Below are 57671 nucleotides of genomic sequence, written 5' to 3'. Positions count from 1 at the left end.
GGAGACGCCCAGCAGGTACTGGCGGCCGTATTCCTCGTAGCGCTGGGTCAGGCCGTTGCCGGGGAAGTACTGCCGGTACGGTTCGTTGGTGACGTTGTTGGCCTGCAGCAGCACCGAGACGCCGTCGAACGCACCTTCGCCGAACGAGTAGCCGATCTGCAGATCCACCACCGATTCGCCGTCGATGTAGACCTGCGCGCGGTCGGCGCCGAAGCCCTGGATCTCGCCGAGGAAATCCGAGCGCTTGCGCTGGCTCACGCGCGTTGAGAAACCGGCGCGTTCGAAGTACACCGCGATGTTCTGCACCTTCTCCGAGAGCCCCGCGATCGGCTCGTCCGGGCCGTCGGGGCCGAGGCGCTTGATCGAGCTGCTGGTGTCCGAATAGTTGGCGATGAAACCGAAGCCTTCGAGCGCCGGCGTGAACAGGTCGAACGGCACGGAGAGCGAAAACTCATAGCCCTTGATGGTGCCGCCCTCGCCGTTGGCCGGACGGGTGTAGAAACCCACCGGATCGGGCGTGGGGCCTTCGTAACCGTCGGGGATCGGCAGACCGGCGGTGTCGAACGACGTGGTGAGGTCGTACACGTAGGTGCGCAGATCCTTGTAGAAGTAGGCCAGGCTCACGTAACCGCGTTCGGCGAAGTATTTTTCCCAGCTCAGGTCCACCGCGTTGGCGATCCACGGCTCCAGTTCCGGGTTGCCGCCGCTGCGTGTCCAGCGGCCCTGGTTCACGCCGGTGAATTCGAGGCTGGTGTTGTTGTTGGCGCGCATCTGGTCGATGCGCGGGCGTGCCATCTGGCGGCCGAGGCCGAGACGCAACGTGTTGTCCGACGGGAATCCGAACGCGAGGTTGAGGCTCGGCAGGTAGTCGGTGTAGTCGGCGCCGCCGTCGTACGGAATGGCCTCGGCGGCGTTGCCCTGCAGCACGATGAAGCCGTTCGAGCTCTGGTCGGTCTGCACCGCCTGCACGCCGATGTTGCCGCGCATGCCGACCGAACCCAGGTCGGTATCGATGTTGAGCTGGGCGTAGCCGGTGGTCATCTTTTCCTGCACCGTCCACTGCTTGTTGACGATGTCGGCGTTGATGTTGTCGCGCAGGGTGTAGAACTGCGCGAGCACATCGTTGATGTCGTACGCGAGGCTGCCCGGGATGCCGCTGAAGCTCAGGTCCACCGGGTTCAGCAGCAGGCCGCCGGGCACGGTGGTCTCGTCGGCCAGCAGGTCGAGGAAGGCCTCCGGCACGCTGCGGGTTTTCTCGCGATCGGCGTAGTTGAGGCCGAACTCCACGCTGCGGAACGGGCCGTCCGCGAACGAGCGCTCGACGCTGCCGCGGTACGAGGTGAGCTCGTCTTCCACCTGCGGCGTCTTGATGTAGCCGTCCTGGCCCCAGCCGCCCGGATCGGTGAGCACGACGTAGGCCGGATCGGTGTAGTCCGCGCCGAAGCTCAGCGACGGCGGGCCCTCGGGATCGAGGCGGAAGTCGACCGTGTCGAACACGCCCGCACGCGCGCCGGCGTAGGTTTCGAGAATGCTTTCGTTGCGGTCGGCTTTCGAATGGCTGAGGTCGAGTTCGGCGCTCCAGTCCTCGGAGAAGGTGAACTGGTTGTTCCAGCCGATGGCGAAGAGCTTGTCGTCGCCTTCGTTGAGATCGTTGCGGATCACCGGCCGCACGCCGGTAAAGGTGCCGCCGACCACCGCGCCGTTTTCGACGACGGGGTTGATCAGTTGCGCGCCGGACCAGCCCAGGCCCGCTTCGAGGAAGCGCGTGGTTTCGGCCTTCTCGAACTTCGAGTAGTACACGTCCAGCACGGTGGAGTAGGTGTCGCTCGCGTTGAATTCGAGCACGCCCATCAGGCCCTGGCGCACGTTGTCGGTGGACGAGGCCATCGACTTGCTGCCGCCGAGCACGAAGTTGCCGGGCGAGCCGGCGTTGTCGGTCGGGTAGCCGTAGGATTCCCAGCGTTCGGCCTGGCCCGGCGAATCCAGGCGCGCGTAACCGAGCGCGATGCCGAGGCGGTCGTCGGCGAACTGGTCGACGTAGAACGCGCTGACGCGGCTGCCCATGTCGTCCGAATCGCCGTTGAGTTCGCCGAGCGAATTTTTCTCGCCGCGCACGTTGAACGCGACGGTGCGGTCGAGGAACGACAGCGGCCGCACCGTGCGCAGGTCGACCGTGCCCGAGAGGCCCTGGCCGACGAGCGAGGCGTCCGGCGTCTTGTACACCACCACCTGGTTGATCAGCTCGGACGGGAACTGGTCGAACTCCACGCCGCGGTTGTCGCCCACGCTGACCTGCTCGCGGCCGTTGAGCAGGGTGGTGCCGTAGTCGCTCGACAGGCCGCGGATGCTGACGGTGGACGCGCGCCCGGCCACGCGCTGCGCGGCAAGGCCGGGCAGGCGCGCGATGGAGTCGGCGATGGAGATGTCGGGCAGCTTGCCGAGATCTTCGGACGAGACCACGTCGACGATGGAGGTGGATTCGCGCTTGACCTCGATCGCGCTTTCGATGCCGGCGCGAATGCCGGTGACGACGACCTGGTCGAGCTCGGTGGCTTCGCCGTCGTCGCGCGTGCGGGTGTCGGCGTCGACCTGCGCGACGAGGGTTGCGGTGTCCAGCGCCTGCGCGTCGCCGTCGGCGGGCGGCGGTGCGGCCGCCGACTGTGCGTGCGCGGCCTGCGCGGTCACCAGGATTGCCGACGCCAACGCTGCGCTCAGCAGGTTGCGCTTGAGAATCAACATGTGCCCCTCCACTGCGGATTTTCCGGTTGTCGTGGAGCCGGCCCGCCTCCCTCGGGCGGTTGTGTCCGGCACCCGTCTGCAGGCGGCGAATGCCACTTGCGCAACGTGCGGCGATGGTATCCCTCCGCTTTGCAATGCAGCGGGCATTGCATACGTATTCATGCAAGGCGCAGGTTTGCCGGCGCGGTTTGCTCGCAGAATCGCCGGGATGCCGGGCACCGACCGGCGTCCGGCGTCGCGACTGGAGCAGCTCGCCGGACGTGCGGCGCAGGGCGTTGCCGCCGGCCGACCTCGGCGTTCGCCACGCCACGCATGCAGGAGACGGCGCAATGGTGCGAGCGATGCTGGTGCTGTGCGCGACCGTGCTCGCGGGCTGTGCCACGCCCCCGGCGCCGGACGATGCGCCGCTGCTGCACGTGCCCTCGCCCGACTGGCGGGACCAAGTCATCTACTTCGCGATGATCGATCGTTTCGACGACGGCGATCCGTCCAACAACGACCAGGGCGCAGGCGAATTCGATCCGACCGACGGCGCGCGTTACAGCGGCGGCGATCTGGCCGGGCTCGCGCGGCGGCTCGACTACATCCAGGGCCTTGGCGCCACCGCGCTGTGGATCACGCCGCCGGTCGCACACCAGTGGTGGGACGGCAGCGTGGGTTACGGCGGTTACCACGGTTACTGGGCGGAGAACTTCGTCGAGGTGGACGCGCATTTCGGCGATCTGGAGCGCTACCGCGCGCTGTCGGACGGGCTGCATCGGCGCGGCATGTATCTGGTGCAGGACGTGGTGGTGAACCATGTCGGCAATTTCTTCCGCTACGACGCGCCGCCGCCGGCGGACGATCCGTCGCGCGGCGTGACGTTCAATCCTGCGTCACGTCCGCACCCCGCGCCGACGCAGCCGCCGTTCGACCGCAACGATCCGCGCCGCGCGGCCGACCGCGCCGCGGCGATCTACCACTGGACGCCGGACATCGTCGATTTCGCCGATCCGCTGCAGGAACGCGACTGGCAACTCGCGGGCCTGGATGACTTGAACACCGAGAGTCCCACCGTGCAGCGCGCGTTGCGCCGGAGCTACGCCCACTGGATCCGCGCCGTGGGCGTGGACGCGTTCCGCGTCGACACGGCGTACTACGTGGCGCCGGCGTTCTTCGACGACTTCCTGCGCGCCGACGACCCCGCCGCACCGGGCATCGCGCGCGTCGCCGCGGACACCGGCCGCGACGACTTCCACGTGTTCGGCGAAGGTTTCGGCATCGACCTGCCCTTCGACGACGCGCAGGCGCGCAAGATCGACAGCTACATGCGCAGCACCGACGGCACGCCGCTGCTGCCGGGCATGATCAACTTTCCGCTGTACGGCAGCACGCTCGACGTGTTCGCGCGCGGCCGTCCCACGGCCGTGCTCGGGCACCGCATCCGCAACATGCTCTCTGTGCATGCCGATCCGCACCGCATGCCGACCTTCGTCGACAACCACGACGTGGAACGTTTCCTCGCCGGCGGCAGCGAGGCGGCACTGAAGCAGAGCCTGCTGCTGATGCTGACCCTGCCCGGCATTCCGGTGATCTACTACGGCACCGAACAGGGCTTCACCGCGCCGCGCGCGGCGATGTTCGCGGGCGGATTCGGTGCAGAAGGGCGCTCGCATTTCGACCGCGAGGCACCGCTGTACCGCTACCTGCAGCGCGCGATCGCATTGCGGCGCGAGCATCGCGTGCTGTCGCGCGGCACCCCGACGGTGCTGGCCGACAACACCGCCGCGCCGGGTGCGCTGGCGTACACGATGCGCCACGGCGATGCGGCGGCGCTGGTGCTGCTCAACTCCGCCTCGCACCCGACGCTGCTCGCGGACGCAACGACCGGGCTCGCGCCGCACGCCGCGCTGCGGCACGTGTTCTCCATTGATGGTGCTTCGATCGACGATGCTGCGATCGACGGCGCCGCGCCAGCGCTGTCCGTCGATGCCGACGGTCGCATCACTGCGGTACTGCCGCCGCACAGCGGACAGGTGTGGATGCTCGACGGGAGCCGCACCACACCGTCGCCGGCGTCGCCGTCCGCCCGGCTGACGCTCGATCCGCTGCCGGCCGCACAGGACACGCTGCTGGCCAGCGGCCACGCCGACGGAATCGACGAGGTGCTGCTGGTGATCGACGGCGACCTGGAGCGCGCGGTGCGCGCGCGCGTCGATGCGCAGGGAAGGTGGCAGGCGCGCGTCGACACCGCGCGCTTCGTCGATCCGGCGGTCGAGCACCGCGTGCTGGCGTGGTCGCCGGCCGCACACGCCGTCTCGACGTCGCGCGCGCTGCGCGTGGTCCGCACATGGCAAACGCAGGTGGCGATGGCCGATGCCGACGAAGACGATGCAGGCCCGCACGGCGCGTATCGCTATCCGAGCGATCCCGCGTGGCAGACGCACCGTCCGCTCGACCTGCGCCGCGTGGCGGTCGCGACCTCCGGCGGCTCGCTGCGCATCGAGATCGCACTGCGCGACGTGGTGCAGTTGTGGAATGCGCCGAACGGTTTCGATCACCTCGCGCTGACCGTGTTCCTCGAATTGCCCGGCCGCGCCGGCGGCCTGCGTGCAATGCCGCTGCAGAACGCCGAACTGCCGGACGGCATGCGCTGGCATTACCGGCTGCGGACCGGCGGCTGGACGAACGCGCTGTTTGCGTCCGACGGCGCGTCCGCGTCGGACGAAGGCCGGCGCGTGGCCGCCGGTGCCTCGCTGCACGTGGATCGCGACGCGGACACGATCGTGCTGACGCTGCCCTCCGATGCGATCGGCGATCCCGCCTCGCTTGCCGGCGCGCGCCTGCTCGTCACCACCTGGGACTACGACGGCGGTTATCGCCGCTTGCAGCCCGACGGATCGCCGCATGCCTTCGGCGGCGGCGACGGCGCGCGCGAACCGCTGTGGATGGACAGCAGCGGCGTCATCGCCTTGCCGTAGGCCGCGGCCTCAGCGCGCCGCGCGGCGGCAGACGAAGAAACCGTTGAGCGTGAGCCGTCCGTGCGATGGATCGTCGCTCAGGCGTTCGGGCGCGGCGATGTCGCTGCCGTGGAACACCGCGCCGCCGTCGTAGAACACGATGCGGTTGAAGCGCGGCGGGATCGACGCGGTTTTCTCGAACCAGTCGTTGGACTGCGTCATGTAGCCCGGCGCGATGCCGTACTTCGCGGTGAAATCCCGCGGCGCAAGCACGCCCGACTCGTGCACGAGCACGTCGGTGTCGCGCGCGCCGCGCCGAGGCACGAAAAAGGCCGTGCCGCCGAGCGACGCGTCGCGGAACAGGTACAGCACGCAGGCGGCCACCAGCACGTCCGGCGCCGGATCGAGACGGTCGCGATGGCAGATCCACTGGCGCGGTTCCAGTTGCGCCGGCGTGCGCGTGGCCAGCGCGAGGCGGCTGTACATGCGCTGCGTGCGGCGCGCGCCGAGCGCGGCGCGCACATGCTGCGCGAAGAACGCGTCGAGCTGCGCGGACAGCGCGTCCGGCAGGCGCAGCTCGCCGCCGGGGTAGGCATTGTGCGGCTGCGGCACGAATGCCGCGCGATGCTGTGCGGCAAGCGCGACCCAGCGTTGCGGCTGCGTCAGCGCCTCGTCGATGACGAGCGCCACGTGGCCGGGGGCGATCGGCACGCGCTCGATGCGCGGCTGCGGACGGAAGACGAAGAACGGCCCATCGTGCATCAGAACGGACTCGACGCGATCCGTGCCTTCGCAGCGACGGTTTCGCCAGCGAAGCAAGGCCGCAACGAAACCCGCACTGTTCGTTCCTGTTCCATCACCGATCGGCGAGAATCTTCAACAACATCTCGCGCGACAGTCCGCGTGCTGCCGCCACGCTGGCGAGGATCGCCGCAAGCGTGCCGAGCTTGAGCGGCGAATGGTTGGGCACGGTCAGCAAATGCGGACAGGCCGGATCCTCGCTTCGCAGGCGGACATGGCTGCCGGACTGCCGGACGACGACATACCCGATGCGGCCCAGCGCCTTGATGAGTTCCGGAGCGTCCATGTCCCGCGGGAACTTCACGCGGCGAGCACCTCGTCGCGCACGTAGTGCAGCCGGATGACCGATGGCCCCGCGCCGGCGTCGAAATGCACGCGGACCGCATCGCGCACTTCCTCGCGCAAGGCTTCGAGCGTCTCGGCCTGGGTGAAGATCGATTCGCCAAGCGCGCGTGCGCTGTATCCGCCTTCGGGCGCTTCCTCCACCAGAAACACGATCTCGTTCATGTCGACGGCTCCTTGTGGACGCCGATCTTACGCAAAAGCGCCCGGGCATTGCGCGCCGGGCGCTCGCATCGCATCAGCGCGTCGGCGGCGGAAACTGCGTCGGGGCCGGCGGCGCCACCACCGGTGGCGGCGGATTGGCTTCGAGTTCGGCGAGCAGTTCCTGCACCGCGCGTTCGATGCTCGGGTCGCGGCCGGCGTGGATCAGTTCGGGGCGGTCGATCACTTCGATGTCCGGCGCCACGCCCTGGTTCTCCACCGCCCAGCGGCCGTCGGTGTCCATGAAGCTGAAGGTCGCGGCGAGGATGCTGCCGTTGTCGGCCAGCGACGGATTGCCGCTGATGCCGATCAGCCCGCCCCAGGTGCGCGTGCCGATGATCTTGCCCAGGCCCAGCTTGCGGAAGTAGTACGGCAGGGCGTCGCCGCCGGAGCTCGACAGACCGTTGATCAGCATCGCCTTCGGGCCGCGGTGGTGCAGCAGCGGCGTGGCGTTCGGATCGAGGCCGCGCTGCTTCCAGTAGTTCAGCGGCTGGCGCGCGAGCAGTTCGATCAGGCGATCGGGAATGAAGCCGCCGCCGTTGTAGCGGTCGTCGATGATCAGCGCGTCCTTGGCGTTGTAGGCATTCATCCCGCGGAACATCTCGCGGCTGCCTTCCACCGCGGTGTTCGGCACGTGGATGTAGCCGATGCGGCCGTCGCTGAGGCGATCGACCATGCGCCGACGCTCCTGCACCCAGTCGAGATAGCGCAGCTCGCGTTCGTCGGCGATGGTGCGCACCAGTACCTCGCGTGCGCCCGTCTCCTGCGCGGTGGCGTTCACGCGCAGGCTCACGGTGCGGTCGGCCTTGCCTTCGAGCAGGCGGTAGACGTTGTCCACGCCGCGCGTGCTGACGTTGTCGATGGCGAGAATGAGATCGCCCTCCTTCACGTTCACGCCCTGCGCTGTCAGCGGCGAACGCGTGCGTGGTTCCCAGTTCTCGCTCGCGAAGATTTTTGCGATGCGCGCGTAGCCGCTGGCGTCGGTGACGAGTTCGGCACCGAGTTTTCCGCCCGGGCGCCGCTCCACGGCCGGCTGGTCGCCACCCTGCACGTAGACGTGGCCGGAGTTCAGTTCGCCGGCGATTTCCTGGAAGAGGTAGTCGAGGTCGCCGCGCGTGGCCACGTGCGCCACCAGCGGTTCGTACTTGGCGCGGATCGCGGGCCAGTCCTGGCCGTGCATGCCGGGGTCGTAGAACCAGTCGCGCAGGATGCGCCACGCGTCCACGTACATCTGCTGCCACTCGCGTCGGGGTTCGATGCGCAGCTCCATGCGTTCGAGCGCGAGCTTGTGCTTGTCGAACTCGGCGCCGGGCTTGGCATCGACGATGGCGTAGTTGCTGCCCTGCGACAGCAGCAGCTTGCTGCCGTCGGCCGAGAGCGTGTAGCCGCCGACCTTCGCGACCGCCTCGGGCTTGCTGTCGGGCTCGAGCGCGAGGAAGCGCAGCTCGTTGCCGGCCGCACCGTCGCCGATGGCCACGAAGAACACGCCGTCGGCGTTCGCGGCAAGGCCGGCGTAGTTGCCCGACGGCGCGTTGAGCGCGACCACGCGCTGGTTGAAGCCGGGGATGTCCACGCGCAGCGGCTGCGGCTTCGTTGCGGGCTTCTTCTCGTCGTCCTTGGACTCGCCGGCGTCGGCGGCCGGCTGGACCTCGTCGCTTTGCGGCGAATACAGCGCCGGGCCGTCGGCGGCCAGCGTCGCGGCGTAGATGCGCGTGGCGTCGCGGTAGAGGAAGTTGAACTCGTAGGCGCTGAAGGCGAGGTTGTAGTCGCGGTTGGAGAGGAAGTAGAGATAGCGGCCCTTCGGATCGAACACCGGGTTGCGCTCGCTGGTGTCGTCCGGCGTGAGCTGGCGTGCCTCGCGCGTGTCGAGCGAATACAGCCAGATCGAGCTGTTGCCGCTGGCATTGGACTTCACGTACGCGAGCCAGCGGCTGTCGGGCGAGAAGCGGTAGTCGGTGATGTCTTCCTTGGTGCTGGTGTCGGCGTCGGTGGTGGCGCCCGTGGCCACGTCGACGATGCGCAGGCGCTGCTTCTTGTCGCCGTACGCGAGCTTGGACGAATCGGGCGACCACACCGGCGCGAAGCGCCAGATGTCGCCGTCGGTGGTGACGCGGCGCGCGGCGCCCTTGCCGTCCTGGGGACGCACGTAGAGTTCGTACTCGCCGGTGGCGTCGGACAGGTAGGCCACCGTCCTGCCGTCCGGCGACCACGACACGCTGTGCTCGCGCGCGTCCGGCGTCATCGTGATGTTGCGCGGCTCGCCGTTTTTCGCCGGCGCGGTGAAGATGTCGCCGCGCGCGGCGAACACCGCGCGTTCGCCCGCGGGCGACAGGTCGAACGATTCGACGAAGTCGGCCGCCTTGACGAAGCGCGGCTGCGTGCCCGGCGTGTCGCCGGCGACGCGGATCGGCACCTCGGCAGCCTGGCTGGTGGCCGGGTCGAAGCGCCAGATCGCACCGCCCTTCTCGAACACCAGCGCGTCGCTGCCCGCGCTCGGCCAGAGGATGTCGAAATCCGCGAACTGCGTGAGCTTCGTGGCCGGTCCGCCCTGCGGCGGCATCGAGTAGAGATTGAGCGTGCTGTCGTTGCGGTCGGACACGAAGTAGATCGTGTCGCCGATCCACATCGGCTGGTGGTCGGTGGCGCGATCGTTGGTGAGTTGCAGCGACGTGTTGGCGGCGAGGTCGTAGATCCACACGTCCTGCGCGCGGCCGCCGCGGTAGCGCTTCCAGCTGCGGAAGTCGCGGTCGATCGGGGTGTAGACGAACTTGCTGCCGTCCGGGCTCAGCATGCCGCCGCCCGATTCGGGCATCGGCATCGGCGTCTCGTTGCCGCCGGCCACCGGCACGAGGTAGGGGCGACCGGCGCGCTCGTCGTACGGCAGCCGGTTCATGCGCACCACGATGTTTTTGCCGTCCGGCGTCCAGTCGAGCACGCGGTTGTCGGTGCCGCCGCGCGGCGGCATCGCGCCGACGTCGCCGTACCAGGTGAGCTGGCGCGGTTCGCCGCCGGTGCTGGGCATCACGAACACCTGGCGCGTGCCGTTGTACTCGGCCGAGAACGCGATCTGGCTGCCGTCGGGCGAGAATTTCGGATACAGCTCCGCGCCCGGATGCGAGGTGAGCCGCAGGGCCGTGCCGCCGCCCGCATTCACCACGTAGATGTCGCCCGCATACACGAACGCGATGCGCTCGCCCTGGATGTCCGGGAAGCGCAGCAGTTTCGTGGGACTGTCGGCGTGGGCGGCGGGGGCGCCCGCGGCGAGCAGGCTGGCGACGGACAGGGCGGCGAGGCGTTTCATGCGATTCCCGTGGACTCGGACAAGCGTCGGAGTATGCCGCAAGGTCGCGATGCGCCCACTGCCGGAAGTCGGGGGGCGAACGCGGTGGAACGACGCCGCGCCACGGCCGGCCTGCAGGGCTGCGACCCCGGCCGCCTGTACACTTGCACCCCCTCGTCGACCACGCCGGAAGCGATCCATGCGCCTGACTGCCCTCGCCCTCTTGCTGTTGCCGCTGTCGTCCGTGCAGGCCGCGACGCCGCTGACGATGGAACAGATCATGGCCGATCCGGACTGGATCGGGCCGGCGGTGGAATCGCCGTACTGGAGCCTGGACGGCAAACGCGTGCTGTATTCGCTCAAGCGCGAGGGCAGTCCGCTGCGCGACGTGCATGCGGTCGACGTTGCCACCGGCACGTCGAGCAAGCTCGACGACGCTGCGCTCGCCTCGCTCGACGGCGGCGAGCCGGTGTACGAACCGGGCAGCCGCAACCGCGTGCTGTTCGTGCGCAACGGCGACGTGTTCCTGCGCGACCGGGCGAGCGGTGCGCTGACGCAGCTCACCCGCACCGACGCGGTCGAATCCTCGCCGCGCTTCCGCGCCGACGGGCGCGCGGCCCTGTTCCAGTCCGGCGACGACTGGATGAGCGTGGACCTGGGCACGCGCCTGGTCTCGACGCTTGCGGTGCTGAAGACCGAAAAGGACCCGGACGCGGCCCCAGAACCCGATGCCTTGCGCGACATGCAGCTGCGGCTGATCGCGACGCTCGCGAAGGAGCGCGCCGACCGCGACGCGCTCAAGGCCCAGGACGCGGCGCGGCGCGGCGTGGACCCGAGCCGTGCGCCGGCGCCGATCTACCTCGGCGAAAAGCTCCGGATCGTGTCGTCGGCGCTGTCGCCCGACGCGCGCTGGCTGCTGGTCGCCACCGCGCCGCAGGGCGACGAGGCCACCGACGGCCGCGGCGGCAAGATGCCCAGGTACGTCACAGAATCCGGCTACGAGGAAGTGGAGGACGTGCGCACGCGCGTCGGCCGCAACGCGCCGCAGCCGCACACGCTGTGGCGCGTGGATCTGGTCACGCGCGCGATCACGCAGTTCAAGACCGATCCCCTGCCGGGCATCGCCGTCGACCCGCTGGCGGAGTTGCGCAGGAAGGCCGGCAAGGACGCGCTCGAAGGCAACCGCGGCACGCGCGTGGAGGGCCTGCGCTTCAGCGCCGACGGCACGCGCGCGGCAGTGATGCTGCGCTCGATCGACATGAAGGACCGCTGGATCGCCACGGTGACCGCCCAGGCCACCGCACTGGCCCCGCTGCACCGGCTCAGCAACAGCGCGTGGTCGAGCTGGGATTTCAACGAATTCGACTGGCTGCCGGACAACCGCACGCTGTGGTACCTGTCGGAGGAGACGGGCTTCTCGCACCTGTACACGGTGGTGCCGGGCAGCAAGCCGACCAAACTCACCAAGGGCCGCTGGGAAGTGTCCGGCGCCACGCTGTCGGCCGACGGCACGCGCTTCCTGTTCCTGTGCAACCGCACCTGGCCGGGCGATTACGAAGTCTGCGCCAAGCCGCTCGACGGCGGCGCCATCGGCGAGCTGACGGCACTCGACGGCGTGGAGGGTTTCGAGCAGTCGCCCGACGGCAGGCAGCTGCTGGTGCGGTATTCGTCGAGCTACCTGCCGCAGCAGATCGCGCTGGTGCCGGCCGCGGGCGGCGAGGCGCGCGTGCTCACCGACACGCGCAACGCCGCGTTCCGCGCCATCGACTGGCTGCAGCCGCGCATCGTGCAGGTGCCGTCGAGCCACGTGAAATCGCCGATCTGGTCGAAGTTCTACCGGCCGCAGACGCTGGAACCGGGCCGGAAATATCCGATCGTGCTGTTCGTGCACGGCGCGGGCTACCTGCAGAACACGCACGCGAAGTACCCGAACTATTTCCGCGAGCAGATGTTCCACAACCTGCTGGTGCAGCAGGGTTACCTCGTGCTCGACATGGACTACCGCGCGTCCGCCGGCTACGGCCGCGACTGGCGCACCGCCATCTACCGCCAGATGGGCCACCCGGAACTCGAAGATCTCGTCGACGGCGTGAACTGGCTGGTGACCGAGCAGCAGGGCGATGCGGACAACGTGGGCGTGTACGGCGGCTCGTACGGCGGCTTCATGACCTTCATGGCGCTGTTCCGTGCGCCGGAAGTCTTCAAGGCCGGCGCCGCGCTGCGGCCGGTGACGGACTGGACACAGTACAACCACGACTACACCGCGGCCATCCTCAACACCCCGGACATCGACCCCGAGGCGTATGCGCGCAGCTCGCCGATCGAATACGCCGACGCGTTCCGCGGGCACATGCTGATTGCGCACGGGATGATCGACGACAATGTCTTCTACCAGGACTCGGTGCGGCTGGCGCAGCGCCTGATCGAGCTGAAGAAGGAGAACTGGGAGCTTGCGAGCTATCCGCTGGAGCGGCATGCCTTCGTGCATGCGGATGCGTGGCTGGACGAGTACCGGCGCGTGTACAAGCTGTTCGAGCGGACGTTGAAGCCTGCGGCGCAGCGCTGAGGGCGTGCGCTGATCCCTTTTCCCGGCGAGAGAGGGAACCAAGCCAGGTGGGCGGCGGCGGCCGGTAGCATCGTGGCGCAGAGCCGTTTCCGCCGGGTGAACGAGAGCGCGCTGTGCTGCGTGCCCCCTTCCGCCTGCCGGCACCTTCCCCCGCAAGCGGGAGAAGGATCCGGCGAGGTAACGTCGAGAGGGCGACCGGTCTTTGGCGTTCTAGGCGACGCACGATTCAGTCCCGGAGGCCGTCCCGTCACCGGACTTCTGCGGCGACGATCGAGGCGATCCTTCTCCCGCTTGCGGGGGAAGGTGCCGGCAGGCGGAAGGGGGTCGGGGACCCGGACTCGTCGGCGTGAAGCAAGCCGCTTCATCCCCGCCGCGGCACAATGCCGGCATGCACGTTCGTACGCTCGCCGCCATCATTGTCCTGCTCGCAGCCACCGCAGCGCAGGCGGACGTTGTGATTTACCGCTGCACGAACGATGGCGGCGCCGTGCGGCAACAGGACACGCCCTGCCGCAGCGGCGAGAACCAGCAACGCCGCACGTTGCCGTTGCCGACATTCCCCGTCACCGCGCCACCGGCCAGCCCACCGCCTGCGGCATCCGCACCACCCGGGGCACCGCCACCCACGAACGAATCGTCCGTTCGCCGCGCGCCCGCAGCGCTGTTCCTGTGCCAACACGGCGAAAGCAACCAGACCTACGAAAGCACCACCGGCATCCCGCAACGCCGTTGGGTGCCGCTGTGGGCGCTCGACGCCGACCCGCGCGCCCCGCGCACCGCACTCGATCCGACCACCATCGGCCGCACCAGTCCGCTGCGTCGCAACGCGCGCGATGGCGTGCCGGCGCTGCAGGTGAACGCGCTGACGCTGGGCACCTGGGTGGACGATGTCTGCACGCCGCTCTCGCCCGCACAGATCTGCGCCCGCCGCCGCGCCGCGCTCGACGACTACGGCCGCCGCATCTTCAACGCCGGCCAGTCCGAAGGCGATGCCCTGCGTGCGGAAGAACGCGCATTGCGCGCGCAGCTGGCGCAGGAGTGCGACTAGCCGCCGGGTCAGAAGCCGTAGCGCAGGAATCCGCCGTCGACCGCGATGCATTGGCCCGTGATGTAGCTGGCGGCCGGCAGGCACAGGAACGCCACCGCCGCGGCGACCTCCTCGGGCTCGCCGACGCGGCGCATCGGCGTGCGATCGATCACTTCATCGTAGTAGTCCGGATCGGCGAGCGCGTCGGACGTGCGCCGCGTGCGGATGTACCACGGCGCCACGCAGTTCACCCGCACGCCGTCCTCGGCCCACTCCGCCGCAAGATTGCAGGTGAGCTGGTGCAGCGCGGCCTTGCTCATGCCGTACGGCGCGCCGGTGCGCACCGCGGTGGCGCCGGACACCGAGCCGATATTGACGATGGTCGAACTCGCGTGCCGCGTGAGCAGCGGATGCGCGAAGCGGCTCAGCTCGAAGGCGGCGTGCACGTTGGTTTCGAAGATCGCACGCCATTCGTCGTCTTCGTAGTCGACCGCGGCCTTCACCACGTTGCTGCCGACATTGTTGACGAGGATCTGCAGCCCGTCGCCGAGGTCCTCGATCCAGTCGAAGAGTTCCTGGCGCTGCTCGGCGTCGCTCACGTCGGCGGCGAAGGCGCGCACGCGGCGGCCGTCGAATTCGTCCTCGAGTTCGTCGCGCCGCTGCGCGAGCAGGTCGCCGTCGCGCGCCACCAGCAGTACGTCGGCGCCGAAGCCGAGCAGCTCGCGTGCGATCGCAAGACCGATGCCGGCGCTGGCGCCGGTGATCAGGGCGGTCTGTCCGTTGAGGCGCCAGCGGCGGTCGTGCGGCATGCGATGTCTCCGGAACGCGGCCGCGCTAGGATAGGAGAAACCGCTTCCGGAGGCATGGCATGGCGTTTCGTGGTGTGTGGTGCGCGCTGATGCTTGCGGCCCCGTGGACGCTGGCGCAGGCGGCGTGCGCGCCGGTCGACGGTTGGCAGGACGGTCGCGCCGGCAAGGGCCGCAGCGACGGTTGCGATGGCGCCGAGTATGCGGAAGCGCATCGGCTCGGCGCGTCGCTGCACGAACTCGAAGTCGAGCATCGTGCGATCGCGCGCGCGATTGCGGAGAAGTCCGTGACCGACATCGGCGTGCAGCAGCGTCGGCAGCGGCAGCTCGACAACGACATCGAGGCCATCCGTGGCCTCGCCACCATCAAGGGCTGGCCGCTGGAATCGCCGCCGCCCGCCACGGGAGGAACACCGTGAGACAGACCATCGCCGGCGCCATCGTGCTGCTCGCACTGGTGGCCTGTTCGTCCGAGCCGCCGCCCCCGCCGCCGCAGGCGCGCGAAGAAGACAAGGCGCTGCAGCATGCGATCCAGGCGCCGCTCGACAAGGCCAGGGCCGTCGAGGACGAGGTGTTGAAGGCGCAGCAGGACCAGCAGCGCACGATCGACGAGCAGGGCGGCTGACGACCGGCGGGCGTCCGGACGTTCCGACGCCTCTGACCCGATGCCTCGGACGGCGCTCGCGCGCTGCCCGGACGGCCCCCTTCCCGGCCGTGCGCAACGGTGTCACCGCTTCCGCGGCGACGCGGTTGCAGATGCACGCGATGGCGCGCGCCAATGCCGGCCGCACGCGCGATCACCGATCGACCGGGATCTGGGGGTCTACAGCTCGCAGAAGCAGTAGGCCACGGCCTTGAACGGCCTCGCGCCCGCCGCCGGCGGTTCGAGCAGCCGCAAACCGGCCTGCACCTCGTCCGCGAGCCGCGTGTCGAGCACGAACTCCGGCACGCCGAGGCGCGCGAGCGCCGTCCCCGCCAGCGTGTTGCGGGTGGCGTTGACGACGAACTGTTCGAACGGGGACAGGCTCTTTTCCACGTAGCGCACGCCGAACGCGTCGTCGGCCAGACCGGCCTGTTCCGCGGCCGCCGCGATCGCATCGCGCAGGCCGCCGAGCTCGTCGACGAGGCCACGCTCCTTCGCCTGCGCCCCGCTCCACACGCGGCCGCGCGCCACCGCGTCGATGGCTTCGGGCGTGGTGCCGCGCGCCTGCGCGACCTTGCCGGTGAACTGGCGGTAGCCTTCGTCGATGACGCTCTGGATGACCGCGCCGACGGCCGGATCGAGCGGGCGGGTCGGATCGAAGGCCCCGGCGAAGCGCGTGGTACCGACGCCGTCGACGCGCACGCCGATCTTCGCCAGCGTGTCCGGGAAGGTCATGAACAGGCCGAAGATGCCGATCGATCCGGTGATGGTGCTGGGATCGGCGTAGATCGTGTCCGCGTTCATCGAGATCCAGTAGCCGCCGGACGCGGCCACGTCGCCCATCGACACGACGACGGGTTTTCCCGCGGCGCGCGTGAGTTCGACCTCGCGCCGGATCTGCTCGGACGGGAACACGCCGCCGCCGGGGGAATCCACGCGCAGCACCAGCGCCTGCACGTTCTCGTCCTCGCGCGCCTCGCGCACGAGCTGCGCGGTGGACACGCCGCCGACGGTGCCGGGCGGCTGCTCGCCGTCGGTGATCTCGCCCTGCGCCACCACCACGGCCACCTGCGGACGGGTGTCGAACGGCAGGGTTTCGCGGTCGAGGAAGCCCAGGTAATTGTCGAGCGTGACCTGGCGGAAGGTGTATTCGTCGTCGTCGGCGACGCCGCGCTCGATCAGCAGATCGCGCACCTCGTCCTGCGTCATCAGCGCGTCGACGAGTTTCTGCCGCAGCGCGAGCTGCGCCAGGTTGCCGTTGACCGCCTGCACGCGTGCCGGGAGCTGGTCGATGTCGGCCTGCAGCGTGGCAGCATCGAGCTTGCGGAAGCCGGCGATGTCGGCCAGGTAGCGGTTCCACAGATCGTTCATCCAGAACAGGTCCGCCTCGCGCGCTTCGGGCGACTGCGCGTCGAGAATGTAGGGCTCGGCGGCGGACTTGTACTCGCCCACGCGGAACAGGTGCACGTCCACGCCGAGCCTGTCCTGCAGGCCTTCGCGGAAATAGCTGCGGTAGCGCGCCAGGCCTTCGAGCAGGATGCCGCCGTCCGGATGCAGGTAGATCTCGTCCGATGCCGCGGCGAGGTAGTACTGCGACTGGCCGAGGTTCTCGGCGTAGGTGACGACCTGCTTGCCGCTCTTGCGGAATTCCACCAGCGCGCTGCCGATTTCGCGCAGCGCGGCCATGCCGGCGCCGGTGATGTGGTCCGGACGCAGCACGATGCGGTCGATGCGCGCATCGGTGGAGGCGCGTTCGATCGCGCGCAGGATGTCGCGCAGCTGCGTCTCGGGCTGCTCCTGACCCATCGCGCGGGCGATGGCGCGCGAGGCCGGATCGGCGCTGTACTGCTCGACGATCTCGCCCTGCGGCGCGATCACCAGCGCGCTCTTCTCGCGCAGCACCGGGCCGCCGGCGAACATCGCGATCAGCACCACCGCCACGATCAACAGGAAGATCGCGTTGAAGACGAGGCGACGGAAGAAATTGACCGCATCCCACAGAAACTGCAGGAAACGCATGAAGGGATTGCGGGTGCTGGCGGTGGCGGACATGGGGCGTCGATCATGAAAGTTGTCCGAAAGCATACCTGCACTGGAACGCGCGCCGCAGCGCTGGAGGTCATCGGGACCTTCGGCGCATGGGATGCCGCGCCCTGTGTCCCCACCTGCGGACGCGGCGTCGCCGCGCGTCAGCCGGCGGCGTCGACCTGCGCGAGCATCCTCGCGTCGAGCCGGCGCGCGGTGCGCCAGAAGCGCAGCGTGAGCAGCAGCGCGGCGAAGCTCAGACCGGCGATCAACCCCACCCACATGCCCGGCGCGCCCCAGCCCAGGCCCAGTCCGAGCGTGGCGCCGAGCGGCATGCCGACGCCCCAGTACGCGAACCCGGCCAGATACATCGGCGCACGCGTGTCCTTGAGCCCGCGCAACGCCGCGCCCGACACCACCTGCACGCCGTCCGAGAGCTGGAATGCCGCGGCGAACAGCAGCAGTGTGGACGCAAGCGTGATGACCGCGGCATCGTGCGTGTAGATCGCGGCGATGGCCTCGTTGCCGAGCGCGATGCACAGCGCCGCCGTGGCCTGCGCCAGCAGCACGATCGCGTAGCCGGCGAGCGCGGCGTTGCGCACCGCATCCGGGCGGCGCATGCCCACCGCGTGGCCGACGCGCACCGTGGTGGCCTCGGCCAGCCCGAGCGCGGCCATGAAGGTGAGGGTGGCGACGTTGATCGCGATCTGGTGCGCGGCCACCTGCAGTTCGCCCATGCGGCCGATCAGCAGTGCGGTCGCGATGAACAGGCTGCCTTCCATGAACACGGTGACGCCGATCGGCAGGCCCAGCGCGAGCAGGCCGCGGATCGGTGCCCAGCGCGGCGGGTCGAAGCGCGCGAACAGGCGCAGGTCCGCGAACCGGCGGCTGCGCGACAGGTACAGCGCAAACGCCGCCGCCTGCAGCCACAGCATGATCGCCGTCGCGTAGCCGAGCCCGGCCGCGCCCAGTTCCGGCAGGCCGAACGCACCGAACATCAGCGCGTAGCCGAGCGGCACCAGCACCGCGAGGCCCGCGAGCCCGAGCACCATCGTCGGCAACGTCCAGTGCACGCCCTCGCTCAGATAGCGCATGCAGAAATATAGCGCCAGCGCCGGCACGCCCCAGCGGATGCCGTGCAGGAAATCGCGCGCGCCGCCCTGGATTTCCGGCGCGATGCCCATCGGTCCGAAGGCGAGACCGGCCAGGCTCAGGAACGCGAACAGCAGCAGCGACAGACCCAACGCCAGCCACACGCCCTGGCGGAACAGCGGCGCGATCTCGTCGCGGCGGCCGGCGCCGTCGAGCTGCGAGACCGACGGCGGCAGCGCGAGCAGGATGCCGATCAGCACGATGATCGCGATCGACCAGATCGACGCGCCCACCGCCACCGACGCCAGCGTGTTGGCGCTGTGGCGCCCCGCCAGCACGGCATCGACGAAACCGATGAGTCCGGTCGACACGTGCCCGAAGATCAGCGGCAACGCGAGCACGAGGGTGGTGCGCATCTCGCGCGGCAGGGCGGCGAAACGTGAGGGTGCGGCAGACATCGGGAATCCGGATCGGACGACTGCGGCCGCGCGCGCGCGCTGGCGCCGGGTCGACGCAGCCCGCTATCTTAGCGGCTGGGGAGCATCGCGACGTGAGCGCGAGCGCAACGGCGTCACGCACGCGGCACCGGCGCGTCGAACGGTCGAGGCGGACGCGCCCGCGCCGCAGGCAGCAGGAGAACGCAGCATGAATCCGAGCAGCGAGACACCCGCGTCGCCGCCCGCGCCGAGCGCGGCGGCGGCACCGGACCCGGCGTCCGCGCCGGCCGGCATCCTCGCCAGCGAGGACGTGGTGCCGATCGACCCGCCACCGTCGCCGGTGGGCCGGGCATGCGAGAACTGCGGCACGCCGCTGCTGGGCGAACACTGCTACGCCTGCGGCCAGCCCACGCGCGGCATGGTGCGGCACTTCACCACCATCGTCGGCGACGTGGTCGACACGGTGTTCAATTTCGACTCGCGCACCGTGCGCACCGTCGGCCCGCTGCTGTTCCGGCCCGGGCGGCTGACGCACGAATACTTCGACGGCCACCGCGTTCGCTTCGTCAGCCCCGTGCGACTGTTCTTCTTCTTCTGCGTGGCGGCGTTCCTGGCCTTGCAGTTCAGCGTGGACACCGGCGACAACTTCGTCAACTTCAACGGCGCCGGCGACATTTCGACCGCGCAGACGGTGCAGGAGGCGGAAACACGACGCGACGCGGCGATCGCGCTGCTGGAGACCACGCGCAAGGCCATCCCGACGCCGCCGGACGGCAACGACGGCATGGACGAGGGCATCGCCGAGATCCGCAAGGAGGCCGACACGCGCCTTGCGTACCTGCGTGCACGCGACGCCGCCATCGCCGCCGGCACCGCGCCGCCCGAGGACCCGAACGCGGACGAAGAGCCGATCAAGTTCCGCTTCAACGAGCGCGACTGGGACCCGGACGACAACCCGCTGGTGATCGGCTGGCTGCCCGGATTCGCCAACGATGGCGTCAACCGCCTGCTGCTGCGCGCGCGCGGCAACATCGATCACATCCAGGACGATCCCGGCCGGCTGCTGGAGGCTTTCCTGCAGACGCTGCCGCAGACGCTCTTCGTGCTGTTGCCGGTGTTTGCGCTGCTGCTCAAGCTGATGTACGTCTTCAAGCGCCGGCTCTACATGGAGCACCTGATCGTGGCGCTGCACAGCCATGCGTTCCTGTGCGCGGCGCTGCTGCTGATGGTGCTGCTGACCGACATCGGCGCGCAGTTTGCGCCCGGCGGCCTCGTGGAATCGGTGTGCGAGCTCGCGGTGTTCGCGCTGATGCTGTGGATGCCGCTGTACCTGCTGCTGATGCAGAAGCGCGTGTACCGGCAGGGCTGGATCATGACGCTGCTCAAGTATTTCGTGATCGGCAACCTGTATCTGATCCTGATCTCGTTCGGCGTGGTGGTGAACCTCGCCTTCAGCCTGGTGGCGATGTGAACCGCGCGGCATGACGGGACGCGCGCCGCGGCTGTTCGCGTCCGAGCGTGGCGGCGCCGGGCTTGCCGCGGTGTGGCTGCTGTGGGCGCTGCATGCGGCGCTGTATCCGTTTGCGACACTGATCGTCGACTCTGGCCGGGATCTTGCCAACGGCCTTGCCATCGCGTCCGGCGCAGGCCTGCCGGACTACGGGCCCGCGCTGTTCGGCGTGTGGCACCTCGGACCTGCGTGGTACGCACTGCTGGCGCTGCCGTTGTGGCTGTTCGGCAGCGTCGGGGCCACCGCGCTGTTCGTCGGCGTGCTCGCCGCGCTGAAGATTCCGCTCGCGTACGCACTCGGCCATCGCCTCGGCGACCGCACGCTGGGTCTTTTTTGCGCGTTGTTCGCCGCGCTGCCGGGCTGGCAGATCCTCGGCGCGCTGGTGTTGTCGCACACCGCGCTGGTGGAAACGCTGCTGTACGCGACATTCCTGTGCTGCGTGTGTGCCGTGCAGCGTCGACAGCCGGCGTTTGCGGCGCTTGCGGCGTTGCTGCTCGCACTGGCGCTGCACGCGCATCCGACCGCCCTGCTCGGCGCGCCGGCGGTGGCGTGGGCGCTGTGGCGCGGCGCCCCGCGCCAGCGCGCCGCGTGGTTGGGCATCGCGGCGCTCGCGTTCGTGCTGCCGTTCGTGCCGATGCTGCTGGCCGAGGCGCGCAGCGGCTGGCCGCAACTCGGAGGCACCGGCCGTTATCTCGGCGACAGCGATCTGCTCGCACGCGCGGTCCGCCTGCCGCAGGTGTTGTGGGGCAGCGGCTGGAACGCCAGCGTGTTCGTGCGCGACTTCCTGCTGCAGCGGGTGCCGGGCACGGGCTGGGCGTGGCAGGTCGGTAGCGCGATCGGGTGGCTCGGTGCCCTGGCGGGCGTGGCTGTCGCCCTGCGCGATCGGGATCTGCGGCCCGCCGCCGCGCTGCTCGCATGGATCGGTGGCGTGCTGTTCGTGTGCGTGCTGCGCGACACCACGCCGGCGTGGATGACCTACGCCGTCGCCCCGCTCCAGACGCTCGCATGGGCGCTCGGCTGGCACGCGTTGCTGCGCCCGCCGCGACGGCGCGCGCGGCTGGTGCATGCACTCGCCGTGCCGGTGTGCATGGTGGCGTTGCTGCTGCTCGCCGACCGTGTCGCGGTGTGGCGCAGCGGGCTGCAGGCGGTGCCGGGCGCGTCGGTGGCCGATGTCGCGGAGGCGCCGACGCGCGAGCCACCGTCGCGCTTCTGGCTGTCGGCCGTCGGGCACGACGCGGTCGCGCGCCGGCTCTGCGCCGAACCCGCGTCCGTTGCGCTGCACGGCGACCTCGCGGCGGCGTTCGACTTCGGCCAGGGCGTCGCGGCACGCCTGCACTGCAGCGACGGCCTGCTGCCGCGCCTGGGCGGCGTGGCGGGCGCACAACATCTGGCCGGCGTGCCCAGCGCCGTGGCCACGGCGCTGCACATCGACGGCGAGCCGCTCGCAGGCTTCGTGCTGCGCGCACCGGCACGCGTGCTGTTTCCGCCCGAGGGACGCATCGCCGTCGCCGACACCGTCTACCGCGCCACCGCAATGGCGGCCCTGGCGAAGCAGGGCGAGCGCAGCGAGTCGCTGCGCGCCGACTGCGCGCCCGGGGAGATGCTGGTGGTCACCAACCGCCTGCCCGAACTCAATCCCGTGCACATCCGGGCGCGCGACGCCGCCGGTGAACGCGATCCCGTGCTGACCCAGCTGGCAAGCCGCTACTACGCCTGCGACGGTGCGCCGATCGAACTGCTCCTGCGCGCCCTCGACGCGCCGTCGCTCGATGTCTTCGTGCTGCCGCTGAACGCCGACGCCGCGCGCTGATCCGCGCGTCGCACCGGCGCGTACGTCTTCCCGACCACGGCCGCCTCGACGCCGTGCCACCGGAGACGCCATCGCATGAAGTCCGCATTGCTCGCCAGCCTGCTGCTCGCCGGCACGGCCATCGCCGGCGCCGGCTCGCCCGACACCACCTTCGGCGGCGACGGCCGTGTACGCCTCGCCTTCGATCTCGACGGCGACTCGCTGCTGGACGAACTGCACGCCGCCGTCGCCGGGCCGGGCGGCGTCACCTATCTCGTCGGCCACGCCAGCGTGCCGGCCAACCCGCAGTTTCCGGATCTGGGCGGTGCCGCGATCGCGATCGCGCGCCTCACCCACACCGGCAAACCCGACGCGACCTACGGCAAGGCCGGGCGCGTGGTGCATGCGGACCCCGCGGCTGCACACCTTGTCATGCTCGACGCCGCGCTGGCGCCGGACGGTGCGCTGCTGACGGCCGGCTACGCGACCACCGGCGACGTGCGCATGGCCGCATGCCGGTTCGCGCCGGACGGCAACGTCGATGCCGCGTTCGGCAACGCGCTCACGCCCGGCTGCGCCGTCATCGACCTGCCGGGCAATTTCGACGTCGCCCATGCCGTGCTGGCGATGCCCGACGGCCGCATCGCGCTCGGTGGCGAGGACGGGCAGGGCAAGGCCGTGCTGGCGATGCTGGACGCGGCCGGCGCGATGCTGCCGGCGTTCGGCGATGGTGGCGTCCGCCGGCTCGGCGACGGTGTCGTCGCGGACCTTGCGTTCGACGACGGCGCGCTCGTCGCCGTGGGGCAGCACGATGCGGGCGAGGCGCACGCCTTCGTCGCCAGGCTCGATGCGTCGGACGGATCGAACATCGCGGCGTTCGGCGGCGGCGTGGTCGCGTTCGACCTCGGTGCGCCGGGCGGCGGCGCCGACGCCTTCGTTGCGGTGTCGGTCGCGCCAGGCGGCGACCTGGTCGCCGCGGGCTGGAGCGAGGACGGCGGCATCGGACGCGGCGTGCTCGTGCGGTTCGATGCGACCGGCGCGCCGGTCGCAGGTTTCGGCGACAGTGGCGTACAACAGTTCCACGCGCCCGAGGGCGTCGACCGGCGCTGGATCGATGCCGTCGATGCAACGCACGCCGACCACCTCTTCGTCGCCGGCCGCGACATCGAGATCGTACTCGGCCACCCATTCGTTGCCGCCATCGCGATGCGCCTGCTGCCCGACGGCAGCCCGGACGCAAGCTTCGGCACCGAGGGTGTCGCCATCGCGAACCTCGACCTGCCGGCACACCCGTCCGACACCGCGCTCGTGGTGCACGGCGCACGCCCGCTCGTCGCCGCCACCATCGGCGCGGATCCCGATCCGCCGCTGACCGGCGACTACGCCGCCGCACGCTTCGAGCACGGCCTCGCGCACGCGCGCCTCACCGTCACGCCCAAGTGGGGTCCGGGCGGATCGATCAAGCCGGTGCAGCCGGTGCAGGTGGGCTACAGCAACGTCGCGTCGTTTCTCGTCGTGGCCAAACCGGGATTCGGGATCGCCACCGTCGACGGCTGCGGCGGCGCGTTGTTCGGCAACACCTACATCACCGACCCGGTGCTTGCCGACTGCAGCGTCATCGCGACGTTTGCGCCGCTACCGTGACGCAGACCACGCGGCGGCTCATCGCGGCGCGTACGCCCGCAGGAAAAAATCCACCACCGACCCCACGTGCGCATCCACCTCGTCGGCGTGCGCACACGCCGCCGCGCCGCACAGCATGCGGCGGTTGACTTCGCCCTTGAGCAGGCAGAGGAAGTGGCCGGCCGCTTCGCGCGTGTCGGGGATGTCGAGCTGGCCGCGTTCCACCGAAGCGGCGAGGAAACGCGCAAGGCTTTCGCTCACGCGCGCGGGACCGGCCTCCCAGAACAGGCGGCCGAGGGTGTCGGCGTTGCGCCGGTCGGTGGTCAGCAGCATGCGCTGCAGGCCGATGGCCTCGTCGCTGGACACCAGGCCATGGAAGCGCAGCCCGATGGTCATCAGCGCGGCGCGGATCGGGCCGCGCGTCACCGGCACGAAGATGTCGTCCGGCACCTGCTCCAGGCACTTCTCCTTCACCGCCTCGGTGAACAGCGTTTCCTTGTCGGTGAAGTGGCTGTAGACGGTGAGCTTGGAGACGCCGGCCTCGGCCGCGATGGCATCCATGCTCACGCCCTCGAAGCCCTGCAGCGGAAACAGGCGCTTGGCGGCGGCCATGATGGCGGCGCGTTTTTCGAGGTCCTTCGGACGGCCGGGGCCGGGCGAAGGGGGACGCGACGAGCGGCGGACGGTGATCGGCAACGGGCGGGTTCCAAATACTGGACTGGCGAGTATTTAAATTTTACTATACCCGTCAGTTCAATTACTACCCGACCGGGTCGACGGAACCTTACATGAACGCGATCGCACTGCGTCACGGTGTGCTGGCCCTCGGTTTCGCGCTGGTGCTGGCCGGTTGCGGCAACGGCGCGAAGGAGGCCGAGGTGATCCGGCCGGCGCTGGTCGAGAAGCCGCTGCCGGGCGGGCACGCGGTGCTGGCGTTTCCCGGTGACGTGCGGGCGCGCGAGGAATCGGCGCTGTCGTTCCGTGTGGCCGGCAAGATCGCGAAGCGGCACGTGGACGCCGGTGCGCAGGTGAAGAGTGGCGACGTGCTGGCCGAGCTCGATGCCGACGACCTGCGCCTGCAGGTGGACGCCAGCCGCGCGGCATTGAATTCGGCGCAGGCCGATCTGGCGCTGGCGAAGACCGAACGCGAGCGCTACCGCGCCCTGCTCGATCGCAAACTCGTGGCGCAGTCCGCGTTCGACGCGCAGGACAACGCGTTCAAGGCGGCGCAGGCGCGGGCCGAGCAGGTCCGCGCGCAGCTCGACGTGACGCGCAACCAGGCCGGCTATGCGCAGCTGCGCGCACCGGCCGACGGCATCGTCGCCACCCGCCATGCCGAGGCCGGGCAGAACGTCGCGGCCGGGCAGACGGTGTTCACGCTCGCGGCCGACGGCGAGCGCGAAATCGCGATCAGCCTGCCGGAGCAGACCATCGGGCAATTCAGCGTGGGACAGCGCGTGATGGTGGAGCTGTGGTCGCAGCCCGGAACGCGCGTGCCGGGCACCATCCGCGAACTCTCGCGTGCGGCCGATGCGCTGGCGCGGACCTATGCCGCACGCGTGAGTTTTGATGCGGAAACCGCCGACGCGCAGCTCGGCCAGAGCGCGCGCGTCTACATCGGCGCGGCCGAAGGCACGGCGCTGTCGGTGCCGCTCGCGGCGGTGACGGCCGATGGCGGCGCGAGCTTCGTGTGGGTCGTCGATCCGGCGACATCGACGCTGCGCCGCACGCCGGTGCAGACCGGGCCGTACGGCGAGGAACGCGTGCCGATCCTCGCCGGCCTTGCCGACACCGACTGGGTGGTGGTGGCCGGCGCGCACCTGGTGCGCGACGGGCAACCGGTGAAACCGATCGACCGGGACAACCGCGCCATCGCGCTTGCGGCGGAGTGACGCACCATGTCGCGATTCAATCTGTCCGAATGGGCCCTGACCCATCGCAGCCTCGTGCTGTACGCGATGCTGCTGCTCGGCATCCTCGGTGCGGTTGCGTACACGAAACTTGGTCAGAGTGAGGATCCGCCGTTCACCTTCCGCGTGATGGTGGTGCGCACCCTGTGGCCGGGTGCGAGCGCGGAAGAGGTCTCGCGCCAGGTGACCGAACGCATCGAGAAGAAGCTGATGGAGACCGGGCGCTACGAATTCATCCGCGCCTACTCGCGCCCGGGCGAATCGCAGATCATGTTCGTGGCCAAGGACAGCCTCACCTCGCGCGACCTGCCCGAGCTCTGGTACCAGGTCCGCAAGAAGACCAACGACATGCGCGCCACGTTGCCGGCCGGCGTGCTCGGCCCGTTCTTCAACGACGAGTTCGGCGACACCTTCGGCAACATCTACGCGCTCACCGGCGACGGCTTCGACTACGCCACGCTGAAGGACTACGCCGATCGCCTGGAGATCGAACTGCAGCGCGTGCCGGACGTGGCCAAGGTGGAGCTGCTCGGGCTGCAGGACGAAAAGATCTGGATCGAGCTGTCGAACACCAAGCTCGCCACGCTCGGCGTGCCGATGGCCGACGTGCAGCGCGCGCTCGACGAACAGAACGCCGTCGTGCCGTCGGGCTTCTTCGAAACCGGCAGCGAGCGCGTGCAGCTGCGCGTGTCCGGCGCGTTCGATTCGGTCGAGGACATCCGCGCGTTTCCGTTCCGCGTCGGCGACCGCACCTTCCGCATGGGCGACGTGGCGGACGTGAAACGCGGCTTCTCCGATCCGCCCGCGCCGCGGATGCGGTTCATGGGCGAGGACGCCATCGGCCTTGCGGTGTCGATGCGCGCCGGCGGCGACATCCTGCGCCTGGGCGAGGCACTCGAAGTGGAGTTCGCACGCCTGCAGCAGCAGCTGCCGGTGGGCATGCAGCTGCGCAAGGTGTCGGACCAGCCGAAAGCGGTGGAGGACTCCGTCGGCGAGTTCGTGCGCGTGCTGGCCGAAGCGGTGATCATCGTGCTGCTGGTGAGCTTCTTCTCGCTCGGTTTCCGCACCGGCCTCGTCGTGGCGCTGTCGATCCCGCTCGTGCTCGCGATGACGTTCGCGGCGATGCAGTACTTCGGCATCGGCCTGCACAAGATTTCGCTCGGTGCGCTGGTGCTCGCGCTCGGGCTGCTGGTGGACGACGCCATCATCGCGGTGGAGATGATGGCGGTGAAGATGGAACAGGGCTTCGACCGCCTGCGCGCGGCCAGCTTCGCGTGGACGTCCACCGCGTTCCCGATGCTGACCGGCACGCTGATCACCGCGGCGGGTTTCCTGCCGATCGCCACCGCCGCATCGAGCACCGGCGAATACACGCGCTCGATCTTCCAGGTGGTGACGATCGCGCTGATGGTGAGCTGGGTGGCGGCGGTGATGTTCGTGCCGTACCTGGGCGACAAGCTCTTGCCCGATTTCCGCGCGAAGAACGGCGGCCAGGCGCACGCAGCGCACGATCCGTACGCCACGCGCTTCTACAGCACCTTCCGCCGCGTGCTGGAATGGTGCGTGACGTGGCGCAAGAGCGTCATCGTCGCCACGGTGCTGCTGTTCGTGGTGGCGGTGATGAGCTTCCGGTTCGTGCCGCAGCAGTTCTTCCCGTCGTCGACACGGCTGGAGCTGATGGTGGACCTCAAGCTCGCCGAAGGTGCGTCGCAGCTCGCCACCGACGCGCAGGCGCGCAAGCTCGAAGCGATGCTGAAGCAGCGCGAAGGCGTGGAGAACTTCGTCGCGTACATCGGCACCGGCTCGCCGCGCTTCTACCTGCCGCTCGACCAGCAATTGCCGCAGGCGAGCTTCGCGCAGTTCGTGCTGCTGACCACCGACATCGAGGCGCGCGAGGCCACGCGCGCGTGGCTGATCCATCTGTTCGAAACCGACTTCCCCGACGTGCGCGGGCGCGTCACGCGGCTCGAGAACGGTCCGCCGGTCGGGTATCCCGTGCAGTTCCGCGTGTCCGGCGAACACATCGACATCGTGCGCGAACGTGCGCGACAGGTGGCCGCGAAAGTGCGCGAGAACCCGCACGTCACCAACGTCAACCTCGACTGGGAAGAACCGAGCAAGGTCGTGCGTCTTGTGATCGACCAGGACCGCGCGCGCGCGCTCGGCATCAGCTCGGCGCAGGTGGCGAAATTCCTCGAGAGCTCGCTGTCCGGATCGTTCGTCAGCACCTACCGCGAAGACAACGAACTGATCCAGATCCTGCTGCGCGGCCCCGACGACGAACGCGCGCGCCTGTCGATGCTCGGCTCGCTGTCGGTGCCCACCGAAAACGGCCGCGCCGTGCCGCTGGCGCAGATCGCCACGCTCGACTACGGCTTCGAGGAAGGCATCATCTGGCACCGCAACCGCCTGCCGACGGTGACGGTGCGCGCCGACATCTACGGCAAGATCCAGCCGGCCACCGTGGTGGCGCAGATCGCGCCCACGCTCGACGGCATCCGCGGCGCGCTGCCGCCGGGCTACCTGCTGCAGGTCGGCGGCACGGTGGAGGATTCGGCGCGCGGCCAGAACTCGGTGAACGCCGGCGTGCCGCTGTTCCTCGTGGTGGTGTTCACGCTGCTGATGATCCAGCTGCGCAGCTTCTCGCGCTCGCTGCTGGTGTTCCTCACCGCGCCGCTGGGCCTGATCGGCGTGGTGCTGTTCCTGTTCGTGTTCCGCGTGCCGTTCGGCTTCGTCGCAATGCTCGGCACGATCGCGCTGGCCGGCATGATCATGCGCAACTCGGTCATCCTCGTCGACCAGATCGAACAGGACATCGCCGCCGGCCACGCCCGCTGGCAAGCCGTCATCGACGCCACCGTGCGCCGCTTCCGCCCGATCGTGCTCACGGCCCTCGCCGCGGTGCTCGCGATGATCCCGCTCTCGCGCAGCGCCTTCTTCGGCCCGATGGCCGTCGCCATCATGGGCGGCCTCATCGTCGCCACCGCGCTGACGCTTCTGTTCCTGCCGGCGCTGTACGCGGCGTGGTTCCGGGTGCGGAAAGACGAACCGGCGCCGTCGGTCGGAGCACTGTTGCAGGTTTAACGCGACGCGTTATATGCTGGAGCGGTGATCGGATCCTTCCGCTGCGCGGAGACGCAGGCCCTGTTCGAGACCGGACGTACCCGCCGGTTCTCGGCCATTGCCGACGTCGCGATGCGGAAATTGGCCATGCTCGACGCAGCACGCGAGTTGCGCGACCTCGCAAGTCCGCCCGGCAACCGCCTCGAAGCGCTGCACGGCGATCGACGCGGCCAGCACAGCATCCGCATCAACGCGCAGTGGCGCCTGTGCTTCGTCTGGCGCAACGACGCGGCCGAGGACGTCGCGATCGAGGATTACCATTGAGGACACCGCCGCCATGAAGAAAAACGGCATGCGCCCCGTACACCCCGGCGAGGTATTGCGTGAGGAATACCTGCAACCGCTCGGCATGACGTCGAATGCGCTGGCGACCGCACTCGCCGTACCCGCCCCCCGCATCAACGACATCGCCCGCGAACGCCGAGCGGTCTCGCCCGACACGGCGATGCGCCTGGCACGCTACTTCGACACCACGGCCGAGTTCTGGATGAACCTGCAGGTGGCCTACGACCTGCGGTGCGCAGAGATCGAAGCGGGCAAGCGCATTGCGCGTGAGGTGCAGCCGAGGACGCGGCATGCAGCCTAGCCATACGTGATGCGAAGACGCGGATTCGTCTGAAAGCATCCGTTTCGCACGCGTGTTCTCTGTCGACGCTGACTGATGCCTACGGATCGGAGCGGGCGTTCGAAAATTTTTTCTGAACTGAGCGTGGTTGACCAGTAGAGTTAATTGTCAGTCGTCAGCCAAGTCATAGTGCCTGCGCCACTGGACTCTTGGCTCAACCCGAACAGCAGCAATGAAAGCGTTTAGCCGATCCATGTAACGACCATTGCGTTCAACGAGCGTGGTGCGAACAACCCGCCCACGAATGATCGAGTAGCATTTTGCATAGAAGTTCTTGGCATCTTGCGACCATGCGTCTCGGTGCCCCTTCTCAATCTCGATGAACCGCTTGGTGCAGTAGATGACAAGATCCGAGAGCTGAATCATAGGGTTCTTTTGTGAGTCCACGGAGTAGCTGAACTCAACTACCCATTTGACGCGGTGGGCTGGCACACCACCAAACCTACGCTCGTGCATTAGCTGTTCAATCAGGCCGTGGTGCTGGTCTTTTTGGTCGAGGATGACCATGCCACGGGCCGAGATTCCAAGACGATCACGCACATACCAGTTGATGTAGGTGATTAGGTAGTCAAAGCCAATTGGATAGGGTTGGTTGGAACCGTATGGAACCGGCGCGTCGTGGTTGGTTACGGCTAGAGCTTGCTTGTCGATCGCGAGGTAGTGGACGCCATGAGCGCGTTCCTCAAGAAGGCCGAGCAGGCGAAGAGCAAGCTCACAACGCGGCTGCAGATCATGGCCAGAAAACGGGCCGTCGCCTGCAGGGCATAGCAATTCTTTCGAGTGCAGTTCAAAGTCGTTTGGGGTGTTGCCACCGAAGTAGTCAGAAATTATCTGACTCAGGCGCTCTTGCGTTATGTTCCAGCCCTCGTCGCGCACACTTATTCCGCCGAGAACGAATATGGGTTGGTACTGATCTGCGAGGTTGGCGCCCGTGTCGCCTGACTCATCGATATAGAAGAAGTGCACGGATGCGGCTCCTTTGGGCTAACGCCGTGGTAAGCGGCCTGGGACCGACGGCACTCGGTTCATTCGTGATCACCGCCCGCAGGTTTGCATAGTCATATCTCAACCAGCGTAGAGGTGCAGCTCCTATCGAGGAGAACTATCTTGCTCCACAGGCCCTTATCAGGAAAGTGCGGCCGGCCTTGCGTGAAATCTTCTGGCGAGAAGTTTAGGCCGGTCATGTCTACCATAACGAGCCACCACTCTTGGTAGTTGAAATGGTAGCCAACAACCTTCCGCGACTTCTCGGCGACAAAAAACCGCATGCTCTTGATGAGCTCTGCGACCACCCATCCACCAGCCTCGTGATCCGAGTAGCCGCCGAGCACGAAGCGATGTTCGAGTTGCTGGCTAGCGGGGTAGAAGGACAGGGAAACGCATTCGTTTACTCGAAGCAGGAACGGCTCTGACGTGTTCTGCGGACGAAAAGTATCCAAGTGCCTCCTAACGCTTGGCCTGAGACTGGACCACCTCAGGGAACCGCGGAAACTCAGGAATACAAACCAACTCTGGCCTTCAGCGGGCGGGCCGACATTCCTCAGCTCTGACAAGAGCCCCTGCACGAGCGGTATGGTAGTTTGGGGGAGACCCTCGACATGGCCGCCTTCTAGTTCTCGAACCTGTGTGAAGCGCCTAACCTCGACGGCTATCCGTCCGTCGATCAGAATGTCGGGCGGAACATTTCCATCCGGCTCATGCACGACGCTTCGATGTCCGCGAGAAGCGAACCAACGAGCTACCAGCATCTCAGCTGCATCCACTTGAGATTCAACGCCTGAGTTAAGCCCCGCAGCGAAGCGGTGTCGGCTGGAATGATCAGAGGAAACTGGGGTCAATTCGCAGTTTCCGACGACTACATAAAACAGAACCGGGACACATCGGACGAAAACTCCGAACAAAGTATATGGAGGCAGGCGCACACGCTTGCGCCCCTGGAACCTCAAGCCACCCGCTTCGCCGCCTGCCGCTTGAGGTGGACGAGCAGCAACGAGATCGCCGCCGGGGTGACGCCGCTGATGCGTGAGGCCTGGCCGATGGTGTCGGGGCGGGCCTTCGTCAGTTTGGCGGTGACTTCGGCGGAGAGGCCGGAGACGGCGGTGTAGTCGAAGTCGCGCGGGATGGGGGTGTCTTCGCTGCGGCGCTGGCGGTCGATGTCGTCGCGCTGGCGGTCGAGGTAGCCGGCGTATTTGGCCTGCACTTCGACCTGTTCGGCCACGCGCGCGTCGTCGACGCCGGGGCCGAGGCCGGGCACGCGCACGAGCTTGGCGTAGTCGAGTTCGGGGCGGCGCAGCAGGTCGTGTGCGGTCGCTTCCTTCGAGAGCGTGACGCCGGTGGCGGCGTCGAGGCCGGCGGCGAGCGGCTGGCCGGGCACGACCCACAGCGCCTTGAGCCGCGCCTGTTCGCGTTCGATCGCGTCGCGCTTGGTCGCGAACGCGGCCCACTGCGTGTCGTCGACGAGGCCGAGGTCGCGGCCGTGTCCCGTCAGACGCAGGTCGGCGTTGTCCTCGCGCAGTTGCAGCCGGTATTCGGCGCGCGAGGTGAACATGCGGTAGGGCTCGATGGTGCCGTTGGTGACGAGATCGTCGATCAGCACGCCGATGTAGGCCTCGTCGCGGCGCGGTGTCCACGGCGCGAGGCCCTGCGATGCGCGCGCGGCGTTGAGGCCGGCGATCAGGCCCTGCGCGGCGGCTTCCTCGTAGCCGGTGGTGCCGTTGATCTGGCCGGCGAAGTAGAGGCCGTCGATGGCCTGGGTTTCGAGCGAGGCGCGCAGGCCGCGCGGGTCGAAGTAGTCGTATTCGATGGCATAGCCGGGGCGCGTGATGACGGCGTGCTCGAAGCCGCGGATGCTGCGCACGAGGTCGTACTGCACGTCGAAGGGCAGCGAGGTGGAGATGCCGTTCGGGTAGATCTCGTGCGTGTCGAGGCCTTCGGGTTCGATGAAGATCTGGTGCGAGGTCTTGTCGGCGAAACGGACGACCTTGTCTTCGATCGAGGGGCAGTAGCGCGGGCCGACGCCTTCGATCGCGCCGGTGAACAGCGGCGAGCGGTCGAGCCCGGCGCGGATCACGTCGTGCGTGCGTTCGCTCGTGTGCGTGATCCAGCAGCTGACCTGGCGCGGGTGGTCGGCGGCGCTGCCGGTGAAGGAGAACACCGGCATGGGGTCGTCGCCGGGTTGTTCGTCGAGGGTGGAATAGTCGATCGAGCGGCCGTCGATGCGCGGCGGGGTGCCGGTCTTGAGCCGCGCCACGCCGAGCGGCAGTTCGCGCAGGCGCTGCGCGAGCGTCAGCGCGGGGGCGTCGCCGGCGCGGCCGCCGGCGTAGTTGGCCTGTCCGACGTGGATTTTTCCGGCGAGAAAGGTACCGGCGGTCAGGACGACCCGATCGGCGGTGAACCGCAGGCCCATTTGCGTCACCACGCCGGTGACGCGATTGCCCTCCAGTGTCAGGTCGTCGACGGCCTGCTGGAACACGTTCAGATTAGGCTGGTTCTCCACTGCGTGCCGGATCGCGGCCCGGTACAGGCTGCGGTCGGCCTGGCAGCGGGTGGCACGCACGGCAGGACCCTTCGATGCGTTCAGCGTCCGCCACTGGATGCCGGCGCGGTCCGCGGCGCGGCCCATGATCCCGCCGAGGGCGTCGATTTCCTTGACCAGATGGCCTTTTCCGATGCCGCCGATGGCCGGGTTGCAGCTCATCTGGCCGATGGTCTCGATGCTGTGCGAGAGCAGCAGCGTGGACGCGCCGGCGCGCGCCGAGGTCAGCGCGGCCTCGGTGCCGGCGTGGCCGCCGCCGATCACGATGACGTCGTAGCGCTGCGGAAAAAGCATGGCAAAACCTGACCTTGGGTGTCGCTAGTGTACGGAATCGGGCGCTTGGCATGCTTGCTGCAGAACGCATCCCGCACCCGCGCCGACAGGCGCATTGCACGGATCGATGCTGACGCGCCGCGCGCTCGCAGCGACACCGGCAGCACGCTGGCCGATGATTGGAACAGGGATCGGCTCGTGCGACGCGGGGAAGCAGCCGGCCAGTGTCACCGGTCCGGCCCATTGAAGCGGCGGCCATGGGGGAAACTGGTCGCCGCAAACAACACCGCCGGCCCGGGAGGCCCGGGCCGGCGGTTTGTTTGAACAGGGGTGTCTTGCTGCGTTGGGCAGGACACCGAAAAAAGTCGGCGCCTGGCGGGTCTTTTGGAACAGGGGGAATCCAGGGGACCGTATGCCAGACGCCGAGCAGCTTGGAATTTGCCGAAAGCTGAGCCGCCAGCGTCGCAAAGGGACGCGGCGTGTCACTTCGGGGGAAATGATGCGCCGGGTTTCGGGCGCACGCAAGAGAAGATTTTGTTAAACCAATCGTAAAAGTGTGACGTAGTTCACAGGAACGAGCAAATGCAAGCAATGACAGCCGGACTCGAGCCCCGCGTCGCCTCCGACGCGCAGCTGCAGCGCCACGATCTGATGATCGAGCTCTACCGCCTCGACCAGGCCTCGACGCTGGCCCGACGCCAGGCGCGGGCCGAAGACCTGTCGCGCATCGAGCGCGCCCGCGCCCGGGTGAGCGACGTGCTGGCACGCCTGCCGGCCTGAGCCTTTGATCTTCCCTTCTCCCCCCGGGAGAAGGTGCCGAAGGCGGATGAGGGACGCGCCTTTGCGCTGACTCGATGTTTCGTCTTGCAGGTTCCAGGCTTATGCCTCGGTTCGGGCGTGTTTCCCGCAGCGCCCATCCCTCATCCGGCCTGCCGGCCACCTTCTCCCGGCGGGAGAAGGATTTCCACGACAACCCCTCCGGCGCCCCGGCTGCCCGCCGAACACCAGCCCCTCTACACTATCCGTCTGTCCTCGCCGGCCCCTGCCGGCCCGCCAAGGTCCGACGTGCACCCGATCCTGACCCCCGAACTGCCCGGCACCCAGTCGCCGCTGCGCGCCGCCATCACCGCCGCCTACGCGCGCGACGAAGCCACCCACCTGCGCGAGCTGCTCGACCAGGCCCGCGTCGACCCGGCCACCCAGCAATCGATCCAGTCGCTCGCCGAGCAGCTGGTGCAACGCGTGCGGCAGAAGGCCGAGGACCAGGGCGCGATCGAAGCCTTCATGCGCGAGTACGACCTCTCCAGCGAGGAAGGCGTGCTGCTGATGTGCGTGGCCGAGGCGCTGCTGCGCATTCCCGACCAGGACACGGCCGACCGCCTGATCCGCGACAAGCTCGGCGAGGCCGACTGGGATTCGCACCTGGGCCGCAGCGATTCGGTGCTGGTGAATGCGTCGACGTGGGGGCTGATGCTCACCGGCCGCATGGTGAACCTCGCCGACGAAACGAAGCGCAGCGTCGGTGGCGCCTTCCGCCGCCTGATCGGCCGTGCCGGCGAGCCGGTGATCCGCCTCGCGGTGCGGCAGGCGATGCGCATCATGGGGCACCAGTTCGTCATGGGGCGCACGATCGAGGAGGCGCTCAAGCGCTCGAAGAAAGGCGAGAACGCGAACTACCGCTATTCCTTCGACATGCTCGGCGAAGCGGCCTTCACGCAGAAGGACGCGGACCGGTATCTGGAGGCCTACCGCAAGGCCATCCTCGCCATCGGCGCCACCGGCCCGGGCGGCTCGTTCCGCGGCGCCGACGTGTTCGGCACGCCCAGCATCTCGGTGAAACTTTCGGCGCTGCATCCGCGCTACGAACTCGCCAAGCGCGAACGCGTCCTGGCCGAACTCGCCCCGCGTGTGTTGCAGCTGGCGCAGCTCGCCAAGCAGCAGGGCATCGGCTTCACCATCGATGCCGAGGAAGCCGACCGCCTCGAACTGAGCCTCGACGTGATCGCGGCGGTGTACGAAGACCCGTCGCTCGACGGCTGGGAAGGTTACGGCCTCGCCGTGCAGGCGTACCAGAAGCGCGCGCCGTTCGTGCTCGATTTCCTCATCGACCTCGCGCGTCGCGCCGGCCGCCGCATGCCGGTGCGACTGGTGAAAGGCGCGTACTGGGATTCGGAGATCAAGCGCGCGCAGATCGATGGCGTGAGCGGCTATCCGGTGTTCACGCGCAAGCCGAACACCGACGTCAGCTACCTCGCCTGCGCCAAGAAGATGCTCGCGGCGACGGATGCGCTGTATCCGATGTTCGCCAGCCACAACGCGCAGACGATTTCGGCGATCCATCATTTTGCGAAGGCGCTGGTTCCTGTTGCGAACACGCCGGCTGCGGCTGCGGCACAGGACTCCGCCACGACGCCGGACCCCTCCTCACCGTCGTCCCGGCGCACGCCGGGACCCAGTGACGTTGGCTCTGCGACGGCGGCGACAGCAACGCCGCTGGGTCCCGGCGTTCGCCGGGACGACGGGAGTGTGGTGCGCGGTGCGGGCGCGCCGGGCTTCAAACCCTACGAATTCCAGCGCCTCCACGGCATGGGCGAAGACCTCCACGCCGAAGTCGTCGCCCCCAACGCGCTCGACACCCCGTGCCGCGTCTACGCCCCGGTCGGCAGCCACGAAGACCTTCTGCCCTACCTCGTGCGCCGCCTGCTCGAGAACGGCGCCAACTCCAGCTTCGTCAACCGCATCACCGACGAGAACGTCAAACCCGCCGACCTCGTGGCCGACCCCGTCGCCACCGTCGCCGGTTTCGATTTCCAGCCGCATCCCCGCATCCCGCAACCGGTCGCCATCTACGGCGAGGACAGGAAGAACTCCATGGGCGTGAACCTCGCCAACGAACAGGAACTGGCGCGTCTGGCCGAGCAGGTGAACGCCGCCGTCAAACCGTGGCGCGCGACGCCGCTGGTGCCGGGCGCGAACTTCGCCGGCACGGCACTGCCCGTCACCAACCCTGCCGACCGCCGCGAACAGGTCGGCGAATGGCTGCCCGCCGACACCGCCACCGTCGAACGCGCACTCGCCAACGCCGAAGCCGCGCAGCCGGGCTGGGATCGCCTGCCGGCCGCCTCGCGCGCCAAGATCCTCGAACACGCCGCGGACCTGATGGACGCGCGCCTGCCCGAGTTCATCGCGCTGTGCACCAAGGAAGCCGGCAAGACGCTGGCCGACGGCGTGGCCGAAGTGCGCGAGGCCGTCGACTTCCTGCGCTACTACGCGCAGCAGGCGCGCCGGATCATGGCGCATCCGGAAAAACTCCCCGGCCCCACCGGCGAATCGAACGAACTGTTCCTGCACGGCCGCGGCGTGTTCGTCTGCATCAGCCCGTGGAACTTTCCGCTCGCGATCTTCACCGGCCAGGTCGCGGCCGCACTCGTCACCGGCAACAGCGTCATCGCCAAGCCCGCCGAGCAGACCAACCTCGTCGGCCATGCCGCGGTGAAGCTGCTGCACGAAGCAGGCGTGCCGGACGACGTGCTGCAGTTCCTGCCCGGCGACGGCGCCACCGTCGGCGCCGCACTCACGCGCGATCCGCGTGTCGCGGGCGTGGCCTTCACCGGCTCGACCGAAACCGCACGCGCGATCAACCGCGCGCTCGCCGCGCGCGACGCCGCCATTGCCGTGCTGATCGCCGAAACCGGTGGCCAGAATGCGCTGATCTGCGACTCGTCCGCGCTGCCCGAGCAGCTGGTGAAGGACGCGATGACGGCGGCCTTCGGTTCGGCCGGCCAGCGCTGCTCGGCCGCGCGCGTGCTGTTCGTGCAGCGCGACATCGCCGACAAGGTGGTGACCATGCTTGCCGGTGCGATGGACGAACTCGTCGTCGGCGACCCGGGCCTGCTGTCCACCGACGTGGGACCCGTAATCGATGCCGACGCGCTCAAGGTGCTCGAAGACCACGCCGCGCGCATGGACCGCGAAGCCACGCCGATCAAGGCTGCGAAACTCGGCGAAGCCGCATCGCACGGCACCTTCTTCGCGCCGCGCGCCTACGAACTGAAGGAGCTCTCGCAGCTCACGCGCGAAGTCTTCGGCCCGGTACTGCACGTGATCCGCTACGACGCGGCGAAGCTCGACGACGTCATCGCCCAGATCAACGCCACCGGCTACGGCCTCACGCTCGGCATCCACTCGCGCATCGACGAGACCATCGAAAAAATCTCGCGCGGGGTGAAGGTCGGCAACTGCTACGTCAACCGCAACCAGATCGGCGCGGTCGTCGGCGTGCAGCCGTTCGGCGGCGAGGGGCTGTCGGGCACCGGTCCGAAAGCCGGCGGCCCGCACTACCTGCACCGCTTCACGATCGAACGCACGCTGACGGTGAACACCACGGCCGCCGGCGGCAACGCCTCGCTGCTGACGCTGGACGAGTGAGGCCGCGCACCGGCCGCCGCACGGGATGCACGCGGCGGCCGGATCGGTGAGAATCGGCGCATGAACACATCCCCGCGCCGCCGCACCGTCCTCCTCGCTCTTGCCGCCACGCTGCTGTTGTCCGCCTGCACCGGGGTCGGCACCAAGACCGACGTGTTGCAGCGCACGCTGTATGCCTACTCCGCTGCGGTGCGCTGGAACGAGGGCAATATCGACAACGCACTCACGTTCGTCGATCCGGAGTATCTGGAAACGCACCCGATCAAGGATCTGGACCGCGAGCGCTTCCGCCAAGTGCAGATCACCGGCTATTACGTGAAAGGCTCGCAGCAGGTCACAGAAACGCAGTACGCGCAGCGCGTGGAAATCCGCCTGGTCAACGTGCACACGCAGGCCGAGCGTTCGATCGTCGACGACCAGGTCTGGCGCTGGGACGAGAAAACCGAGCACTGGTGGCTGACGACGGGGCTGCCGCGCATCGCCGAGACGCGCTGAGACCGCAGCGCGGCCGATTCAGTCGGTCCCGCACATGCCCGCGTCGGGCGGGCCGAGCACGCCGGCCTCGTTGTCGATCGGCGCCTGACCGGCGAACCGTTGCGCAAGCGCCGCGGCGCGCGTCTGCAGGTCGCGCCATTGCGCGGCATCGAAAGCGCCGCGCGCGGCGTCGATCTGCGCCTGCAACGTGGCGGCGGTGCCGGGATCGGTGTGCGCGAGCAGCGCCAGCGCGTACAGCACCGCCAGTTCGGGGTCGGGCATGATCGCCTCGCCCGCCAGATGCGGCAGCGGCAGCCCGCTGTGGATGCGCTGCAGGAAATACACCGCGCGCAGGTCGCCCTGCGCCGCCGCGCGCTGCAGCAGCGCCGGTGCGGCCTCGCGGTAGGCGGCCCAGGCCTCGGGCTGCAGATCCTCGATGCTCCAGTCGAGCGGCGGATTGACGGCAAAGCGCGTCGCAAGCCGCATGTCGCCCTGCGCCGCGGCGAGCATGTACTGCCATGCGTTGGCATCCGCCCAGCCATCCGGCAGGCCCGCGCACACGGGTTCGGCGTATTCGGCCTGCTCTTCGAGCAGGGCGATCATCGCCACCGCGCCGTCTTCGGACGAGGCATCGCGCGCCGCGCTGGTCTCGAAAAATTCGGCGGCCTCGCGTGCGTCGCGCGCGTGCAGGCAGGTCTCGGCTTCGAGCGCGAGACGACACGCGGCACGGGTGTCGCCGCGGCGCGCGCGCGCTTCCAGTTCGGGCAGCATCGACGCCAGCGGCGTCCCGGGCGGCGGCAGCGCGTTGTCGGCGGGCGCATCTGCCGGCGGCGGTTCTCCGGAAGCGGCCATGCTGTCGGGCCGCGGCGGCAAGGCGGCGCGGTCGGGCGCGATGTCGGGCGCCGCAGGGCGCTCGGGCACCGGTGCCGGCGGCAGAGGGGCGGGCACGTCCGCGACGGGCGGCACGCGCGCGCGCTGCTGCACCAGCCACCAGCCGCCGGCCAGATGCGCGCCGGCGACGAGCGCGAGCAGCAGCGCCTTGCCGAGGCCGCGCATGGGCTACAGCGCGTCGGCGTCGAGCTCGCCGGTGCGGATGCGGATCACCTGGTCGAGCGCGGACACGAAGATTTTCCCGTCGCCGATCTTGCCCGAGTACGCGGCCTTCTGGATGGCCTCGACCACGCGCTCGACCTGGTCTTCGGTCACCGCCACCTCGAGCTTCACCTTGGGCAGGAAATCGACCACGTACTCCGCCCCGCGGTACAGTTCGGTGTGGCCCTTCTGCCGTCCGAAGCCCTTCACCTCGGTGACCGTGACACCGGTGATGCCGGCCTCGGACAAGGCCTCGCGCACATCGTCGAGCTTGAACGGCTTGATGATCGCCATCACCATTTTCATGTCATCGCCTCATTGTCTGGGACCGTCCCAGGAAATTTCCTAGCCGATTCTAGTGCGTCCTCCGACGCCCACAACGCGCCGCGCGGCGCATGCTGACCACCACCCCATCGCGGAGCGCGCCATGATCAATCTCAAAGCCGTCGACGACCTCGCCCAGCGCCTGAGTGCCCTGATGCCGCCGGGCATGAGCGAGGCGCGCGAGGACATCGAAAAGAACATGCGCGCCGCGCTGCAGGCGGGCCTTGCGAAACTCGATCTGGTCACGCGCGAGGAATTCGACGTGCAGCGCGCCGTGCTGCTGCGCACGCGCGAGAAGCTCGACCTGCTCGAACGCATCCTCGTGGATCTGGAAGCCCGGCTCGACGCGGTGTCGCCGGCGGCGCGCAACTGACGACGCGCAGCCGACCGCGCCGGGCGTCCCGCGCCCTGCGCTGACGCCCGCATCCGACCGGCGCCGCGACGACGCACGGCGCGGTCGCGGTTGGCCACGCGCCGCACCCACGCAATTCCGGCAAGGGAATGCCCATGAGTCTCGCGCTCGTCCACAGCCGTGCCCAGTCGGGCGTCGCCGCGCCGCCGGTGCGGGTCGAAGTGCATCTGAGCGGCGGCCTGCCGGCGCTGTCCATCGTCGGCCTGCCCGACGCCGCGGTGCGCGAAAGCAAGGACCGCGTGCGCGCCGCGATCCTGTGTTCGCAGTTTGAATTTCCGCAGCGGCGCATCACGGTCAACCTGTCGCCGGCCGATCTGCCGAAGGACGGCGGACGCTTCGATCTTCCGATCGCGCTCGGCATCCTTGTCGCGTCCGGGCAGCTGCCGCGCGACGCACTCGCGGACAACGAGTTCCTCGGCGAACTGGCGCTCACCGGCGAGCTGCGCGGCATCGACGGCGTGCTGCCCGCGGTGCTGGCGGCGGCGCGCGCGCAACGCGGCATCGTGCTGCCGGCGGCGAACGCGGGCGAGGCCGGTCTGTCGAGTTACGCCGGCACCCTGACCGCGACCACGCTGCTGCAGGTGAGCGCCTTCCTGCGCGGCGAACCGGTGCTGGCCGCGCGCGTGGCGCCGCCGGCGCTGCCGGCCGACATCGCCCTGCCCGATCTTGCCGAGGTGCGTGGCCAGGCGCAGGCGCGCCGCGCGCTCGAAGTGGCGGCCGCCGGCGCGCACAACCTGCTGATGAGCGGTCCGCCCGGCAGCGGCAAGTCGATGCTGGCGGCACGGCTGCCGTCGATCCTGCCGCCGCTGGACGAAGCGCAGGCGCTGGACTGCGCCGCCATCGCCTCGATCTCGGGTCGTGGTTTCGAGCTCGCGCGCTGGCGCGAGCCGCCGTACCGCGCGCCGCACCACACCGCGAGCGGTGTCGCGCTCGTCGGCGGCGGCTCGGTGCCGCGCCCCGGCGAGATCAGCCTCGCGCACTGCGGCGTGCTGTTCCTCGACGAATTGCCCGAATGGGACCGGCGCGTGCTGGAGGTGCTGCGCGAGCCGCTGGAGAGCGGCCGCGTGACGATCTCGCGTGCGGCGCGGCAGGCGGAGTTTCCGGCGCGGTTCCAGCTGATCGCGGCGATGAATCCGTGTCCGTGCGGCTGGGCCGGCGATCCGTCGGGTCGTTGCAACTGCAGCGCGGACCAGGTCGCGCGCTACCGCGGGCGCGTATCGGGGCCGCTGCTCGATCGCATCGACCTGCAGATTCCCGTGCCGCGTGTGCCCGCGTCGGAGCTGCGTCCGGACGCACCGGGCGGCGAATCGAGCGCCACTGTCCGCGCGCGCGTGCTGGCCGCGCGCGCGCGGCAGATCGAACGCGCCGGCAAGGCCAACGCCCATCTCGGCCAGCGCGAGACCGAACAGCACTGCGCGCTCGCCGCCGGCGACCAGGCCCTGCTCGAACGCGCGATCGACCGCCTGCGCCTGTCCGCGCGTGCCAGCCAGCGCATCCTGCGCGTGGCGCGCAGCATCGCGGACCTCGCCGGCGCCGAGCGCATCGGCACCGCGCACCTGACCGAGGCGATCGGTTATCGCAGGCTGGACCGCAACGCCTGAAATGCGCTGCGGCGCGTCACTCGCCGGTGTCGCGCAGATCGACCGCGACCGTCACCGGATCCGGGCCGAGCGTCACCGTGACCTCGCTCCAGTCCGGACGCGCATCCCGCACTCCGTTGGAAAACACCATCGGCTCGTTGCGGCCGAACGCACGACGATCCGGTTCGCCGTTGCCGTTGATGTCGTGCCACACGCGCACCGCGTAGTCGCTCGGTGCGAGGCCATCGAACTGCCAGCGCACCGGCTGCCCGTCGACGATGGCCTGTGCCTGCGTGTAGCGCGCCTGCTTGAGGAACCCGGCGCGGCTCGAAAACACTTCGGCCACGGCCTGTCCGCTGCTGTCGTCGAAGCCGCTGGCCTCGACGATCAGCGTGGTGGCCGATGCCGGTGCGATCGCGGTGCCGGCAAGCGCCGCGATCGCCAGATGTCGCATGGAACGATTCATCGCAGGCTCCGCCTGTGCGGCCGATGGCCGCCGTCGTGCCCTCCCCTGTGCCACGGACGCGGCACACCGCGTCCACCCCCGACTCCGGCACCGATGCCTTGTGCGAGCGGCCATCGCCCGCCGACATCGGATCGACGGCGTCGCCCATACCATAGGGCACCTCGCACCCGCATGGAAGCTTGCAGGATGCATCGCGCCGCGCTCAGCGCGTGCCGTCGAGCGCCGCCTGCGCCCAATCACGCAGCTGCACGTCGTCGGTGAGGCGCTCGCTTCCGGTTTCGAACGCGCGCACGATGCCCGCCGCATCCACGAGCATCATCGACGGATAGACCTTGATGCCGAGCGTATCGATGAAGTCCTGCGCGTCGGCGAGGATGGGCCAGTCGTACCCGTGTGCGGTGGCGAAGGTTGTCGCGGTCGCCATGTCGTCGAACGTCACCGCGAACACGTTGAACTGCGGGTTGCTGCGTGCGAAGGCATTGAGCGTCGGAATCTCGGCAATACACGCACGCACTCGGCGAAGTGGAAGCTCAGCAGCGTCGGCCTGCCTTCGAGGCTGGCATTGTCGATGCGTCGACCGTCGAGGGTCTGCAGCTGGAATGCCGGCAATGCGTCGCCGCGTCTGGCCGACGAGGTGACCGGCATATGCGGCGGCGTTTCGCCATCCGTTCCAAGTCGCAATCACCAAGGCGTTACCGCGCGACAGGGCAGCCGGTCATGGATCGATGGTGCGATGGTGCTCGCGACCGGACACGAGTCCGGCACGCGTCCGTCGTCAGGCGCGCGGCGTGGTTTGCGCGAGCCCGCGCTCCATCGCGTCGAGCCGCGGACGCAGCCACGCGATGCTTTCGGCGTGCGGCCAGACTTCGAGGAAGGCCTCGTACTTTTCCTGCGCGCGGCGCGGCTCGCCCAGTTGCAGCGAGAATTCCGCATCGTCGAGCAGGGCGAGGTTCGAGTCGACCACGTTCAGCGCCATCAGCAGCGGACGGTGCGTGCGTTCGGCGTAGGCACGGCCGCGGTGGGTGGCGAGCCATTCGGCCTCGGTGCGCGCCTGGGCCCACTGGCCGGCGTCGGCGTAGGCGCGCTTGAGCGCGCTGTGGGTCTGATACAGCTCGTTGCCGGTCAGCAGCGGACGCAGACGCGCGATGGATTGCAGCGGGCGGCCTTCCACGCGCTCGCGTTCGGCTTCCATCAGTTCCAGCACTTCGATGTGCAGCGGGTACTGGCTGGCGCGTGCACGGGCGCCGGCCAGTTCCATCGCCGTCTGCGCCAGCTGTGGCGCTTCGGCGCGCATCGCGAGGTAGCCCGCGGCGAGTGCACCGAACAACTGCTGTTCGCGGTACAGCGTGTCCACCGGCACTTCGCGCTTGCGCTCCTGTTCGATCCACCCGGCGATCGCGGTCGCCAGCATGCCGGTGTCGCGGGTGTACGAGCGCAGGCTGGTCTGCCAGGCGAGCGCTTCGTAATACGAGCCGTTGGCATACAGCGCACTGTGATCGACGAGATAGTCGGCCGCCGCGAGCGCTTCGTTCCAGCTGCCGCGGTCGGCCGCGTACATCACCGACGGCCGCTCGCGCTCCATGTTCTTGGCTTCGGTTTCCTGCGTGGGGTGCAGCGCCAGCACCGCTTCCGCCCCGGCGTAATCGCGCTGCGCGGCGAGCATGTCGGCATATTCGATGAGGTTGCCGCTGGAGCCCAGTGCGAGCGAGCGTTCGAACACCGCACGCGCTTCGGCGAAGCGTTCGATGCCGGCGAGGCAACTGGCGTGCAGATAGAGATCCTCGCTCAGCGTCGGATTCTGCGGCACGTCCAGGCGGCGCGTGACGCGCTCGCACTCGGTGAAGTCGTTCTCCAGCCGATAGCGGAAAAAGGCGTAGGTGTAGATGCCGGCGAGATGGTCGGGATATTTCTCGATCAGTTCGCGCCACTTCTGCAGCGCCGGACCCGGCGGACCCAGGCTGAGGTTCCAGGCCTCGATGTAGAGCGCGTCGGCCGGCGGCAGGCGATGGCGCAGCGCCAGTGCACGCTCGGACGCGGCCTTGGCGGCGTCGAGCCGATCGAGCCGGTTGAGCGAACGCGTGACGCCGATCCAGGCCAGGCCGAACTCGGGGTCGAGGGCCACCGCGCGCTGGAACAGCGTCAGCGCCTCGAGCGGCACGGTGCCGTTGTAGGCCTTCAGGCCCATCGCGTAGACCTTCAGCGCCTCGATGCTGTTGGTGGCCACTTCCGGCAGCGGCGTGCCGACCTCGGTGCCGCGCAGGGTTTCGCCGAGCGCGGTGCGCAGCTCGCCGGCGACGCTGTCGATCGCGCCCATCACGTCGCTGCCGCGCGCGCTGTCGGCAAACCGCGCGAACAGGGTGGAGCCGGTGTTGGGGTCGACGATTTCCACGCTCACCCGCAGCCGTGCGCCGACATCGGCCACGGTGGGCAGCACCAGCACGCGCGCGCCGGTGCGCAACGCGATCTCCGAACCCAGGGTGCGGCCGATCTTGGCGTCCGCGGCGCGCTGCATGCGCTGCAGCGTGTCGCTGACCATGCGATCGGACACCACGTTGACGAAGCCCGACTCGGCCAGCGCGATGCGCAGCGCTTCCTCGATGGCGTCGTCGAATCCGGGGTCGCCGCTGAGGTTGCGCAGATCGCCCATGACCACCCAGTCGCGCTCCATGAACGCCGTGGCGGGCGTGGTGCGCAGCGCCAGCAGTCCGACGACGCCGAGCAGGCCGATGCCCACGATCAGCTCCGCGGCCACGGCCAGCGGGCGGCGCCACCACGGCGCCTCGCGCCAGGCGGAAACGCTGTCGCCGCGCGGACGCCGCAGCGGCGCGCGGTCCACTTCGCCCACTTCGTGCACGGTGACCGAACGTGCGATGCCCGCCAGCCGGTAGGCGCCGTGCGTCAGCCAGCGCACCGTGCTGCGGGTTTCCGCCTCGGCCCGGCGCGCGGCCGGCAGATCGGGCGAAAACAGGGTCTGGCCGGGACAGGCCAGCTGCGACAGCGCGGCGGCGAGCGTGGGGTCGAGCTGCGCGTCGGCGGTGTTGCCGAGCACGGCCGGCGCGGTGTCGATGCCGATGCCGATGCCGTGCGGCAGCCCGGCCTCCGGGTAGGCGCGGACCGCGCGCTGGAATTCCATTGCATAGGCGATCGCCGCCGCCGCGTGCGGAAACTCGAGCCTTCGCTGGTCGCCGCGCGCAAGCTCGCGGCCGGCGTGGCGTTCGGCGAGGGCGGCCGCGGTCTGCTCGTGCCGACGCTGGCGGCGCGTGGCGGGCGCGTAGTCCAGGCGTTCGACGCACAACGCCAGCTCGCGCTCGTCGCACACGAGCACGACGCGACCGCGCGTCGGCCGGCCGGCGCTCAGCGGTGCTGCTGCTCGTTCGCGTGCGTCGTTCACCCTGTCCTCGATCTGCGAACCGGCCGCGCGGTGAAGCGGCCAAGCGTCCCGGAGGGCAGGCACCGGTCCGATACCGGCAGGCTCCGATTTGCTCACCGCGTCAGTCGGTTACGACGCAATCCTACGCCGTTCCGTTGCACAATGGCGGGGTCGGTCGCGCAAACTTGCGTGTCGCTGCACCGCGATGCGTGTCGCAAGGCCCCTGAGACGGGCGTTTGCACCCGGATGGGGCGTTTACTGGCCCCAGACGCGCCCGAGCGGATCGAATTCCACCGTCTCGCGGGTCTGGCTTCGCCAGCCGAATCCGCAGATCGCCAGCGGCGGTTCCTGCAGGTGGTCGAGGCCAAACACGCGTTCGGACTCGGCTTCGTTGATGGCTGCCGTGATGAAGGCGGCCAGCCCGAGCTCGGTGGCGGCGAGGTAGAGGTTCTGCGAAAGGTGGCCCGCGTCGAACACCAGCGCGCGGTATCCCTTCGGGTGGCTGCGGTATTTCCAGAAGCTGCGGTAGACGCGCGACGCCAGCACCACGAGCACGTGCGCATCGGCGAACCAGTGCTGCCCCGCCACCATGCGCTGCGCCAGGGCCGCGAGCGCCGCCGGATCCTGCGCGTCCGGACACGGCAGCGGTTCCAGTGCGTGCCCGGTCGCGTGATAGTGATACAGACCCGGCGCGACACCGTCGACATGCTGGAGCAGCAGGTACGCCTCGGTCGGATGCAGGCCGCCGCCCGAGGGACTGTTCTTCTTCAGCACCGCCGCGGTGTCCGTCACCGCATGCACGGCCTGGGCCGCGAACACGCACTCCAGCAGCGCGGCAAGCGTCGCGGCGGGCAACGGCCGGGCGCGGTCGAAGTTGCGGCACGTGGTGCGCTGTTGCAGCAGCGTCGACAGCGGTGAATCCGGCGTCCGCGGCAGCGCCACGCGCAGTGCCGCCGGCACGCGCTCGAGCACGGCCGGCGGCGGCTCGCCCAGCTTGTCGATCAGGTCGCGGAAACTGCGCATGCCCGACTCGTCCAGCGCCGCCGACGAATCCACGTCGCGCCAGCGCTGGAAGGTGTGCGAGACCGCCGACAGCGGATGCCAGTGCGTGTCGGTCAGGCGCTCGTCGCGATCGCGCCAGTGCGCGCCCGCCTCGTCGTCGCCGATCAACAGCCCGATGCCGAGCAGGCGATCCACCGCGGCCGCGCCGAAGCGTTCGCGCAGTCCGTCCACCGGCGCCCATTCGGTGCTGCGCACCTGTCCGAGGAGATTGCATTCGTCCCGGGTCACCTCGACTTCCCGATCCAGATGCGGCGCAAGCGCAATCCAGAGCAGGGACATACGCAGGCCGGTACCGCCACGGATCAATTCATCGAGGTCGAAATCGGCGCGTTCGCGCGGCTCCAGCAGCACGATGCTGCAGCGTCTGGCGTGTGATACGGTCGTGCGCGCGGCTGTTCTGTCCGCCCTGTCCTGCGGACTGCGACCGCGCTCCGAACCGTCTTCGCCGTTGCCGTGCCCGTGGGAGGTGCCCATATGGTCGATCGTCCGTTCTGCTCGTGTCCGAAGGCCCGGCCATGTGCACGCGGAGCGTTGCGACCGGGGGCGCAGCCGTGTCCGCCGGATGACGGCGCCACAGCGTCGGCTGTTCGGGAAGCTTAACCAAGTCGGCCACGACGCGCGTCGTCGCGGCAACGCAGCGTGCGGGGGCGCGCGCTCGGCTCCACCAGGATTGTTCAGCGTGTGTGCTGCCAGCGCAGCGCGCACGTGTGGATTGCGTCAGGGGTCACCGTTCTTGCATGTCGTACCGATGTTCCATCCCGTCGTTTCTTTCCGCGTCACCATCCCAAGGAGTTTTCATCATGCACACCGACACGCTCGTTTCCCGCACCGCCGCCATCGCCAACGACGCCGGCTTTTCCTTCGCGCCGAAGCAGTGGCCGCTGAACCTCGAGCAGATGCGCTGCCTGTTCGAGAAGCTCGCCGAAGACGACGACTACCGCGCGCTGTTCATGGCCGACCTCGGCGCCGCGTTCGCGCAGCTGCCGGGCGCGCCCGCCGTTCCCGCAGGCCTCGTCGCCGGCGGCTGCTTCCGCCCGAACAATCTCGCGTCTAAGGAAGCACTGCGCGGCGTGCGCGACCGCGTCGTGACGATCGCACTCGCCGGCAATCCGATGATCCCGAAGATGCTCGAAGTCTGAGCCGCGCTTCGTTAGCCACCCTCAAAAATCCATCTCGAAACCATTTCCGGAGCACACACATGAACACCATTTTCGCCAACGACACCGCCGCCAACACCACCATCGCCAACGACGCCGGCTTCTCCTTCGCCCCGAAGCAGTGGCCGCTGAACCTCGAGCAGATGCGCTGCCTGTTCGAGAAGCTCGCCGAGGACGACGACTACCGCGCGTTGTTCATGGCCGACCTGGGCGCCGCGTTAGCGCAGCTGCCGGGCGCGCCCGCCGTTCCCGCAGGCCTTGTCGCCGGCGGCTGCTTCCGCCCGAACAACCTCGCTTCGAAAGAGGCGCTGCGCGCCGTGCGCGACCGCGTCGTGACGATCGCGCTCGCCGGCAATCCGATGATCCCGAAGATGCTCGAAGTCTGAGCCACGCTTCGCTGCCAATTCTCAAAAACTCATTCGAAACAATTTCAGGAGCTCACCCAATGAACACGATCATCGCCAACGACACCACCGCCACCATCGCCAACGACGCCGGCTTTTCCTTCGCGCCGAAGCAGTGGCCGCTGAACCTCGAGCAGATGCGCTGCCTGTTCGAGAAGCTCGCCGAAGACGACGACTACCGCGCGCTGTTCATGGCCGACCTCGGCGCCGCGTTCGCGCAGCTTCCGGGCGCGCCGTCGGTGCCGGACACGATCCAGGCCGGCGGCTGCTTCCGCCCGAACAACCTTGCTTCGAAGGAAGCGCTGCGCAGCGTGCGCGACCGCGTCGTGACGATCGCGCTCGCCGGCAATCCGATGATCCCGAAGATGCTCGAAGTCTGAGCCACGCTTCGTTACCCACTCTCAAAAATCCATCTCGAAACCATTTCCGGAGCACACACCCCATGAACACCATCTTCGCCAACGACACCGCCGCCAACACCGTCATCGCCAACGACGCCGGCTTCTCCTTTGCGCCGAAACAGTGGCCGCTGAACCTGGAACAGATGCGCTGCCTGTTCGAGAAGCTCGCCGAGGACGACGACTACCGCGCGTTGTTCATGGCCGACCTGGGCGCTGCGTTCGCGCAGCTGCCGGGCGCGCCGTCGGTGCCGGACACGATCCAGGCCGGCGGCTGCTTCCGCCCGAACAACCTCGCCTCGAAGGAAGCACTGCGTTCGGTGCGCGACCGCGTCGTGACGATCGCGCTCGCCGGCAATCCGATGATCCCGAAGATGCTCGAAGTCTGAGCCACGCTTCGTTACCCACTCTCAAAAATCCATCTCGAAACCATTTCCGGAGCACACACCCCATGAACACCATCTTCGCCAACGACACCGCCGCCAACACCGTCATCGCCAACGACGCCGGCTTCTCCTTTGCGCCGAAACAGTGGCCGCTGAACCTGGAACAGATGCGCTGCCTGTTCGAGAAGCTCGCCGAGGACGACGACTACCGCGCGTTGTTCATGGCCGACCTGGGCGCTGCGTTCGCGCAGCTGCCGGGCGCGCCGTCGGTGCCGGACACGATCCAGGCCGGCGGCTGCTTCCGCCCGAACAACCTCGCCTCGAAGGAAGCACTGCGTTCGGTGCGCGACCGCGTCGTGACGATCGCGCTCGCCGGCAATCCGATGATCCCGAAGATGCTCGAAGTCTGAGCCGCCGGACAGCGTCGGTCCGCATCGCGCACGCGATGCGGATGCGCACGGACAAAAGGCCGAAACCTCGCGTTTCGGCCTTTTGCGTTTTACCCGCGCCGTGTGGTGCCGACGCAGGACTCGCCGCGGTCAGGCGGCGGATTTCTCGTCGTGGAACTGCTCTTCCTCGGTCGAGCCCTTCAGCGCCGTCGTCGACGATTGGCCGCGCTGGATCGTCTGCGTGAGTGCGTCGAAGTAGCCGGTGCCCACTTCGCGCTGGTGCTTGACCGCGGTAAAGCCGCGATCGGCGGCGGCGAATTCGGCCTCCTGCAGCTCGACGAACGCGCTCATCTGGTTGCGCGCGTAGCCGTAGGCGAGGTTGAACATCGAGTAGTTCAGCGCATGGAAGCCGGCCAGCGTGATGAACTGGAACTTGTAGCCGTAGCCCGCGATTTCCTTCTGGAACTTCGCGATGGTGGCGTCGTCGAGGTTCTTCTTCCAGTTGAAGCTCGGGCTGCAGTTGTAGGCCAGCAGCTTGCCGGGGAATTTGGCGTGGATCGCCTCGGCGAACTTGCGCGCGAATTCGAGATCCGGCTTGCCGGTTTCGCACCAGACGAGGTCGGCGTACGGCGCGTAGGCGAGGCCGCGGCTGATGGCCTGGTCGAGGCCGTTTTTCGTCTTGTAGAACCCTTCGACGGTGCGCTCGCCGGTGGTGAAGGGTTTGTCGTTGTCGTCGATGTCGGAGGTGATGAGGTCGGCGGCTTCGGCGTCGGTGCGCGCGACGATGAGCGTCGGGATGCCGGCGACGTCGGCGGCGAGGCGCGCGGCGACGAGTTTTTCGACCGCTTCGCGCGTCGGCACCAGCACCTTGCCGCCCATGTGGCCGCACTTCTTCACCGAGGCGAGCTGATCTTCGAAGTGCACGCCGGCGGCGCCGGCTTCGATCATGCCCTTCATCAGTTCGTAGGCGTTGAGCACGCCGCCGAAACCGGCTTCGGCGTCGGCCACGATCGGCTGCAGGAAGTCGATGTCGCCCTTGCCTTCCGAGTGCTGGATCTGGTCGGCGCGCAGCAGGGTGTTGTTGATGCGCTTGACCACGGCGGGCACGGAGTCGGCCGGGTACAGCGACTGGTCGGGATACATCTGGCTGCCGAGGTTGGCGTCCGCCGCCACCTGCCAGCCGGAGAGATAGATCGCGTTGAGGCCGGCCTTGACCTGCTGCATGGCCTGGTTGCCGGTGAGCGCACCGAGCGCGTTCACGAAGGGCTTGGTGTGCAGGTATTTCCAGAGCTTCTCGGCGCCCAGGCGAGCCAGCGAATGCTCGACGTGTACGGTGCCGCGCAGACGGACGACGTCCTCGGCGGTGTACGGGCGGTCGATGCCGGCCCAGCGGGCGTTGTTGGCCCAGTCGAGTTTCAGTTGTTCGGCGGAGAGGGGCTGGATGCTCATGGTGGTGGTCCTGTGCGGATGGGCGGAGGCAAGGCGTGGGTGGTGGGGCGGGGGCTGTCCGTGGCGGGGGCCGACCCTTCCTTCGGCGGCACCGGCGTCCTTGGCCGGTGGTGGTGCGGAAACAGGGCAATGTGCGTGGCGCGATTCCCTACCCCGTCGTCCCGGCGAACGCCGGGACCCAGTGACGTTGTTTCGCTTTCAGGCGGCTGGCTAATGGGGTAGCACGAGCAGCGCCACTGGGTCCCGGCGTTCGCCGGGACAACGGGATGGGGACGTGGTTTGGAATCACAGGCGCTCGTACGCCGGCAACGTGAGGAAATCCGCCAGCGTGTCGGCATGCGTGAGTTCGCCGAGCAACGCCGCCGCCTCGTCGATGCGCGTCTGGCCCGGCAACCCGGACTCCGGCAGGCGATGCGCCACCGTCGCGAGCACGTCGTCGAACAGCACGAAGTCGATCGGCGCACCGTCGTCGAGCACTTGCCCGCCGACGTGCAGCCACTGCCACAGCTGCGCGCGCCCGATCTCGGCCGTTGCGGCGTCTTCCATCAGGTGGTGGATCGGCACGCAGCCCAGACCATCGAGCCACGCCGCGAGATACCGCACGCAGACATCGACGTTGTTGATGAAGCCGCTGCGCGTGATCGAACCTGTGCTCGGCGCGATCAGCGTGTCGCGATCGGCCACGACGTCCTCGCGCAGCGTCGAATGCTGGTTCGGCGTCGGCATGTATTCGTCGAACACACCCTGCGCGATCGGGATCAGGCCCGGATGCGCCACCCACGTGCCGTCGTGGCCGTTCTTCACTTCGCGCAGCTTGTCGTTGCGCACCCGCTCCATTGCGGCGGCGTTGGCATCGGCATCGTTCGCGATCGGGATCTGCGCGGCCATGCCGCCCATCGCGTGGGCCCCGCGTCGGTGGCAGGTCTTGATCAGCAGCTCGGAGTAGTGCTTGAGGAACGGCACCGTCATGCCGATCTGGCTGCGCTCCGGCAGCACGCGGTCGGCGTGGCGGCGGAAGGTCTTGATGTAGGAAAAGATGTAGTCCCAGCGGCCGCAGTTGAGGCCGACGATGCGGCCGCGCAGCGCGTGCAGGATTTCGTCCATCTCGAACACGGCCGGCAGCGTTTCGATCAGCACGGTGGCCTTCATCGTGCCGATCGGCAGGCCGAGGCGCACTTCGAGGAAGGCCATCACCTCGTCCCACAGCGCGGCTTCTTCCATCGCCTGCAGCTTGGGCAGGTAGAAATACGGACCGCGGTCCTTCGCGTGCAGCGACGCGGCGTTGTGGAAGGCGAACAGCGCGAGGTCGAAGAGGCTGCCGGAGATCGACGCCCCGTCGACGGTGAGGTGCTTCTCCGGCAGATGCCAGCCGCGCGGCCGCACGATCAGCACGGTGCGCGCGTCCTCGCGCAGGGCGTACTGCTTGCCGGTGTCGCTGGTGAAGGAAATCGTGCCGGCGACGGCGTCGCGCAGGTTGACCTGCCCCTCGACCATCGCCGCCCAGGTGGGGCTGGACGAGTCCTCGAAGTCGGCCATGAACACCTTCGCGTCGGAGTTCAGCGCGTTGATGATCATCTTGCGGTCGACCGGGCCGGTGATCTCCACGCGGCGGTCCTGCAGTGCGGCGGGAATCGGCGCCACGCGCCAGTCGGCGTCGCGGATGTTGCGGGTGTCGGCACGGAAGTCGGGGAGTTCGCCGGCGTCGAAGCGGGCCTGGCGCGCGGCGCGCGCGGCCAGCAACGCCTGGCGCGCCGGGTCGAAGCGGCGATGCAGTTCCGCCAGCAGTTCGAGCGCGGCGCCGGGCAGCACGCCGTCCTGGCCGGCCACGGCATCGCCGTGCAGCGCGATGCCGGAAGGGGTTGGAGTGTCTGCCATGGCCGGGACGTCCTGCGTGTTGCGGGGCAGCAAAGGTAGAACGCGCGTTTGAGTTTTGCCACGCAAATATGTCAATGCAATGCATTAACAAAGCAAATGATGCAACATGAGTACGGGCCCAACCCCTCGAAACCCATGGCAAATCCCGGTAGCAGGTACTATTACAAAGGCAGCAGGCTCAAGCAGTTGCGTGCGTTTTGCCATACCGCGCGGCTGGGCTCGGTGTCGCGCGCGGCCGAGGCGCTGTTCCTGAGCCAGCCGGCCGTGAGCCTGCAGCTGGGCGCGCTGGAGACCGAGCTGGGCGCCCGGCTGTTCGAGCGGCGGGGCCGGCGCATCAACCTCACGCACGAAGGACAGGCGCTGTACGAGCTGGCGCGTCCGCTGGTCGACGGGGTCGACGCCATCGACGGCGAGTTCCGCAATCGCGTGCGCGGCCTCGCGGCCGGCGAGCTCAACATCGCCGCCGGCAGTTCGACCATCCTCTACCTGCTGCCGCCGCTGGTGCAGGCCTTCCGCGAGTCGCACCCGGAGGTGCAGCTCAAACTGCACAACGTCACCGGCAAGGATGGCCTGGCGATGATCCGCTCGGACGACGTGGATCTCGCCGTCGGCTCGATGCTCGACGTTCCGAACGACCTCGACTACGCACCGGTGCAGAGCTTCGATCCGATGCTGATCGCGCCGCCCGATCATCCGCTCGCGCGCAAGACACCGCTGCTGCTCGACGACCTCTCGCCCTACGGCCTGATCCTGCCGCCGAAGCGCCTGACCACCTACCGCCTCGTCGACCTCGTCTTCCAGCAACGCCGCGTGCCGTACACCGTGGCGCTGGAGGTGGGCGGCTGGGAGATCATCAAGCAATATGTGGCGATGGGCCTGGGCATTTCCATCGTCACCGGCATCTGCATCTCCGAGACGGACCGCGAACGCCTCGCCATCCGCAACCTGCGCGATTACTTCCCGCCGCGCAGCTACGGTGTGGTGATCCGCAAGGGCAAGTACCTCTCGCCCCAGGCGCGCGCGTTCGTGGATCTGGTGAAGCCGGCGATGTTCTCGCGGCGCGATTATTTCGAGGCCGGGCATTCGGAGCGGTGAAGCGCTGCAGCGGTTGCCCGCCGTCGTTCCATCGACGATCCTTGCGCCGATGCGCGCCGCCGTCCTCACCTACCACAGCAACAACGTGCTCGGGCACGACTACGCGCAGAACGATCATGTCGCGCTGGCGTCCGACCTCGCCACGCTCGCGGCGTTGCGCATTCCGGTGGTGCCGCTGCAGCGCGTGGTCGATGCGCTCGATGCGCCGCACACGTTGCCCGAGCGCTGCGTGGCGCTGAGCTGCGACGACGGGTCGTGGTTCGACTGGCACGATCTCGAACATCCGACGCTCGGTATGCAGCGCAGTTTCGCCAATGTGCTCGGCGATGCGGAAGCGGCGCGTCCCGGCGTGCCGGTGCACATGACCAGCTTCGTGATCGTCTCGCCGCAGGCGCGCGCGGAACTTGATCGCACCTGCCTGATCGGTCGCGGATGGTGGGGCGAGGAATGGTGGCAGGCGGCGCTCGACAGCGGCCGCATGGCGATCGAGAGCCACAGCTGGGACCACCAGCACGACACGCTCGCGCAGACGGCCACCGGCCTGCCCGGCGGCACGTTCCGCAACGTCGACACGCAGGCCGCGGCGGACATCGAGATCCTGCAGGCGAGCGCCTACCTCGACGCCGCGCTGCCGTCGCGGCGCACGCGGCTGTTCGCGTATCCCTACGGCGATGTCGGCGATTATCTGGCGGACGAGTACCTGCCGCTGCAACGCGCGCGACACGGGCTCGATGCCGCATTCGGCACCGAGCCGATCGCCGTGCATGGCCGGTCCGATCGCTGGCGGCTCGGGCGGTACGTGTGTGGCCAGCACTGGAATTCGGCGGAGACACTCGAAGCGCTGATGCGCGACGCGTTCGGTTGACGCCACGCCTCAGAACGGACCGATGGCCGCTGCCTTGGCGATCAATGCGCGCTGCAGCACTTCGTGCATGGGTTTGTGGAAGTGCACCAACAGGTGCGGATGCGAGGTTTTCTCGAATCCGGCGCGAATATCGACCGCCTCGGCGCGAATATCGCCGCAGTACCCGAACATCGCGTCGCAGCGTTCGGACAGCCACCCCATCGCATACCGAAGCAGGACGAAGTACGCACCGCCGGCCTCCGCGAGCACCGAACGTTCGGGCGCAGACATGCGGCGCAGGACGCGTTCGTCCGTACATGCGCCGCCGCCCAGCATGATGTCGCCGAAGGGCGTGAAATGGGTGTATCCAAGCACGCGCAGCAGCCCTTCCGCATCGCGATGGAACGCCAGGAAATGATGGCCCTGCGTAGGTGGCGCGGCGCCGAATTTGCGCTGAAACAGCGGCGCCGCCAGCGCCGAACCGTTGTCGACTTGGCTGACGTGAAGGAACGTGTCGATCCGGGACTCCACCATCACACCGTCCCGCGATTCTTGCCGACGAACGGCCGGTACCACCGGCGGATGCGCGCCATGTCGGCCTCGGCATCGTCGGTCATTGCGAAGACTTCGCCGAGGATGATCTGGCGATCGGGGTAGTGGAACGCGGCGCAGAACACCGGCACCTGCGCCGCGCGGGCGATGTGGCGGAAACCGGATTTCCACGTCTCCACGCGCCGGCGCGTGCCTTCGGGCGCAAGCACCAGCCAGCGGCGATCGCGTTTGCGCAGCGTGTCGACCGCCTGTTCCACCACGCCGTGCGCGCGGCTGCGGTTGACCGGACGGCCGCCGAGCCAGCGCAGCACCCAGCCGACCGGGCCGCGGAACAGTTCGGCCTTGGCGAGGAAGACGATGTCCACGCCCATCGCGAGCTTGGCCGCGAGGCCCCAGATCGCGTCCCACGCGGACGAATGCGGCGCCACGATGATGACCATGCGCGGAATGTCGGGAAACGCGCCGACGATGCGCCAGCCGCCGAGGCGCAGGATGGCGCGACCCAGGGCGCGGGTGACGGCGCCGCCGATGCGCGGTGCGTTCGGCGGCATCGCCGGATGCGATGCGGCCACGGACGATGCGGTCACGCGTCGTCTTTCCACGCGCGGCCGGTGCGCAGGCCCTTGACAGTGGCGCGCGTGCTTTTCGATTTGAGCCGGCGTTCCTTCGAGGCACGCGTGGGTTTGGTCGCCACGCGCGGCCGGGGCGGGATGAGCACGCTCTGGATCAGCGCGGCCAGGCGCGCGCGCGCGTCTTCGCGATTGCGTTCCTGGGTACGGAAACGCTGCGCGGAAATCAGGATGACGCCGTTGCCGTCCACGCGCCGGTCGCGCCGCGCCAGCACGCGTGCGCGCAGCGCGTCGTCGAGCGACGGCGAGCGCGCGATATCGAAACGCAGCTCGACCGCGGTCGACACCTTGTTGACGTTCTGGCCGCCGGGCCCGGAGGCGCGCACGAAGCGTTCCTCGAGTTCGGCGTCGGGAATCGACACGGTGGGGGAAATCTGCAGCATCGGTGGTCGCACGCGGACGGGTGCGCGATTGTAGCCAGTTGCGGCCGGCCGCCCTCGCTGCGGCGCAGCGCGCGGGCGGCGGCGGGCTTGCGCTCGACGCGGCGGGCGGCGACAGTCGCAGGCCTGCTCCCTCCGGAATCCCGCCGATGTCTGCCGTCGAGACGCGCCTGCGCGAAATCCTCCGTTCCGGTCCCGTGGTGCCGGTGTACACGCCCGCGTCCGTGCCCGAAGCCGTCGCGGTGGCGCGTGCCCTGGTGCGCGGCGGCATCCGTGCGATCGAGATTACGCTGCGCAACGCGATCGCGCTCGACGCGGTGCGCGCGGTGGCGGACGAGGTGCCGGAGGCGCTGGTCGGCGCCGGCACGGTGCTGACGCCGGCGCAGCTCGATGCCGCGCTCGCGGCCGGCGCGATGTTCCTCGTGTCGCCCGGCAGCACGACGGCGCTGCTCGACGCCGCGCGCGCCACTGCGGCGCCGCTGCTGCCCGGCACCGCCAATGCGTCCGACATCATGCGTTCGCTCGAGGCCGGGTTCGCCACGCTCAAGTTCTTCCCGGCAGAAGCCATCGGCGGCGCCGCGGCGCTGGGCAGCTACGCCGCGCCGCTGGCGCAGGCCATGTTCTGCCCCACCGGCGGCATCACGCCGCAGAGCGCGCCGGCGTATCTCGCGCTGCCGAACGTGCTGTGCGTCGGCGGCTCGTGGCTCACGCCGAAGGCCGCGCTTGCGGCGCAGGACTGGAGCCAGGTGGAGACGCTGGCCCGTGCCGCGACCGCACTGGCGCGGACCTGACCGCACCGACGGAACGCCGTCGCATGCTCCACGTCCGATGACCGCGGCGCCGCCGACCATCGAACATCTCGGCACGCCGCTGGCGTGGACCGACCACGCCGGCGTGCTGCTCGGCTGCAACGGCGCGTTCGCGCGCTGGCTCGGCGTCAGCCCGCGCCGCCTGCTCGGCCTGCCGCTCGAGGATATCGATGCGGAACCGCCGCGCCTGTCCGATCTGCTCGCGCGCCTGCCGCTCGGTGCTGACGCGCCGCTGCACGCGCGCCGCGCGCGCCTGCGCGCGCACGCGGCCGGCGAACGCTTCGCCGATCTGTGGCTCGCACGTCTGGACGACAGCGTGCTGATCGAAGTGCATCCGGCCGACGAGTTCCCGCTGGAGGACTATGCCAACACCCTGCCCGGCGCGCTGCACGCGGCGCTCAAGGGCCTCGCGCACGAGGTCAAGAATCCGCTCGCCGGGCTCAAGGGCGCGGCGCAGCTGCTGGCACGGCGCAGCGACGATGCCGATGCGCGCCGCTACATCGACGTGATCCTGCACGAGGTGGACCGCCTCGGCACGCTCGTCGACCGGCTGCTGAACCCGGCGCCGCCGGGAGAAACCTCGCCCACCAACGTGCACGAAGCGCTCGAACGCGTGCGCCTGCTGGCCGAAGCCGAGGCCGGCTGGTCCGTGCGCCTGCTGCGCGACTACGACCCGAGCCTGCCCGAGGTCACCGCCAACGCCGACCGCCTTACCCAGGCGCTGTGGAACCTCGTGCGCAACGCGATGGAGGCCGGCGCCAGCGAAGTGAAGCTGCGCACGCGCGCCGAGCACAACGCGCTGATCGGCGA

Annotated in this window: 49 protein-coding genes (2 of these 49 cut by a window edge); 26 read left to right on the top strand and 23 right to left on the bottom strand. The window is 68.9% G+C overall.

The annotated features are described in order from the left end of the window. Positions 1–2739: the 5' portion of a TonB-dependent receptor gene (locus tag HNQ52_RS06965; RefSeq protein ID WP_183960381.1), read on the bottom strand. The gene continues 12 nt to the left of window position 1, outside the view; the window shows 2739 of its 2751 coding nt (coding positions 1–2739); the start codon lies at positions 2737–2739; its stop codon lies beyond the left edge, outside the window. Between the two features lie 329 nt (positions 2740–3068). Between HNQ52_RS06965 and HNQ52_RS06960 the strand changes: the two genes are divergently transcribed. Next, positions 3069–5699: an alpha-amylase family glycosyl hydrolase gene (locus HNQ52_RS06960; protein ID WP_183960380.1), complete on the top strand. Its 2631-nt coding sequence runs from the start codon at positions 3069–3071 to the stop codon at positions 5697–5699. Positions 5700–5708: 9 nt separating this feature from the next. Here the strand turns inward: HNQ52_RS06960 and HNQ52_RS06955 are convergent, their stop codons facing one another. From HNQ52_RS06955 to HNQ52_RS06940, 4 genes are all read right to left on the bottom strand, one after another. Next, positions 5709–6440, bottom strand: coding sequence for a DUF6445 family protein (locus HNQ52_RS06955; RefSeq protein ID WP_183960379.1), 732 nt, complete (start codon positions 6438–6440; stop codon positions 5709–5711). A gap of 94 nt (positions 6441–6534) precedes the next feature. Further along, on the bottom strand, positions 6535–6783 hold the full coding sequence (locus HNQ52_RS06950) for a type II toxin-antitoxin system HicA family toxin (protein WP_183960378.1): 249 nt from the start codon (positions 6781–6783) through the stop codon (positions 6535–6537). After that, positions 6780–6986 carry a 2-oxoisovalerate dehydrogenase gene (locus HNQ52_RS06945; protein ID WP_183960377.1) on the bottom strand — a complete coding sequence of 69 codons (207 nt, stop codon included), beginning with the start codon at positions 6984–6986 and terminating at the stop codon, positions 6780–6782. The genes HNQ52_RS06950 and HNQ52_RS06945 overlap by 4 nt, the downstream gene beginning before the upstream one ends. Positions 6987–7059: 73 nt before the next feature. Beyond that, complete coding sequence (locus tag HNQ52_RS06940) at positions 7060–10323, bottom strand: S41 family peptidase (RefSeq protein ID WP_183960376.1); 3264 nt, start codon at positions 10321–10323, stop codon at positions 7060–7062. A gap of 178 nt (positions 10324–10501) precedes the next feature. Here HNQ52_RS06940 and HNQ52_RS06935 point away from each other — a divergent pair, with 178 nt between their 5' ends. Further along, positions 10502–12868, top strand: a complete 2367-nt coding sequence (locus tag HNQ52_RS06935) for a S9 family peptidase (RefSeq protein WP_183960375.1) — start codon at positions 10502–10504, stop codon at positions 12866–12868. Positions 12869–13256: 388 nt separating this feature from the next. After that, entirely contained in the window at positions 13257–13916 is a 660-nt protein-coding gene (locus HNQ52_RS06930) for a hypothetical protein (protein ID WP_183960374.1), read from the top strand. 8 nt (positions 13917–13924) lie between these two features. Here HNQ52_RS06930 and HNQ52_RS06925 read toward each other — a convergent pair whose 3' ends face one another. After that, positions 13925–14704: an SDR family oxidoreductase gene (locus HNQ52_RS06925; RefSeq protein WP_183960373.1), complete on the bottom strand. Its 780-nt coding sequence runs from the start codon at positions 14702–14704 to the stop codon at positions 13925–13927. A gap of 59 nt (positions 14705–14763) precedes the next feature. On the opposite strand from HNQ52_RS06925, the gene HNQ52_RS06920 reads away from it, so the two are divergent. Together HNQ52_RS06920 and HNQ52_RS06915 are read left to right on the top strand one after the other, a co-directional pair. Beyond that, positions 14764–15120 (top strand): hypothetical protein, encoded by a 357-nt coding sequence (locus HNQ52_RS06920; RefSeq protein ID WP_183960372.1) that lies wholly within the window; start codon positions 14764–14766, stop codon positions 15118–15120. Further along, positions 15117–15326: a hypothetical protein gene (locus tag HNQ52_RS06915; RefSeq protein ID WP_183960371.1), complete on the top strand. Its 210-nt coding sequence runs from the start codon at positions 15117–15119 to the stop codon at positions 15324–15326. The genes HNQ52_RS06920 and HNQ52_RS06915 overlap by 4 nt, the downstream gene beginning before the upstream one ends. A 198-nt stretch (positions 15327–15524) precedes the next feature. Here HNQ52_RS06915 and sppA read toward each other — a convergent pair whose 3' ends face one another. Together sppA and HNQ52_RS06905 are read right to left on the bottom strand one after the other, a co-directional pair. Next, complete coding sequence (sppA, locus tag HNQ52_RS06910) at positions 15525–17396, bottom strand: signal peptide peptidase SppA (protein WP_183960370.1); 1872 nt, start codon at positions 17394–17396, stop codon at positions 15525–15527. A gap of 137 nt (positions 17397–17533) precedes the next feature. Then, positions 17534–18919, bottom strand: coding sequence for an MATE family efflux transporter (locus HNQ52_RS06905; RefSeq protein ID WP_183960369.1), 1386 nt, complete (start codon positions 18917–18919; stop codon positions 17534–17536). A gap of 187 nt (positions 18920–19106) precedes the next feature. Between HNQ52_RS06905 and HNQ52_RS06900 the strand changes: the two genes are divergently transcribed. From HNQ52_RS06900 to HNQ52_RS06890, 3 genes are all read left to right on the top strand, one after another. Continuing rightward, positions 19107–20369, top strand: a complete 1263-nt coding sequence (locus HNQ52_RS06900) for a DUF3667 domain-containing protein (RefSeq protein ID WP_183960368.1) — start codon at positions 19107–19109, stop codon at positions 20367–20369. A gap of 10 nt (positions 20370–20379) precedes the next feature. Further along, positions 20380–22218: a hypothetical protein gene (locus tag HNQ52_RS06895; protein ID WP_183960367.1), complete on the top strand. Its 1839-nt coding sequence runs from the start codon at positions 20380–20382 to the stop codon at positions 22216–22218. A gap of 75 nt (positions 22219–22293) precedes the next feature. Beyond that, the gene (locus HNQ52_RS06890; RefSeq protein ID WP_183960366.1) at positions 22294–23841 is read left to right on the top strand and encodes a hypothetical protein; all 1548 of its coding nucleotides are present in this window, start codon (positions 22294–22296) and stop codon (positions 23839–23841) included. Positions 23842–23859: 18 nt separating this feature from the next. Here HNQ52_RS06890 and HNQ52_RS06885 read toward each other — a convergent pair whose 3' ends face one another. Then, on the bottom strand, positions 23860–24516 hold the full coding sequence (locus tag HNQ52_RS06885; RefSeq protein WP_246387642.1) for a TetR/AcrR family transcriptional regulator: 657 nt from the start codon (positions 24514–24516) through the stop codon (positions 23860–23862). Positions 24517–24608: 92 nt separating this feature from the next. On the opposite strand from HNQ52_RS06885, the gene HNQ52_RS06880 reads away from it, so the two are divergent. Genes HNQ52_RS06880 through HNQ52_RS06865 form a run of 4 tightly spaced genes read left to right on the top strand, consistent with a single transcriptional unit; the run spans position 24609 to position 29439 of the window. Continuing rightward, positions 24609–25712 carry an efflux RND transporter periplasmic adaptor subunit gene (locus HNQ52_RS06880; protein ID WP_183960365.1) on the top strand — a complete coding sequence of 368 codons (1104 nt, stop codon included), beginning with the start codon at positions 24609–24611 and terminating at the stop codon, positions 25710–25712. Between the two features lie 6 nt (positions 25713–25718). Further along, entirely contained in the window at positions 25719–28814 is a 3096-nt protein-coding gene (locus HNQ52_RS06875; RefSeq protein ID WP_183960364.1) for an efflux RND transporter permease subunit, read from the top strand. Between the two features lie 24 nt (positions 28815–28838). Then, entirely contained in the window at positions 28839–29117 is a 279-nt protein-coding gene (locus HNQ52_RS06870) for a type II toxin-antitoxin system RelE/ParE family toxin (protein WP_183960363.1), read from the top strand. Between the two features lie 13 nt (positions 29118–29130). Then, the gene (locus HNQ52_RS06865) at positions 29131–29439 is read left to right on the top strand and encodes a HigA family addiction module antitoxin (RefSeq protein ID WP_183960362.1); all 309 of its coding nucleotides are present in this window, start codon (positions 29131–29133) and stop codon (positions 29437–29439) included. A 147-nt stretch (positions 29440–29586) separates the two neighbouring features. On the opposite strand, the gene HNQ52_RS06860 is transcribed toward HNQ52_RS06865, so the two are convergent. The 3 genes from HNQ52_RS06860 to mnmG all read right to left on the bottom strand — a co-directional run bounded on the left by HNQ52_RS06860 (position 29587) and on the right by mnmG (position 33307). Beyond that, positions 29587–30444, bottom strand: coding sequence for a DUF3800 domain-containing protein (locus HNQ52_RS06860; protein WP_183960361.1), 858 nt, complete (start codon positions 30442–30444; stop codon positions 29587–29589). Between the two features lie 92 nt (positions 30445–30536). Beyond that, entirely contained in the window at positions 30537–31181 is a 645-nt protein-coding gene (locus HNQ52_RS06855; protein ID WP_183960360.1) for a hypothetical protein, read from the bottom strand. 239 nt (positions 31182–31420) lie between these two features. Beyond that, entirely contained in the window at positions 31421–33307 is a 1887-nt protein-coding gene (gene mnmG / locus HNQ52_RS06850; RefSeq protein WP_183960359.1) for a tRNA uridine-5-carboxymethylaminomethyl(34) synthesis enzyme MnmG, read from the bottom strand. A 561-nt stretch (positions 33308–33868) separates the two neighbouring features. Here mnmG and HNQ52_RS06845 point away from each other — a divergent pair. From HNQ52_RS06845 to HNQ52_RS06835, 3 genes are all read left to right on the top strand, one after another. Then, positions 33869–34066 carry a hypothetical protein gene (locus HNQ52_RS06845; protein WP_183960358.1) on the top strand — a complete coding sequence of 66 codons (198 nt, stop codon included), beginning with the start codon at positions 33869–33871 and terminating at the stop codon, positions 34064–34066. Between the two features lie 246 nt (positions 34067–34312). Continuing rightward, positions 34313–37714 (top strand): bifunctional proline dehydrogenase/L-glutamate gamma-semialdehyde dehydrogenase PutA, encoded by a 3402-nt coding sequence (gene putA, locus HNQ52_RS17080; protein WP_425486484.1) that lies wholly within the window; start codon positions 34313–34315, stop codon positions 37712–37714. Positions 37715–37774: 60 nt separating this feature from the next. Continuing rightward, positions 37775–38209: a hypothetical protein gene (locus HNQ52_RS06835; protein ID WP_183960356.1), complete on the top strand. Its 435-nt coding sequence runs from the start codon at positions 37775–37777 to the stop codon at positions 38207–38209. An 18-nt stretch (positions 38210–38227) separates the two neighbouring features. On the opposite strand, the gene HNQ52_RS06830 is transcribed toward HNQ52_RS06835, so the two are convergent. Both HNQ52_RS06830 and glnK read right to left on the bottom strand, forming a co-directional pair. Continuing rightward, the gene (locus HNQ52_RS06830) at positions 38228–39244 is read right to left on the bottom strand and encodes a hypothetical protein (RefSeq protein WP_183960355.1); all 1017 of its coding nucleotides are present in this window, start codon (positions 39242–39244) and stop codon (positions 38228–38230) included. Between the two features lie 3 nt (positions 39245–39247). Then, positions 39248–39586: a P-II family nitrogen regulator gene (glnK, locus tag HNQ52_RS06825; protein ID WP_183960354.1), complete on the bottom strand. Its 339-nt coding sequence runs from the start codon at positions 39584–39586 to the stop codon at positions 39248–39250. A gap of 121 nt (positions 39587–39707) precedes the next feature. On the opposite strand from glnK, the gene ubiK reads away from it, so the two are divergent. Next, positions 39708–39977 carry a ubiquinone biosynthesis accessory factor UbiK gene (gene ubiK / locus HNQ52_RS06820; protein WP_183960353.1) on the top strand — a complete coding sequence of 90 codons (270 nt, stop codon included), beginning with the start codon at positions 39708–39710 and terminating at the stop codon, positions 39975–39977. Positions 39978–40111: 134 nt separating this feature from the next. Continuing rightward, positions 40112–41617, top strand: coding sequence for a YifB family Mg chelatase-like AAA ATPase (locus tag HNQ52_RS06815; RefSeq protein ID WP_183960352.1), 1506 nt, complete (start codon positions 40112–40114; stop codon positions 41615–41617). Between the two features lie 16 nt (positions 41618–41633). Here the strand turns inward: HNQ52_RS06815 and HNQ52_RS06810 are convergent, their stop codons facing one another. From HNQ52_RS06810 to HNQ52_RS06795, 4 genes are all read right to left on the bottom strand, one after another. After that, positions 41634–42062: a DUF2141 domain-containing protein gene (locus HNQ52_RS06810; RefSeq protein WP_183960351.1), complete on the bottom strand. Its 429-nt coding sequence runs from the start codon at positions 42060–42062 to the stop codon at positions 41634–41636. A gap of 202 nt (positions 42063–42264) precedes the next feature. Further along, the gene (locus tag HNQ52_RS17540) at positions 42265–42576 is read right to left on the bottom strand and encodes a redoxin family protein (RefSeq protein ID WP_183960350.1); all 312 of its coding nucleotides are present in this window, start codon (positions 42574–42576) and stop codon (positions 42265–42267) included. 261 nt (positions 42577–42837) lie between these two features. After that, on the bottom strand, positions 42838–45453 hold the full coding sequence (locus HNQ52_RS06800; RefSeq protein ID WP_183960349.1) for a putative peptide modification system cyclase: 2616 nt from the start codon (positions 45451–45453) through the stop codon (positions 42838–42840). Positions 45454–45687: 234 nt separating this feature from the next. Then, entirely contained in the window at positions 45688–46848 is a 1161-nt protein-coding gene (locus HNQ52_RS06795; RefSeq protein WP_343059263.1) for a putative peptide maturation dehydrogenase, read from the bottom strand. Between the two features lie 446 nt (positions 46849–47294). On the opposite strand from HNQ52_RS06795, the gene HNQ52_RS06790 reads away from it, so the two are divergent. From HNQ52_RS06790 to HNQ52_RS06770, 5 genes are all read left to right on the top strand, one after another. Then, on the top strand, positions 47295–47633 hold the full coding sequence (locus tag HNQ52_RS06790; RefSeq protein WP_183960347.1) for an NHLP-related RiPP peptide: 339 nt from the start codon (positions 47295–47297) through the stop codon (positions 47631–47633). A 59-nt stretch (positions 47634–47692) separates the two neighbouring features. Further along, on the top strand, positions 47693–48037 hold the full coding sequence (locus tag HNQ52_RS06785; protein WP_183960346.1) for an NHLP-related RiPP peptide: 345 nt from the start codon (positions 47693–47695) through the stop codon (positions 48035–48037). A 59-nt stretch (positions 48038–48096) separates the two neighbouring features. Continuing rightward, positions 48097–48435: an NHLP-related RiPP peptide gene (locus tag HNQ52_RS06780; RefSeq protein ID WP_183960345.1), complete on the top strand. Its 339-nt coding sequence runs from the start codon at positions 48097–48099 to the stop codon at positions 48433–48435. A 62-nt stretch (positions 48436–48497) separates the two neighbouring features. Then, positions 48498–48842 (top strand): NHLP-related RiPP peptide, encoded by a 345-nt coding sequence (locus HNQ52_RS06775; protein WP_183960344.1) that lies wholly within the window; start codon positions 48498–48500, stop codon positions 48840–48842. Between the two features lie 62 nt (positions 48843–48904). Next, positions 48905–49249, top strand: a complete 345-nt coding sequence (locus HNQ52_RS06770; RefSeq protein WP_183960344.1) for an NHLP-related RiPP peptide — start codon at positions 48905–48907, stop codon at positions 49247–49249. Positions 49250–49378: 129 nt separating this feature from the next. Here HNQ52_RS06770 and aceA read toward each other — a convergent pair whose 3' ends face one another. Together aceA and aceB are read right to left on the bottom strand one after the other, a co-directional pair. Then, positions 49379–50677 carry an isocitrate lyase gene (gene aceA, locus HNQ52_RS06765; protein WP_183960343.1) on the bottom strand — a complete coding sequence of 433 codons (1299 nt, stop codon included), beginning with the start codon at positions 50675–50677 and terminating at the stop codon, positions 49379–49381. A gap of 285 nt (positions 50678–50962) precedes the next feature. Beyond that, positions 50963–52552: a malate synthase A gene (gene aceB / locus HNQ52_RS06760; RefSeq protein WP_183960342.1), complete on the bottom strand. Its 1590-nt coding sequence runs from the start codon at positions 52550–52552 to the stop codon at positions 50963–50965. 135 nt (positions 52553–52687) lie between these two features. Between aceB and HNQ52_RS06755 the strand changes: the two genes are divergently transcribed. Together HNQ52_RS06755 and HNQ52_RS06750 are read left to right on the top strand one after the other, a co-directional pair. Continuing rightward, positions 52688–53647: a LysR family transcriptional regulator gene (locus HNQ52_RS06755; protein ID WP_183960341.1), complete on the top strand. Its 960-nt coding sequence runs from the start codon at positions 52688–52690 to the stop codon at positions 53645–53647. Between the two features lie 49 nt (positions 53648–53696). Next, the gene (locus tag HNQ52_RS06750; RefSeq protein ID WP_183960340.1) at positions 53697–54512 is read left to right on the top strand and encodes a polysaccharide deacetylase family protein; all 816 of its coding nucleotides are present in this window, start codon (positions 53697–53699) and stop codon (positions 54510–54512) included. Between the two features lie 9 nt (positions 54513–54521). Here the strand turns inward: HNQ52_RS06750 and HNQ52_RS06745 are convergent, their stop codons facing one another. The 3 genes from HNQ52_RS06745 to arfB are packed head-to-tail and all read right to left on the bottom strand — an operon-like array spanning position 54522 to position 56055. Next, positions 54522–55025, bottom strand: a complete 504-nt coding sequence (locus HNQ52_RS06745; protein WP_183960339.1) for a hypothetical protein — start codon at positions 55023–55025, stop codon at positions 54522–54524. Then, a complete protein-coding gene (locus tag HNQ52_RS06740) occupies positions 55025–55594 on the bottom strand; it encodes a 1-acyl-sn-glycerol-3-phosphate acyltransferase (protein WP_183960726.1) in 570 nt (189 codons plus the stop codon). Before HNQ52_RS06740 ends, HNQ52_RS06745 begins: the two co-directional genes overlap by 1 nt. 32 nt (positions 55595–55626) lie before the next feature. Further along, positions 55627–56055 carry an alternative ribosome rescue aminoacyl-tRNA hydrolase ArfB gene (gene arfB, locus HNQ52_RS06735; protein ID WP_183960338.1) on the bottom strand — a complete coding sequence of 143 codons (429 nt, stop codon included), beginning with the start codon at positions 56053–56055 and terminating at the stop codon, positions 55627–55629. 146 nt (positions 56056–56201) lie between these two features. On the opposite strand from arfB, the gene eda reads away from it, so the two are divergent. Both eda and HNQ52_RS06725 read left to right on the top strand, forming a co-directional pair. Further along, complete coding sequence (gene eda / locus HNQ52_RS06730) at positions 56202–56843, top strand: bifunctional 4-hydroxy-2-oxoglutarate aldolase/2-dehydro-3-deoxy-phosphogluconate aldolase (RefSeq protein WP_183960337.1); 642 nt, start codon at positions 56202–56204, stop codon at positions 56841–56843. 37 nt (positions 56844–56880) lie between these two features. Beyond that, on the top strand, positions 56881–57671 hold the 5' portion of the coding sequence (locus HNQ52_RS06725; protein WP_183960336.1) for a two-component system sensor histidine kinase NtrB. It continues 226 nt past the right edge of the window; the window shows 791 of its 1017 coding nt (coding positions 1–791); the start codon lies at positions 56881–56883; the stop codon falls past the right edge of the window.

Source organism: Chiayiivirga flava, assembly GCF_014202825.1.
GTDB lineage: Bacteria > Pseudomonadota > Gammaproteobacteria > Xanthomonadales > Xanthomonadaceae > Chiayiivirga > Chiayiivirga flava.
The sequence above is the reverse complement of the archived record's forward strand: the minus strand, read 5'-3'. Positions and strand labels throughout refer to the sequence as shown.

Bases quoted from the DNA above. Each gene is read 5' to 3' on its own strand.
- HNQ52_RS06865 (WP_183960362.1), top strand. From the start codon at position 29,131: ATGAAGAAAAACGGCATGCGCCCCGTACACCCCGGCGAGGTATTGCGT.
- HNQ52_RS06940 (WP_183960376.1), bottom strand. From the start codon at position 10,323: ATGAAACGCCTCGCCGCCCTGTCCGTCGCCAGCCTGCTCGCCGCGGGC.
- ubiK (WP_183960353.1), top strand. From the start codon at position 39,708: ATGATCAATCTCAAAGCCGTCGACGACCTCGCCCAGCGCCTGAGTGCC.
- mnmG (WP_183960359.1), bottom strand. From the start codon at position 33,307: ATGCTTTTTCCGCAGCGCTACGACGTCATCGTGATCGGCGGCGGCCAC.
- HNQ52_RS06875 (WP_183960364.1), top strand. From the start codon at position 25,719: ATGTCGCGATTCAATCTGTCCGAATGGGCCCTGACCCATCGCAGCCTC.
- eda (WP_183960337.1), top strand. From the start codon at position 56,202: ATGTCTGCCGTCGAGACGCGCCTGCGCGAAATCCTCCGTTCCGGTCCC.
- HNQ52_RS06810 (WP_183960351.1), bottom strand. From the start codon at position 42,062: ATGAATCGTTCCATGCGACATCTGGCGATCGCGGCGCTTGCCGGCACC.
- HNQ52_RS06945 (WP_183960377.1), bottom strand. From the start codon at position 6,986: ATGAACGAGATCGTGTTTCTGGTGGAGGAAGCGCCCGAAGGCGGATAC.
- HNQ52_RS06880 (WP_183960365.1), top strand. From the start codon at position 24,609: ATGAACGCGATCGCACTGCGTCACGGTGTGCTGGCCCTCGGTTTCGCG.
- HNQ52_RS06790 (WP_183960347.1), top strand. From the start codon at position 47,295: ATGCACACCGACACGCTCGTTTCCCGCACCGCCGCCATCGCCAACGAC.
- HNQ52_RS06750 (WP_183960340.1), top strand. From the start codon at position 53,697: ATGCGCGCCGCCGTCCTCACCTACCACAGCAACAACGTGCTCGGGCAC.
- HNQ52_RS06925 (WP_183960373.1), bottom strand. From the start codon at position 14,704: ATGCCGCACGACCGCCGCTGGCGCCTCAACGGACAGACCGCCCTGATC.
- HNQ52_RS06900 (WP_183960368.1), top strand. From the start codon at position 19,107: ATGAATCCGAGCAGCGAGACACCCGCGTCGCCGCCCGCGCCGAGCGCG.
- HNQ52_RS06785 (WP_183960346.1), top strand. From the start codon at position 47,693: ATGAACACCATTTTCGCCAACGACACCGCCGCCAACACCACCATCGCC.
- HNQ52_RS06770 (WP_183960344.1), top strand. From the start codon at position 48,905: ATGAACACCATCTTCGCCAACGACACCGCCGCCAACACCGTCATCGCC.
- HNQ52_RS06920 (WP_183960372.1), top strand. From the start codon at position 14,764: ATGGCGTTTCGTGGTGTGTGGTGCGCGCTGATGCTTGCGGCCCCGTGG.
- HNQ52_RS06775 (WP_183960344.1), top strand. From the start codon at position 48,498: ATGAACACCATCTTCGCCAACGACACCGCCGCCAACACCGTCATCGCC.
- HNQ52_RS06935 (WP_183960375.1), top strand. From the start codon at position 10,502: ATGCGCCTGACTGCCCTCGCCCTCTTGCTGTTGCCGCTGTCGTCCGTG.
- HNQ52_RS06780 (WP_183960345.1), top strand. From the start codon at position 48,097: ATGAACACGATCATCGCCAACGACACCACCGCCACCATCGCCAACGAC.
- sppA (WP_183960370.1), bottom strand. From the start codon at position 17,396: ATGTCCGCCACCGCCAGCACCCGCAATCCCTTCATGCGTTTCCTGCAG.
- HNQ52_RS06740 (WP_183960726.1), bottom strand. From the start codon at position 55,594: ATGCCGCCGAACGCACCGCGCATCGGCGGCGCCGTCACCCGCGCCCTG.
- HNQ52_RS06930 (WP_183960374.1), top strand. From the start codon at position 13,257: ATGCACGTTCGTACGCTCGCCGCCATCATTGTCCTGCTCGCAGCCACC.
- HNQ52_RS06845 (WP_183960358.1), top strand. From the start codon at position 33,869: ATGCAAGCAATGACAGCCGGACTCGAGCCCCGCGTCGCCTCCGACGCG.
- HNQ52_RS06815 (WP_183960352.1), top strand. From the start codon at position 40,112: ATGAGTCTCGCGCTCGTCCACAGCCGTGCCCAGTCGGGCGTCGCCGCG.
- HNQ52_RS06830 (WP_183960355.1), bottom strand. From the start codon at position 39,244: ATGCGCGGCCTCGGCAAGGCGCTGCTGCTCGCGCTCGTCGCCGGCGCG.
- HNQ52_RS06955 (WP_183960379.1), bottom strand. From the start codon at position 6,440: ATGCACGATGGGCCGTTCTTCGTCTTCCGTCCGCAGCCGCGCATCGAG.
- aceB (WP_183960342.1), bottom strand. From the start codon at position 52,552: ATGGCAGACACTCCAACCCCTTCCGGCATCGCGCTGCACGGCGATGCC.
- HNQ52_RS06745 (WP_183960339.1), bottom strand. From the start codon at position 55,025: ATGGTGGAGTCCCGGATCGACACGTTCCTTCACGTCAGCCAAGTCGAC.
- arfB (WP_183960338.1), bottom strand. From the start codon at position 56,055: ATGCTGCAGATTTCCCCCACCGTGTCGATTCCCGACGCCGAACTCGAG.
- glnK (WP_183960354.1), bottom strand. From the start codon at position 39,586: ATGAAAATGGTGATGGCGATCATCAAGCCGTTCAAGCTCGACGATGTG.
- aceA (WP_183960343.1), bottom strand. From the start codon at position 50,677: ATGAGCATCCAGCCCCTCTCCGCCGAACAACTGAAACTCGACTGGGCC.
- HNQ52_RS06890 (WP_183960366.1), top strand. From the start codon at position 22,294: ATGAAGTCCGCATTGCTCGCCAGCCTGCTGCTCGCCGGCACGGCCATC.
- HNQ52_RS06835 (WP_183960356.1), top strand. From the start codon at position 37,775: ATGAACACATCCCCGCGCCGCCGCACCGTCCTCCTCGCTCTTGCCGCC.
- HNQ52_RS06755 (WP_183960341.1), top strand. From the start codon at position 52,688: ATGGCAAATCCCGGTAGCAGGTACTATTACAAAGGCAGCAGGCTCAAG.
- HNQ52_RS06895 (WP_183960367.1), top strand. From the start codon at position 20,380: ATGACGGGACGCGCGCCGCGGCTGTTCGCGTCCGAGCGTGGCGGCGCC.
- HNQ52_RS06905 (WP_183960369.1), bottom strand. From the start codon at position 18,919: ATGTCTGCCGCACCCTCACGTTTCGCCGCCCTGCCGCGCGAGATGCGC.
- HNQ52_RS06960 (WP_183960380.1), top strand. From the start codon at position 3,069: ATGGTGCGAGCGATGCTGGTGCTGTGCGCGACCGTGCTCGCGGGCTGT.